Below are 57461 nucleotides of genomic sequence, written 5' to 3'. Positions count from 1 at the left end.
GGCCGCCTCGATCACGCCGGGATCCACGGTGACGAGGTTCTGTTCGACGATGCGGGCGATACCGAACGAGGCCGCCACGATCATCACGAACAGCGCGGCTTCGGTGCCGATGGTGGTCCCCACCACATTCAGCGTGATCGGACCCAGTGCCGCGAGCAGGATGATGAACGGAATGGGCCGGACGATATTGACCACGACATTGAGCAGGAGATGGATCGGCGCATTGGCCAGCAAACCGCCCCTGCGGGTGGTGTAGAGGGCGGTCCCGAGGGACAGGCCGATCAGACCCGCCACCACGAAAGTGACCGCCACCAGGTAGATCGTCGTGCCGATCGACTCCAAGAGAACCGGCCGAAGCTTGTCCCAATCCGTCTGCACCGATTTCTCCTCACCGCCGCCGGAGTTCGGCGACCACCGCATCGACGGCGTTCGGCGGGCCGTCGAGCGCGAGCGTGATACTGCCGAAGGTCTTGCCCTGGAGCGTGCTCACCCCGCCGTAGACGACCTCGAACCGGACCCCGCTGTGCGCGGCGGCGGTCAGGGCGGGGCCGATACCGCGCTCGTCGTCGATATCGACCGTGACAAGGTGTCCGGAGTGCAGTTCGCCGAGGCGGCGCAGTTCCTCGGGGGCGGGACGATTGTGCAGGACGGTCTCGACGAACGAGCGGGTCGGCGCCGAACGCGGGGCTGCGAATACCTCGAATGTGCTCGCCAGCTCGATGATTCGACCCTCCGCCAGCACCGCCACCCGGTCGGCGACCGCACGGAGGACGTCCATTTCATGCGTGATCACCACAATGGTGATGCCCAGTTCCCGATTGACCTTGCGCAGCAGGCGCAGCACCTCGCCGGTGGTTTCCGGGTCGAGTGCGGAGGTCGCCTCGTCGGCGAGCAGCAGCGACGGCGAGGTGGCCAGGGCCCGTGCGATACCCACCCGCTGCTTCTGACCGCCGGAGAGTTGGTCCGGATAGCTGCCGGCCTTATCCGACAGGCCGACGAATTCCAGTAGCTCGGCCACCCGGACCCGGCGTTCGGCCCGCGGCCGGCCCGCCACCTTCAGCGCGTACTCGATATTGCCGGCGGCGGTGCGGGATCGCAGCAAGTTGAATTGCTGGAAGATCATGCCGATATCCCGGCGCAGCCGGCGCACCTGCTTCTCCGGCACGCTGGTGATGGGGGTGCCGCCGACCAGCACGGTACCGCTGGTCGGCCGTTCCAAAGCGTTGATCAATCGCACCAGCGTGCTCTTGCCCGCGCCCGAGTAGCCGATCACGCCGAAGATCTCACCCTGCTCGATCCGCAGATCGATATCGGCCAGTGCGGTGTACTCCTGTTTGCCGGCGCGGAAAACTTTTCCCACCGAACGGAATTCGACAGCGGGCACGAAATCCGTCCGTGCGGACCCCAGCGGGGTCACCGTCCCTCGCGGATGGTCTGCTGGACCTGTTGCAGGATACGCTCGAGTTCGGGACCGGACCGGCGTACCTCGACCGAGGTTCCCTTCGACGCTTCGGCGACCGCCCGTTGGACCTGCGGATCGTGCCAGATCTCCACCAGTTTCAGGTACACCGGGTTGTTCTTGTCCTCGGTGCGTGCGACGAAGGCGTTGATATACGGTTCAGCGCCCGGACTCGACGGATCATCCTTGTACAGCACGGATTCGGGATCGATCCCGGAGCGTTCCAGGAAAGTGTTGTTGATGACCGCGCCGTCGACCGAATTCAACGACAGCGCCGTCTGCGCCGCATCGACCGTGACGACCTTCACCCTGGACACACCCTGGTCGATATCGGCGGGCGAGGGTGCCCGGGTATCGGACGACAATTTCACCAGCCCGGCCGACTGCAGCACGAACAGTGCTCGCGCCTGATTGCTGGGGTCGTTGGGGATCGCGATCTCACCGCCGGACGGGATATCGGTCACCGCGGTGTGCTTCTTCGAGTAGAGGCCGAGCGGCACGATCTGGGTGGCGCCGATAGGCGTCAGATCGGCATTGTCCGACACGTTGTACTGTCCCAGGAATTGCAGATGCTGGAACAGATTCACATCGACCTGCCGTTGCGACAGCGCGATATTCGGCTGGGAATAATCCGAGTAGTTCGTGACCCGCAGCGTGATGCCCTGCTCGGCGGCCTTGTCCTCGAAGACCTCCCAGGATCGGTCGCTCTCGGTCGTGCCGATACGAACCACCGTCTCCGAACCCGAGGTGTCGCCGCCACAGCCGGTCGGCCCCAGCGCCATGGCCGCCACCAGGACCGGGATGGCCACTACCCGATGAAAACCCACTCGTGCTCCCGATGCTCGTCGCGATATGACCCGTCCATCCAATCGGGGCCCGTCGGACCGGGCAATGATTCCGATTTCCGTGAACGAAATCCCCGCGCGGACCAGGGAGTCGATACGGTCTGGTCCGGGGTTTCGAATCACCCTCGTAATAACCATTCCCGCCGGCGGTCCGCACTGCTTCGATTCGCGCGGGTGACGGCCTCGCCGACACCAGGGTCCGCCGGGTTCGGCCAGGCACTTCTTCCCTGCACCGGAGACAAGTTAGGAGAATCGTATGCTTCCCGTTCTCGATCTGCGTGATGCCGATACCGACCCGGACCGGTTTCGGGCCCACCTGCTGGTGGCCACCCACGAGGTGGGGTTCTTCTACCTCACCGGCCATGGGATCGCGCCACATCGGTTCCACGAGATACTGGGTCTGGCCCGGCGGTTCTTCGCCCTGCCCGCCGCCGCCAAGAACGAGATCGCCCAGTTGAAGAGTCCGCAGTTCCGCGGATATTCGCGGCTGGGCGGCGAGCTCACCAACGGTCGGGTGGATTGGCGCGAACAGATCGATATCGGCCCGGACCGGAAAGCGATCCCCGACGCACAGGGATACCGGCGGTTGCAGGGGCCCAATCTGTGGCCCTCGGCGCTGCCGGAGTTGCGGCCGGCGTTCGAAGCATGGAGTGTGGACCTGTCGGTGGTCGGGCTGCGGTTGCTGCGGCACTGGGCGGTGGCACTGGGCGCGGCCGAGGACATATTCGACCCGGCCTTCGCCGACCGTCCCGCGACACTGATCAAGGTGGTGCGCTACCCGGGCAGCGCGGAGACCACACAGGGGGTGGGGGCGCACAAGGATTCGGGAGTGTTGACCCTGTTACTGGTGGAACCGGATTCGCACGGGTTGCAGGTGGAATTGTCGTCCGGCGAGTGGATCGACACGCCACCGCGACCGGGAGCGTTCATCGTCAATATCGGTGAACTGCTCGAAGTCGCCACCGGCGGTTATCTGCGGGCGACCAGACATCGTGTGCTCGCCCCCGCACCGGGCACCGACCGCGTCTCCATCCCGTACTTCCTCAACCCGGCACTCGATGCGCGGATCCCCATCATCGAACTGTCACCGGAGCGGGCGGCGCGGTCGCGGGGGGTGGAGGCCGACCCGGCGAATCCGATTTTCGACACCTACGGCGAGAACGCATGGAAATCACGAACCCGCGCCCACCCGGACGTCGCCGAACTGCATCACGGCATAGCGCCCACCGGCCCGGTGAGCAGCTACTGAGCCGAACGACGGGAATTACGTTTTCGCTGAGCGCAACTGTTCGACCCGAACGCGCCGCCGCCTACGGTGGCGAGTGGTCGACATCCGCCGATCGTCGGTACTCGAAGCGGTCGTGCGCCGCGGTTCGCTCACTGCGGCCGCTGCGGCACCGAGTTATCTCACCCGGTGACGCTTTCGCGGGGTCTGCCGCGCTCATATGGACGGCGGGAACGCAGATCACGGCGCGCCCGGCGCGCAGAACCGCCACGCCTCTACAGCAACGTCGAAACTCCTTTTATCCGAGGAGTTTCGACACCTGAAGATTTCGTCGGCCGTCAGAACCGGAGGACTCTCGATGACCGTGTCAAGCCGCCGTGGCCACCGGGATGTGGTTTTCCATGCTGAATTCGCGGCCGTCTCGCAGCAATGCCTACAACACGTCGACCAGGCGCCTCCGCCGCGCGGGCCTCGCTGACGGTGACCGCGGCCAAGGCGCTGGCCCAGGAGTTCGCGGTGGAGATCGCCTCCGGAGTGCTGGAGTTGGCCGGCGCATCGGCCACCGACCGCGCATACGCGCTGGACCGGCACTGGCGCAATGTGCGGGTGCATTCACTGCACGACCCGGCCCGATGGAAGTACGTCCGCCTCGGTAACCACACCCTCCATGGCACCAGGCCGCCGCGCCTGGGCGTGCTGCTGTGAGGAGTACACGCATGAGCAGGTTTTATCTGACCGGGAGTATCAATGTCGCCACGGTCGCGGACGCGTTCGACCTCGTCGGCACACGACTGCAGCCCGGGGTCACCCGGGTACCCGCCGGCGAACCCGGCGACCGCACCAATTGGGTGCTGACCCAGGTCGATCTGTTCCTGAACAACCCCGGCCTGGACGTCGGGGACGGTCTGACACGGATCCGGCCCGGGGCCGAGGCGATGTTCGACACGGTCGACTATCACACCGTGGCGTCGGAGCCGTACGCGGTTTTCGTCGACGCACGGCGCCGGGGAGTGCTGGCGTCGGATTCCCGGTTCCTGGTATCCATTCCGACGCCCTTCAACGCGGTCAACTCGTTCGTCGACTTCGACTCCCGGGTGGAGGTCGCGCTCGCCTACGAACGGACGCTCCGGCGCAGCGTCGCGACCCTGCAGGAGCTCATCCCGCCCCGGGATCTGGCCATCCAATGGGATCTGCCCACGGAGTTGGCGACGGTGGAAGGCCGGTTCCCCAATCCGTACCCGGACCCGGAGGCGATCTACGCCGCCACCGCGCGGCGGTCGACATGTCCTTCCTCGCGACGCGGCCGCCATCGTGGCCGTCGCCAACGGGCTGTCCCGGCACTCTCCTGAGCAACTCACCGCGGTGCTGAACATATGGGACGAGCTCACCGCAGAGCAAGGAGCCGACCGCGAGACGCGGACGCCGAGGCGGGACCGCACGGAATAACGTCACTGCTGGACACCGGGTTCGGTGCCGTGACCGGCGCTCACATACCCGTGGACGCCGGTTTCCGTGTGCTGTCCCTGCCCTGATCCCTCCGGTTCGACGGATTCAGCGGTCGATCAGGCGCGGCGGCGGGACCGCGCCGGCGAGTTCGGGCCCGACGGCAACCCGGCTGCCCGGGGTCCGGCCACGACCCCACCCGAGGTTCTCCCGGTAGCGACCGATGTGGTCGTACCGGATGGCCCCGGAGTCGGGCAGCGGCGTCGCCTCCGGCGCGACGTACAGCGCGTCCGTCGGGCAGTACGCCTCGCACATGAAGCACGTCTGGCAGTCGGACTGCCGCGCGATCACCGGAATCGCTTCCGCGACCCGGTCGAAGACGTTGGTGGGGCAGACATCCACGCATTTGTCGCAGGCGATGCAGTCCCCGGCACGGATCAGCTCGATCATCAGGCCACCGCCCGCACCGGATCCACTGCGGGCGCGGCCCAGACCGCGCCGACGCCACCGGAGCGGATGTGGTGGTGCTGCGCCGGGTCCAGGTCGGGGAAGTCGGCGCGCTTGCTCATTCCCCGGGTTTCCGTGCGCTGCAGCGTCGACCGGTACATCAGCCGACCGACCGCGGTGATCGCCGCCGCCTGCCGGGCGCGCACCCGATCGTCACCGCCCTCACCACCCAGGCTGTCGGCCGCCGTATCCCACAACGCGTCCAGCGCGGCCAGAGCGGGCCGGATCCGGTCGCCGTGGCGCAGGTAGTTCTTCTCGAACGGGATCAGTTCCCGCTGGGCGGCCGCGACCACCTCGGCGGCACCGATCGAGATGTACCCTTCCGGCCGCAGTCCGGTCCGTCCGGCGCCACGCAGCGCCGGGAGCGCGGGACGTCTCGACCGCCGGGCGAAACCGGCGGCGCCCGCCCCCGCCCAGCTGCCCGAGGACATCGCCCACGCCGAATTGTGGCTGCCACCGCCGGTGAACCCGCCGCAGATCCGCTCCCGGGTGGCGGCGTCTCCCGCCGCGTACAGGCCCGCGACGGTAGTGGAGCAGTCGTCGGCGACCACATCTATTCCGCCTGTGCCACGCACGGTGCCCTCGGCCAGCAGGTCGACCTCGAACCGGTCGGTGAACGGGTTGATTCCGCGCCGGTCGAACTGGAGGAAGAAGTTCGGCTGACCCAACCGCATCCGCGCCCGGGCGGTGGCGTCGGCCCGATCCAGTTGCGCGAACACCTTCTCCGACAGCAGGGTTCGGGCAATAACCGAACGCCCCTTGGTCGAACCCGCGCCCTCGAGCACCCGACCGTCCTCGTGGAAGAAGGTCGCGTAGCGGTAGTAGGCGGTTTTGGTGATGGTCGAACCCTTGGGCACGATCGCGTAGGCGTTGGAGAATTCCATCCCGGAGAAGGTCGCGCCCACCTCGGCGGCCATGAGCGCCCCGTCGCCGGTGTCAACATCGGTGCCCAGCGCGCGGGACAGGAAGGCGCAGCCGCCGGTGGCGAGAACCACCGCACCAGCGGCGATTCGGTAGTCACGGTCGAGTTGGCGCTGATAGCCCGCGGCGCCGTGCACGACCCCGTCGGCGTCGACCAACAGTTCGAGCGCGGGGGAATGATCGAGAATTCGCACCCCGAGACGTTTCACCCAGGCCCGCATCCGACGCATGTATTCCGGACCCTGCACGCCGGTGCGGATCTGCCGGCCGGTGTCGGCGTCCACGGGGAACGGGTACCGGCCTTCGACGGCGAGACGGTCCATATTCCGGTAGGTCCGGTCAAGAACCCGGTCCATCCAGTGGTGATCCGCCAGATACCCGCCGAGCGCCTCCCGGGACGCCTTCGCCTCGGCCCGGGCCTCCGCTTCGGGCTCGACGTACCAGACACCGGTGCCGGCGGGTGCGGTGGCGCCGCTGGTACCACAGTATCCCTTGTCGACCAGGATCACCTCGGCGCCTGCCTCACGGGCGTGGATGGCGGCCCAGCACGCCGCCGGTCCCCCACCGATCACCAGAACATCGGTGTCGGTCTGCCACGGTTCATTCATGGGTCCGCTCCTGTCATGCGTCGGAATGCCCGCCGACTGCTCGGCACTCGACGGCGGGGTGCGGGGAATCGAGAAACGAACTCCCGTCACGGGGTGATCGGCCGGATGGCAACGGTCGAATCGCAGGGCTGTCGAACGACCTTCCCACGATCCGCACCGCCTCGAACGGTAGGCCGCCGTCGTCCCGCGCAGGAGGTTTCCGTTCAGCGTGATCCTGAACCGCGTCCCTCGTGCGGCGGCATCGTTCAGGCGAACGCACCACGGTAGGCGGTCCACCGGTGAGTACGGCTCCGCTCGCCGCGAGCTGCGCGACCGGGGCGTCCAGGTCATCGACGACCACCGGTCCCACCGTCGAGCGGTACCCGTCGACGGCCTCCGCGGGCCCGGCGATCAGCAAGAAATCACCGACCGCCGCGAGTTCCGCCCGTTAGAAACCCAACCGAAGATCGGCCGGGGCGCCGACGAGTGTTGAACTCATTCCGAACAAAACGGACCGCGACCATTCAGCGGGGACAACAGTGGCAATTCTCTGGCGGCCGACCGATTCGGCCTCGATACCCTTCCGTCGCCGGAACCCACACGTCCTCCCCGACCGCTGATCGCAACGGTCTGGGAGGACATGGGCATTCGTTTCCGAAGATGATCGGCCCGCACCTACCATCGGGCGGCATCCGGGACGGTCTCGAGCGAAGCCGGGGACGACACCCCGGCCCGTTCACGCGGCGCGGACCTGCGGCAGGCCCCATTCCCGGGCGAGAAGACAGTGTGAGGTCAGCCGGTCCTCGTGCCGGTGGGTGACGCTGGTGACGACGAGCTCGTCGGCCCCGGTCAGTCGTTGCAGGGTGGTGAGGCGCTCAGCGACGTACTCCGGCGTGCCGACGAACTGGGTGGTGACGCGATCGTGGACGAGATTCCATTGCTGTTCGGTCAGCGGCGGCGCGGTGTCGGGATCGAGGTATTCCGCGGCGCCCGCACCGCTGCGGATGCTGTACACCCAATGCCCGTAGGTGGAGGCCAGATGCCGGGCGGTCTCGTCGTCCCCGGCGACCACGACATCCGCCGACACCACCAGATACGGCTCCCGATAGTGCGTGGACGGGCGAAACGACGCCCGGTAGGCGTCCACGGTTTCCAAGATCGTGCCAGGTGATACGTGGTAGTTGGCGGCGAACGGCAGACCGAGCCGACCCGCCAGCCGTGCGCTCTCCCCACCGCTGCTGCCGAACAGCCACAGCTGAACCTGCGCGCCCTCCCCCGGCACGGCGTGCAGGTCGATGCCGTCGAGGGTGGTGTACGTCCCGGCGAGCAGGGCGCGGACCTCCTCGACTTGCCGGGCGTACTCCGGCGGTTCGGCACCCGACGGGTGCAGCGCCTCCAGGGAGGCCGCCAATCGGCTGGTGTCGCGGATCCGCGCCGGGGAGAACGGAGGCGGGATAACCACACCGTCACGTATCACGGTCGGTTGGTCGGCCACGTCGCTCGGCGCCGCCGCGGCCGAGCGAACCCGGGAGATCCGGTCTGCCGAGCGGCCCAGCCCCAGGTCCAGCCGGCCCGGATAGAGGGCGTCGATCGTGCCGAACGCCTCCACCACCGACGCGGATGCGTGGTGGCCGACCTGCACGGCGGCCGATCCGACCCGGATCGTCTCGGTGGCGGCCGCGATCAGCGCGATCAGCTCGGTGGGCGCCGACGACGCCACCGCGACGAAATGATGTTCGGCCACCCAGTACCGCCGATAACCCCAGGCCTCGGCGCGGCGGGCCAGGTCGATGGTGTTCCGGATCGCCTGCCTCGCATCCGATCCCGCGCTGATCGGGGACAGGTCCAGAATCGACAACGGTACCGTCATGATGCCCGCGCCCTTTCGCCCGCGCGATGGGGGTGGCGCAGACCCAGGTGTTCGCGCAGGGTCGTGCCGGTGTATTCGGTGCGAAAGCTGCCACGTTCCTGGAGTTCCGGGACCACCGTGTCGACGAATTCGTCCAGTCCTGCGGGTGTCAGGTGCGGGACGAGGATGAACCCGTCGGCGGCGCAGGGTGCCGGTCAGCATCGGTACCCGGTTCAGGAACGAGGCGAGGGCCAGCGGTTGAAGCACGACACCGTCGGCAGCGCATTCCTGGTGCACCCGCGACAGCAGATCCCGCAGGGTGTCCACGGTGCCGATATGGCGCACGGTGTTCGGTCCCGGAGTGGCTGTCCAGTCCTCCAGGGTGGCAACCTCGTCCGCCGCCGCGGTCACGGACGCGGCGAGATGGACCTCGACATCGAGCAGTACGCGAATCTTTTGCGGATCGCGCCCCGCGGCGGTCGCCGCGATACGGAGCACGGATCGGGTCTCGGCGGCGGACGCGAGATCCCCGGATGCAATGCGAATCAGGTCGGCCCGCTGCACGGCGACCCGGGTGGCGTGTGCGCCGTCCGCCCGTACCGCGACCAACGGCTGCCCCTGGGGCGGCCGGGGTGTAATGGCAGGACCTTTGACCGAGAAGTTGTCTCCGACGAAATCGATATAATGCAGTTTGTCGCGGTCGATGAATCGGCCGGTAGGTATATCACGGATCTCCGCGTCGTCCTCCCAGCTGTCCCAGAGGCGGGTCACCACCTCGATCGCCTCGTCCGCCTCTCGCCACAGCGCGGATTCGATCTGTTTCGGCTTGCGGCCGAACAGTTTCGTCTGCTGTTCACCGGGCGATATGGTCACTTCCCAGCCCGCGCGGCCATGGGTGGCGTAGTCCAGACTCGCTATCGCCTTGGACACGTGGAATGGTTCGGTATGCGTGACCGGTGCCTGCGGAATCAGGCCGATGCGGTGGGTGGCCACGGCCACCCGGGCGGCGATCCCGGCCGCCTCGAGTCGGCCGCGAACGCCGCCGGACTGCAGCATGAATGAATCCGGTAGGAAGGCGAGATCGAGGCCCGCCCGGTCGACGGTGCTCACCGCGTCCACCCAGTATCGCCCGGTGAACAGATCCTCCGCCCGGGAGTCGGCACGGCGCCAGGAAGCAGGATGCGTGCCCGTACCGGCCAGTTCGACGGCGAGCAGCGATGGATACGCGTGCGTCATCACGCGGTCCTTTCTCTCGATCGGCGCCGGCGGGCGGCCCCGGTATGACCGGCGACAACGACCCGAAGCAGTACCTTCGACGAGGCGGGCCCGATATCCGTGCGCACGCCGATCCCACTCACAGTGACCATCCGGACAGGTATGCCTGTGGTAGTTGTTCGGCCAGTCGAGTCGTGAAATTCCACCCATGGCCGACGAAGTCCCCTATCCGGTGCACGGCCGCCACCAACGGGTCGCGATCCGGTCGGAACCCGGCCTCTCCTCGCCCCCGCGCCGAGATACGCCGGGAAACATCGGGATCGTAGGGTGTCACCGCAGTCCCTCCTGGGCCAGGGCCCGGCCGATGCGCCGGGTGTCGAGTACCGCCGACCCGGTCATCAGGCCGGGCAGTAGAAACGACCCTAGGGAACCACCGGGACGGCGTCGTCGATCTCGATCACGCTGAATCCAACTCTTCGCCGGCCTTGGGGCACCGCCTGATCAGCGATGGTTCACCGTTCCGGCACGCAGACTCGCGGCCCGTACCACCGGTCCCCACCGGTCGGCGTAGGCCGCGATGGCCCCATCTTCGGCGAAAGTCTTGTCCGACAGATACAACCCGGGCGCCGGGCAGGTGGCGCCGAGTTCCACCAGTACCGGTTTGAGCAGCAGATCCGGCGCCAGTGCGTGCGCCGGGCCCGCACCCAGCATCACGGGTACGGCGACGACGCCCTCCAGCCCGGTACCGCCATCGAACTGTTCCAGGAACAGCTTCAGCAGCCCGGTGTAGGTGGCCTTGAACGTGGGGCTGGCGAATACCGCGACCTCCGCGGACGCGACGGCGCGCACCTTCTCCTCCACGGAGGGATCTCCCCAGTTCAACAGGCCGGGCCCTAGTGCGACCAGATCGATCACCCCGGGTTCCACGTCCCGCCGCAAACTCCGCGCGACCAGGGTAGCCGCCGCCAGGGTCCGCGACGCGGGCTTCGGGTTACCCACCACAACCGTGACAGTCATCGTTCCTCTCTTCGATCGCATACTCGGTCGCAGGCCCCGCCGGCCGGCAATCGGATTCGCCGCCCGCGCCGCCCGGAGGGTGAACGTCCGACATCTCACCCGGTCGCCCCGGCCCTCGACGGAGTGCCGCGTGAGAGCTCGTCCGCGAGCATGGTCGATCCCGTGCCGCCCGTCCGATAGCGGGCGCCCCGATGTTCCTCGGGAAGTCGGTCGCCCGCGCCGAACAGCGAATTGCGCAGGGTGCCCGGCTCGTATTCGGTGCGGTACACCCCGCGTTCGGTCAGCACCGGGACCACATACCGGACGATGTCCTCGAATGTGCCCGGGGTGATCGCGTAGGCGAGATTGAACCCGTCCACATCGGTGTCGGCCACCCACTCCTGCAACCGGTCGGCGATGGTCTCGCCCGAGCCCACGAAAACCGGTCCGACGCCGCCGATCGCGGCGAAGCGGCCGATATCGCGCACGGTCCATTCCCGGCCCTCGTCGTCGGATTCCTGGAAGGCGGCGACGATCGATTGGATGGCATTGCTCGCCACCTCGCCGATCGGGTCGTCCAGGTCGTAGCGGGACAGATCGACACCCATCCAGCCGGACACGAACACCAGCCCACCCTCGACGCTGGCATAAGACAGGTACTCCTCGTGCTTGCGCCGCGCGGCTTCGTCGGTGGCGTCGGGAACGAGGGTCGCCAAGGCGTAAACCCGGGCGGCGTACCGGTCCCGGCCCGCGGCCTCCAGCGCGTCGCGCACATTCCGGACGGTCTGCCTCAGTACCCGTTTGGACGGGGCGGCCACGAAGATCGCCTCCGCATTCTCGGCGGCGAAGCGCACACCCCGCGGTGAGGCACCCGCCTGATAGATCACGGGGGTGCGCTGAGGTGACGGTTCGGACAGATGAATTCCGGGCACCGTGAAATGCTTTCCGTAGTGCCCGATATGGTGCACCTTCGCCGGATCGACGTACACGCCTGCGGAGGCGTCCCGCACCACCGCGTCGTCCTCCCAGGACCCCTCCCACAACTTGTACAGCACCTCGAGGTACTCGTCCGCCTGGTCGTAGCGATCGTCATGGTCGAGCTGATCGTCGGCACCGAAGTTGCGGGCGGCCGATGGGAGGTAACCGGTGACCACGTTCCAGCCCAGGCGTCCCCGGGTCAGATGGTCCAAGGTGGACAGTCGGCGCGCGAACGGATACGGGTGTTCGAACCCGGTGCCGGTGGTAATCCCGAATCCCAGATGTTCGGTCACCGCCGCCATCGCCGAGACCAGCAGCAGCGGATCGGCCACCGGAATCTGGGCGCCCTCGCGCAGCGCGGCGATATCGTTGCCGCCGTACACGTCGTAGGTGCCCAGCACGTCGGCGATGAAGATACCGTCGAAACGCCCGCGTTCCAGCAGCTGCGCCAGGTCGGTCCAGTAGCTCAGGTCCTTGTACCGATGAGACCGGTCGTCCGGATGTCGCCACAGTCCGGGCGACTGATGCGCTACGCAGTTCATATCGAAGGCGTTGAAACGAATGCGGCGGGTCACCGGGGATTCCCTTCCGGTGCTGTGAACATGGACATCATGGCTCCACCCTCACCGACACGGCCGCCCCGTTCACCGGTTGTGCGCACCGTGATCGAAACATATGACGAGGGCGGTTCCGGCTCCCCCGCACAGTGGACCGGACCTGCCCTCGGAAACGTCCGCCGCGGCAGCGGCAGTTGAGATGTCGCGGCGGACGCGCGCCGCAGGCCCACCCGAACAGCGCGCGAGGGTGGCCTGCGGCCACCGGCGGGGTATGCCGGTGCTTCGACCACCTACTTCGCCGGCGCCGGGATGGGTGGCGGCTGGGCGATGGTGGTGAAGTACTGCACCGTGGCGAGAACCGCCACCGGGGCGGTGACCAGCAGCTGACCTGCCAATGTGCCCAGCGCGCCGACCGCGACGATGCCGCCGAGGCAGCCGATGACCGCTGCCGGAACGAACAGGCCGAACAATCCGACGATGGTCGCCGAGGCGACGGTCGCACCGGCGATACCGCTGCATCCCTCATCTCTCATCTGCAGTACGAATGAAATATTCCGATTAATCCACCGGCTGAGGCCAGGCCAAGGATCACCGTGATTTGTAGAATCATGGTGATTCGAATCGATGACACGATGCCGTTTTCGGTGAAATATGAAGCCATCGCGGCCCGACCTTGCGAGACCTGGAGACCGAGAATTTCACCCACAGTGTAATCAACCGCGGACGCGGCCGTAATTCGTCCGAGATCCTTACTGCGAACCGAGTGAGAGCTGAGCAAACGCCACGGATTTCACAGTTCCGCCTATTCGATGGTGGCAGATATTGGGATCAACGCGACCACAAACCTGTCGGCCGGCCGGGCGTGATGATGTGCTCGGACACGTACCTCGAACCGATCTCGAATTGCGAAGGTGACCCATGACCGTCGACAACGCCAACTCCACCGCCACCGTGGTGAAACTCGGATCCCGTATCGGAGCCCGGATCGACAATGTACGGCTGGGCGCCGACCTCGATCCGGCCACTGTGGACACCATCCGCCGGGCGCTGCTCGAACACAAGGTGATCTTCTTCCAGGGGCAGCACCACCTGGACGAGGACGAGCAGTACGAATTCGCGCGCCTGCTCGGCGCCCTCACCACTCCCCACCCGACCGTCACGTCCAAGGGGTGAAGACCCTCACCATCGACTCGGAGTACGGACGCGCCAACAGTTGGCACTCCGATGTCACCTTCGTGGACCGTATCCCCAAGGCGTCCATCCTGCGCGCGGTACACCTGCCCTCCTATGGTGGCTCCACGACGTGGGCGTCAACCGTCGCCGGGTACGAATCGCTGCCGGAACCGCTGCGGGTGCTCGCCGAGAACCTGCGCGCGGTGCACACCAACACCTACGACTACGCGGCCCGACACGGTCACCGGCCCGATGAGAAGGAAAGCGAATACCGCATCGAGTTCGAATCCATCGTCTATGAAACCGAACACCCGGTCGTGCGGGTGCACCCGGAGACCGGCGAACGCGCCTTGCTGCTCGGACATTTCGTGAAAGAATTCGTCGGCCTCGATACGACCGAATCGCAGGCCCTGTTCCGGCTCCTGCAGGACCGCGTGATCCGACTGGAGAACACCGTCCGCTGGAATTGGTCGGACGGTGACGTGGCGATCTGGGACAACCGCGCCACCCAGCACTACGCCATCGATGATTACGACGGACAGCCCCGCCGGCTCACCCGGATCACCCTCGCCGGCGATATCCCGGTCGGCGTGAACGGCGACACCAGCCGGGTCATCACCGGCGACGCCGAACACTATTCGGTCGTCGACGAGCCGCAGCTCCTCGCCTCCTGACGCCGTGCGGCCGGGTCCGATTGCGATCACGACGAGAACAAACCTCGTTCGCAGCGGACCCGGCCTCTACTTTCGCCCCGTGAGCACCATCGGCAGCGGTACACAGCCGCAACGCGCCGATCAACCGACACCCGGGTGCGGTACAGCGGTTCCTCTACCGCCACCGTTCTCTTGCACTCAGGACTCGGAAATCGCACGCCGCCTCGCTTCCATACCTATTCACGCTCGGGCGTTTGCCACAGTTTTACGCATGCCTCATGGCAGTTTCGATTGTCTTATTTTTGTTCCGTCGATCAGGATAAATGGTAAAGTTGTCTGATGCATATATCCGCATATTAACATTTTTTCGACCCAGGAGCGCAATTCCGGCGGCGAAACGGCTACCGCGTGCGGCACATACCCGCAGCCGTACGGCTCATCGTGAGCGGACGGCACAGACCATCCCACTCCTTCACGGAATGCTCGGACGGTGCCGGCTTCGGCATCGGCGGACCACCGCAGCCCGGAGGCAGAACGGTGGTCGCCGTGCCGGTCCGGACAGGACACCGACGGTGGCCGTCGGGCCGCTCAGCGAGCGAGCGACCGTGCCGTTCCTCGGCGAGCACGCACGGCGGGATCCGCTGGGCGTGTGAACCGGTCGAGGCGGTGAAGAGCAAGCGCCGCCACCGCGCCGATCACGGCCATACCCGACCAGACCGCCCAGTCGACACCGGCGGCGCGAGCCGCGCCGACGACCGCACCCGTGGCCAGATTTCCGACCAGGATCCCGATACCGACCACGGTGTTGTAGAACCCGTAGTGCGTGGCCATCAGCCGGTCCCCCGACAACGCAACGACGGTATCCATCTCGAACGGGAAGACCGCCGCCGTACCGATCGCGAGCAACGCGGCCACCACGAGCAGCGCTCCGACGGCCGCGGTCGTCCCGAACCGCTGCGCGTCCGGGACGACCGCCAGCGGTAGGAACGACGCCGCCAACACTCCCATACCGACGACCAGAGCGCGACCGGTCCCCCATCGGGACCGGAACCATGCGGTGATCCGTATCTGCCCGACCACGGCGACGACGCCCGATACCGCGAACAACGCCGAGGTCACCAACTGCGCGCGGTCGCCCGCGATGTACTGTGCCTGCAGCGGTAGAGCGAGATACACCTGGAACGACAGCACGTACGAACCGATCATGGCCGTCGCGAACGCCACGAACCTCCGATTGGACACCACGGTTCGCCAGTCCTCGAGAACCGAGGTCCGTTCGGCCGCTACCGTGCCGCGGCGCGCGGGCAAAGCGAACAGTTGCGCCACGGTCAGCACCGCGAACACGGCGGCCGCCGCGACGGCCGCGATGCGGAAGTCCACGGCGAGCAAGGCCAGGCCGACCAGCGGCCCGGCCAGGATGCCCGCCTGGTAGAAGACGTTGAATACGGCGAACGCCTCCACTCGACGCTCCCCCGCGTCGGCGGCAAGGTATGCCCGCACGGCAGGGTTGAACAGCGCACCCGCGAAACCCGTGGCCGCCGAGGCGATCAGCAGGCCGGGCAGGGATGTGGCGAAGACGAGCAGTGCGAAACCACCGGTGCGCAACAGGCATCCTGCGACGATCAGCGGCTTGTAGCCGAACCGGTCGGCGAGAGTACCGCCGACCAGGAACATACCTTGTTGAGAGAAGTTGCGTACTCCCAATACCAGCCCGACCGCCCAGGCGGCCAACCCCACCGGTCCGGCGAGGTATCCGGCCAGATACGGCATCAGCATGTAGAAGCCGAGGTTGATGCCGAACTGGTTGATCATCAGCAGCCGGGACGGTGTGTCGAAAGCACGGAATCTCGCGATCATCGTCATGCCCCCTGTCGTCGGTCGAAAACGTGCCCCCGGGGGTCCACAACGGTGGTGCAGCGGGTCCACGATGTCACCACCGTGTCGGTGGGATGTGCGATGATGTCGGGTTCGACAGGCGGGTCGATACCGAGCAAACCGTGCTCTTCGCAGTAGGCATCGTTGTAGACCGTGTCGAAGTAACGGTGTGGACCGTCCGGGAACACCGCCGCGATGTGGGTGTCGGGGCCGTGCATGCGGGCCGCCCATCCCGCCACCAGTGCCACCGCACCGACACTCCAACCGCCGCTGGCGTGATAGCGGCCCGCCAGTGTGCGGCACGCCCACACCGCTTCCGCGGGCGCGACCCAGTGCACCTCGTCGAAGGCGGCATAGTCCACATTGCGCGGATGGATACTCGACCCCAGACCACGCATCAGCCGCGAACCGGCCGGCTGACCGAAAATGGTGGACGACACCGTGTCCACGCCGATCAGTTCGAGCTCGGGGTTGAAGCGCCGCAGTACCCGCGCCACCCCGGCCGAATGACCACCCGTGCCGACCGCGCATACCAGGACGTCGACACCACCGAGTTGTTCGACGAGTTCGAGGGCGAGGGACTCGTAGCCGGCTACATTGTCCGGATTGTGGTATTGGTCGGGGCACCAGGCGTCGGGGTCGGCGGCCAGCAACTCCGCCACCCGGTCGCGACGTGCCTGCTGCCAGCCGCCCGAGGGATGCGGCTCGGTCACCACGTCCACTGTCGTCCCGTACGCGGCCAGCATTCGCGCGACGATCGGTTCCAGGCCGGCATCGGTCACCACGGTCACGGGGTGCCGATACACCAGGCCTGCCAGTGCCAGTCCCAGACCCAATGTGCCACTGGTGGATTCGATGATCCGCGCACCGGGCACGAGGTCACCGCGCTGTTCTGCCACCCGCACCATGTGCAGGGCGGGACGGTCCTTCATACCGCCGGGATTGTGGCCTTCCAACTTGGCCCAGAAACCCCGCCCGGCGGGGGCCAGCGGCTCGCCCACCCAGAGCACGGGAGTGTTGCCGACCAGCCCGTCCAGGTGCCGAGCGGGTCCGGGCAGGGGAACAGCGGTTGTGACAGCCCTGTCGATCACTGCCTTGTTCATAGGTATCGCTTTCTGTATCGCCACCGCCCGGGGCGGTGTGCGTGAGACATGTGGGCAGCGGACACCGGCCGACGGCAGGTCGGCCTGACGCTGACCGGTCAGCGTCGTGCGATACAGAGACGTGTCAGGATGGACCGACCGCTCCCAGCGGACACCGGCGTACCAGGTGGTCCGCGCACGGCGCGGGGCGCGCGGCCGAGGGCGAGCACCGGAATCACGGCGACGGCGACGAGGAAGAACAACAGGTGCGGCGGCGGCACGCTCCCGGTGACTTCCGGAAGCGTGGACTTGACGAGACAGTGCAGGATATGCGGGCCGCACGGATGGATACCCCCGTGCGCGAACAGGCCACCGACGTCCGTGGTCGGTTCGGGCATCGGCCGGATCACCGCGGTCCCATACGAATGGTCGACGACCGCCGAGTGGGCGTGGCCGTCGGCCATCGCGTGGGTGTGCTCCTCGCCGCCGAACGCGCAATCCACCATCAGCGCCACGAGCAAGACCACCACGAGCAGCGCGGGAGCCGAGCTCCACCGCCGCAGCCGGTCAGTGCGCGTCATCGCCGTCCCATCCACCGTGCCTTCGTATACCCGTCCGCGACCATACCCCGCGGGGGTTTATCACAACACGTCGACACGGCCCATGGTGAAACATTGCGTCGACTGCCACATTCACCGTATACCCGCGCAGGGTATATACAAAGGAGCGGGGCAGTGGAATCGCATCGGAATCACCCGGCCGTCGACCGGCGGAACCGACGGTCCGCCACTATCTCCCGGCGAGCAATCGCAGCGTCTGCTCGCGCACCGGGGCGGTGCCCGGATCGGTGCCGGTGAAAGCGCTGCCGATGGGACTGATCATGACCTCGTCCACGTCGTACTCCGCGGCCAACTCCGCCACCCGGCGGCGGGATTCGGCCGGGGTGCCGATAACCCACCTGGCCCGCATCGCGTCCAGGAAAACCCGGTGGGACGCCGGAATTTCGACCTGTTCCGCTTCCTCGACCAATGGCAGCGGCGCCAATGGGGCGCCGGTGCGCAGCGCCAGGAGGGTGAGCATCTGCGCCCTCCCCAACCGCTCGGCCTCCTCGGTCGTATCGGCCACACAGGCGTTGACGGTGAGGAAGGTGCGTGGCTCCTTCAGCTCCGGCGACGGCCGGAAGGTGGAGCGGTAGAGTTCGAGCGCCTCCGCAGTGCCCTGCCCGGTGAAGTGATGGGCGAAGACGTACGGCATCCCCTTCTCCGCGGCCAGGCGTGCAGAGTAGTCGGAGGAACCGAGCAGCCAGATCGTCGGCACCGACGTCGCGTGTGGGGTGGCGTGCAGTTCGTGACGGCGCCCGCCCACGGAGAGGGCCACCCCGGAGCGGTCCATCATGGCCAGCACATTGTCGACGTACTCGGGGAAACGGGTGGCGTTCTCGTCGCTCACTCCCCCGGCTCCGTGCCGCAGCGCCCATCCGGTGACCGGGTCGGTTCCAGGCGCTCGGCCGATACCCAGATCGATCCGGCCCGGGAAGGCCGCCTCGAGCAGCGCGAACTGTTCGGCCACCACGAGCGGGGCATGGTTGGGCAGCATCACACCGCCCGAACCCACCCGCATCCGCGCGGTGGCCGAGGCCAGCAGGCCGATGAGCACCGGCGGGTTGGTCGCCGCCACCGCGGGCATATTGTGGTGTTCCGCCACCCAGTAGCGCACATACCCCAACTCTTCGGCCACCTTCGCCAGCCTCAGCGACGCCTGGATGGCATCACCGCTGGATTGATCGGTGCGTACCGGCACCAGGTCGAGTACGGACAGGGCGGGTGGAGACCAGTTCATAGTTCACATCATCCTCGGCCTCCGGATTCAGCGCAGAGGTAAGAGGGGACCGTCCCACTGGGCGAGCCCTGCCCCACCACCACCGGACCCGCAGGTGCATGCTGGGTGACCGAGGCCGCACGGTACACCGGCCGTCATCGACCCAGGAGTACTCATGACCACACTGCAGCGCTACACCGACCGACGCGTTCTCGTCACCGGCGGCGGATCGGGTATCGGCCAGGCCACGGTCCTGCGCATTCTCGCCGAGAACGCGCAGGTCGTCGCCGCCGATATCAGCGAGGAGGGTCTGAAAGACACCCTCGCCAGGGCCGGTGAGCACGCAGAACGCCTGCGTACCCAGGTCATGGACATCTCCGACGAGGAGTCGGTGAATACCGGCGTGGCCGCGGCCGTGGCGGCACTCGGCGGGCTGGATACCCTGGTGAACGCCGCGGGTATTCTGCGTTCGGCGCATTTCGAACAGACCAGCCTGGCCGATTTCGAGCAGGTGCTGCGCGTCAATCTTATCGGCACCTTCCTCGTCATCCGTGCCGCGATCCCCGCGCTGCGCGAGGGCAACAGCCCGGCCGTGGTCAACTTCAGCTCCACCTCGGCCGCCTTCGCGCATCCGTACATGTCCGCGTACGCGGCATCCAAGGCCGGTGTCCAGGCGATGACCCATGCGCTCGCCATGGAGTTCAGCAAACAGGGCATTCGCTTCAATGCCGTTCAGCCGGGCTCCATTTCCTCCGGTATGACCGACGGCACCGGCGAATCGAAGCAGAGCGTGGGCCCCGGCCTGCCCGCCGATGTGGATTTCGGTCTGTTTGCGAAGGCCACCCCGATGCTGCCGCTGGAGAACGGGGCCATCTTCGCCCGGCCGGACGCCGTCGCCGGTGTCGTCGCCATGCTCGGCTCCCCCGACGCCTACTTCGTCACCGGAACCGAGGTTCGTATCGACGGCGGATCGCACATGTGACCAGAGGGGTGCGCCGGGCACCGCGGCCATGATGTACCGGCTGCGGCACAGCGTGTTTCGTGAACGGCCGGAAACCGGCCCCCACCGCGTTTACGATAAACCGCCCCTGCCGGTCGGCGCTGTCCGGTATGTGGGACCGGCGGCTTGTCGCCGCCGAATCGCCCGATAGAGCAGCAGCTCAGGAGTGATGGGGAGTGGACGGGCACGCCCGCTGCGGTTCGTCACGATCGCCGCGAGCGTGGGTCTCGCGCTCCGACGGGGTGGCCCGACCGCGGCCGAGCGTGTCCGGCGCCTGGTGGGCGATACTCCCGTGCACCCGGGTCTGCGTATGGCCGCGGCACAGGCTCCGGCCGCATGGGACCGCGGTGAGGTCGCACCCGCGTTCCGCCTGCTGATGTGGCCGATGCTCGACGACCGCACCGCACGCGCGGATCTCGACACCCGATACATGCGTTTGCGGAGTCCGGCCTGCGACTGTTTCGGACGGTAGTTCTATTTGGCCGGTGCCATCCCCGACGATCGGACGACTGCTACGTTCCACCGCACCGCCCACCCCGATGCGCTCGGGGGGCGACAGGCCCACATAAACTGGTACACATCGAAGTAGAACCTGTTCTAGGCCGACGTGTTCCCGCCTGCCGGACCAGGGACTGTCGAGCGCCCCACGACCCGAGCGAGAGATTGTGCCTGTTGCCCTGACCACCGATCAGTCCGCGCTGGCGGAAAGCGTCGCGGGATTCGCAGAACGCCACGCCACCCGCGAATACACCCGCAAGAACACCGAGCGGCTGAAACGAGGTGAGCGACCCGACCACTGGACGGGTCTGGTCGCGCTCGGCCTGCCCGGAGTGCATCTGCCCGAGAATGTCGGCGGGCAGGGCGGGACCCTCGACGATATCGCGGTGGTGATCGCGGAGGCAGGACGCGCATTGCTGCCCGGTCCGCTGCTTCCGTCCGTTATCGCGAGCACCATCATCGCCACCGCGAACCGAGACGACATACGAGACGAGGCCCTACGGCGGTTCGCCGAGGGCGGTACCGGGGCGGTCATCCTGCCCGAGCACGCGGTGCGATTCACCGATGGTGACGAACCGCGGCTGGCCGGCGAGACCGGCCCGGTTCTCGGCGCTGCCGCCGCCGAGTCGTTCCTGGTGGCGGCGACCGAGGGGTCCGGCGCGGTGCGCGGGTGGTTCCTCGTCGGACAGAACACCCCGGGTGTCGAGGTGGAGGTGCGGGACGGCGTCGATCTGGGCCGCGATATCGCAGTGGTGCGCTTCCGGGACGCGACGGTCGGCTCCGCGCTGTCGGGTATCGATGCCGACAGGGCAACCGCCGTCGCGGTGGCGTCCATGGCGGTCGAGGCCGCGGGGGTCATCCGCTGGTGCTCGGATACCGCCACCGCCTACGTCAAGACCCGCAGGCAGTTCGGCCGGCCGATCGGCGCCTTCCAGGCGGTACAGCATCGGACGGCGCAACTGCTGATCACCGCCGAACTGGCCGCGGCGGCCGCCTGGGACGCCATCCGGGGTCTCGACGACGAGGCGGATCAGCGCGCCCACGCCGTCGCGGGGGCGGCGATCACGGCACTGGGCACCGCGGTACACGCCGCGGTGGAATGCCTCGGCGTGCACGGTGCCATCGGATTCACCTGGGAGCACGACCTGCACCTGTACTGGCGGCGGGCCATGGCACTGGCCGGGCTCGCCGGTCCACTCGAATCATGGGAACTGCGGCTCGGCGAAATCGCCCTGCGCGGTCCCCGCAATTTCACGGTACCGCTGCCGGAGACGGATTCCACGTTCCGCGCATGGGCGTCGGAGATCCTCGACCGGGCCGTGGAACTGGGGAACCCGAACCCGTCCACGATCGGCGACCACGATTCGGTGGCCACCGGTCCGCGTCGTACCCTACTGGCCGACAACGGCCTGGTGGCCCCACCCATGGCCAAACCCTATGGAATCGAGGCCGGCCCGCTGGAACAGCTGGTCCTGCAGGATGAATTCGACCGGCACGGACTCGCTCAACCCTCCATGGGCATCGGACAGTGGGTGGTGCCCATCGTTCTGCATCGCGGCACCCCCGAACAGCTCGAGCGGCTCGCGGGACCGGCGCTGCGCGGCGAGGAAATCTGGTGCCAGCTGTTCAGCGAACCCGAAGCAGGCTCCGATGTGGCCTCGCTGAGCCTGCGGGCCACCAAGGTCGACGGCGGTTGGCGGCTGAACGGGCAGAAGATCTGGACCACCCTCGCACACCGCGCCGACTGGGGACTGCTGCTGGCCCGCACCGACGGTGCGGCCGAACGGCATCGCGGGCTCAGCATGTTTCTCGTCGATATGCACGGCGACGGTGTCGAGGTCCGCCCCATCACACAGGCCAGCGGCGACGCGGAGTTCAACGAGGTGTTCTTCGACGACGCCTTCGTCCCCGACTCCATGATCCTCGGGGAACCCGGCCAGGGCTGGGCACTCACCCTGGAAACCCTTGCCCAGGAGCGGCTGTTCATCGGCGGTGTCCGGGACCCCGGCCACAACCGGCGCATCCGGCAAATCATCGAACGCGGCGAGTACGCCGGCTCACGCGACGACGCGATCCGCGCCCTCGGGCGGATCAGCGCACGGGGTGCGGCCATCTCGGCCATGAACCTGCGGGAGACCATTCGCCGCCTCGAGGGCCACGGGATCGGTCCGGCCACGAGTATCGCCAAGGCCGCCGCCTCCATGCTGCACACCGATGCCGCGGCGGCGGCGCTGAACCTCATCGGTCCCGCGGCCGCGCTGAGCGAGTCCGTCTCCGAACCCGCGCATCACGAACTCGACATCCCGACCTGGGTGATCGGCGGAGGAACCCTGGAAATCCAGCTCAATACCATCGCGACGCTGGTCATGGGACTGCCCCGCAAGTAGTGGCCGGGTTCCCCGCCCGCTTCGAGCGGGGAACCCGTTACGGGGTGATGTCCAGCAGGTTCGGCAGCCCGGCGCGCCACCGCTGTCGGTCGACTTCACGAGCGACGTCGAATTCGCCGATCGTCAGGTGCGGGGACAGTTTCGCCCGCTCCGCGTCGGATCCGGACGCGTCCAGCACAGCGTTCGCGGCATTGCGGCCACCCTCGCAGGCGCCTTCCATGGTCGCCAGATCGATATTGTTGCGGACATAGTCACCGGCCAGGAACAGGTTGGGAATCGCGGTGGTCGACACCGGTCGGTTGTCCCACGATCCGATCGTGTTGACCAGCAGCGGATCGGCATTGGTGTTCACTCCGGCGGCCGGGTCCCAGCGGATGGCGGGATCGAGGAACCATGAGTGCAGATCACCGTCGGTGAGCCGGTCGGGGAACAGCAACTCCCCCTCCCGCGATCGCGTCACCTGATACCACACCTCACGTGCCACTTCCTCGGGGCTGCATTCCCTGGCCGGTTTCCGGATCAGCGTACCGGGTGCTTCCCAGTCCGAGATACACAGCGACAGCACATCTTTCACCGTGCCGTCCCCGTAACTCGACTCGACCTTCCGCCGCCAGAACTGGTTCTGGTTGATAGCGGTCAGCCGCCAAGGCGATTCGATGAACCCGATATGACCCGGGCCGATCGGTTTATCGGTTTTCAGGAAGAATTGGATACCGTTCATCCAGTCCACCCGCAGTTCGCGGATCCGTTCCAGGCTCGGGTCGAGCCGCAGGATCTCCGGACTCAGGTATTTCGGCACCTGGTCGGGTGGGAAGGCCATGACGAACCAGTCCGCGTCCACCGTTGCGGTCCCGCCCGTGCGGTCGGCCACTTCCGCTCCGCCGATCAGGCGGTCGCGCACCGTGAGCGAGCGGACTTCGGCCCCCAGTTCGAACCGCACTCCTCGGCTCCGCAGGTAGGCCACCCAGGGTTCGATCCACACCTCGCTGGTCGGCCCGTTGAGCACCATATCCGGATAGCGGTTGTCGTTGCCGCGGTTGATGATGTTCAGCAGGAACGCCTCGGCCATATTGCAGATGGTGCGAGCGCTGGCCATATGTTCCTTGGCCGCGACCAGGGTGCGGGTGAGGGTGGAGATGAGCAGCTCGTAGTTGGCGTCGGTTCCGTCCATCCGGGCGAAATCCTTGAACGAGGTGTGCTCCCACTGTCCGAACCGGCGTTCGTCACAGCTGGTGAAATACACGAGCAGGCGCCGACCGAATCCGAGCGTCTGCGCGGGCGATATGCGCGGCACCCAGCCGAGACCGCCCAGCATCGAGTGAACGGCACGCTCCGGACGGGCGGCCAGTCCTATCGCGTTGAAGTCGAGTGCGGCGGGCGCGGTGATATCCGGTCCGTCCCATGCTCCGGTCAGGGTCAGTGCGGGCACCAGGTTGTCATAGACACCGTTGTCGTTAGCCGGGAACGGGATTCGGCGCATGGTGTCGGGTATCGCCTGATAGAAGCCGGGGAAGAAACGGAATCCGTGCTCACCGGGCAGCGGTTTCCGGCCCCCGGCCACGGCCGAGGGTGTTTCGATACTGCGCGCCTTCCCGCCCCAGGCACGCCGTTCGTACACCGTGACCTCGAACCCGCGTTCGACCAGTTCGTGTGCCGCGGTCAGGCCGGCGATACCGCCACCCAGCACCGCCACCCGACGCTTCGCGGGAGCGGTGTCGGCGCGGGCGAGGCCTGCGAGGCCACTGCCCGCCGCCACGGTTGCGGCGAACGCCACGGAACCGGCCGCACCCTTCATCAAACTCCGGCGGCTGACTGTGCGGTCGATCACTTGTTCATATCCTCATCGACAACAGGCGTAACGCCCGAACAATAACCATGCCCGCGCCGGGCCACGCCGGCAGGTCAGCGATGGATACCGTATTTCATCAGCGGGACGAAAGCGACCCGGATGAAGGTCCGCGCGGTGTCCTCGTCGTCGAAGTCCGCCCCGGCTCGCGGCGTCAGCAGCAGCGAATGCGCGAAACGGGCCACCAGCTCCGCGACGGGACGCGGATCGTAGCGTTCCACCACGCCGAGTTCCTGCGCCGCCCGCAGAACGCCCACGATGTAGTCGATGCCCTGGGAAACCATCTCCTCACCGCGGACGGTGTAGAAACCCAGGACCTCTTCCGGCGCCACCTCGATCAGTTGGGTTACCAGTGGGTGGGTCCGGGTGAGCCGCAGGATGTACAACACGGTCTCTTCGATCTGAGCCTCGACCCCCGAGGTAGCGGTCACGATGGCGGTCGCCTCCGCGAGCACCCGCTCCATCTCCCGGGACAGCGCGGCCTCGACCAGCGTGTCCTTGTTCTCGAAGCGGCGATAGATCGTCACCCGGTTGACCCCCGAGCGCCGGGCGATATCATCGAGGCTGCTCCGTCGGACGCCGACCTGGAGTATCCGCTGCAGGCCACCGCATAGGCGGATCACCGCGGACACGGCCTCGGCGTGAAGCCATGCCCACGGCGACAGGGCGTATGCCGGGGCGGGGCATCTCACACAGGCCGTCGATTTCGACCGGGTTGTCGGCACCATGGCGTAGCCTCGCGCGCGACCGAACGCTGATATCGACTTCTGCGAGGACGGGATATGTCGCGGGCACTGACGGATCTACCGTTTGCGAACTGGCTGGAATCGGCGGAGCATCTCCAGGTCGACGGCGAGTACGACTGCGCCTTCTTCGACGAGATCTCCCCGAGCGATCCCGATGCCCGGAATGCAGTGTTCACCGAATGCGCGTTCCGATCGGTGTCCGTCGAGAACGGGCAGATGCAGAGCAGTCGTTTCCATGATGTGTGGCTGCACGGAGTCCTGTTCACCGGCAGCGATCTGACCGATTCGATATGGCGCGAAGCCGAGGTGGTCGACGGTGCCTGGTCGGGTGTGATGGCGAGCGGTATGGAGTTGCGGCGGGTGGTGTTTCATGGATGTAAACTGGATTCGGTGAACTTCCGCGGTGCCGTGCTGATAAAGGTCGAGTTCGTCGACTGTGTATTGCGGCATCTCGATGTCAGCGGCGCGAAGCTCGACGAGGTGAGTTTCCCGGGTTCTCGTATCGAGGGCCTGACGGTGCGGCAGACGCAGTTGCGGAAGGTGGATTTCCGTGGAGCGCAAGGGATCGGCACCATCGAAGGGGTGGAATGGCTGAAGGGCGCGATCATCACCTCCGGTCAATTGACGGATCTGGCGCCCGCCTTCGCGGCGGGGATCGGAATCGTCGTCGACAACGAGTAGCCCGGCGGGCTCGGTCCGGTAGTCGCCCACACCGAGCGATAGCATGCAGAACATCGGCCTGACGCCTGGTGATCCGGCGGTATTTCCGTCGTACTCCACGATCGATCCGACGAAGTCGCTCGTGTCGTTCCTCGACATGGAACCCGCCGGCGGGGTTCGGCCGAGCACTGGCAATCGATAAGGACATCGGGGCGGCTTCCCGCCGCCGAACTGCCGGTTCATACGCTGTCAACAATCTGCCGGCTTTCTTAACCCTCGCTTACCTTTCCGGTAACCCATCCGTGACCACTGGCTACCAACCTCTGTAAATCCGCTGCGCCGGCGGAGCTTTCCCCTCCGCGTTCGGAAGTGAAAGAAATATCGAGGAAGTGGTACAGGTATGAGAATCAGGACGGTCACAACCGTTACCGCACTGGCCATCGCCGCGATCGGTGTCACGAGCGGCACGGTTGCCGCCGAACCCGTCCCGGCTCCCCCGCCCGGAACGACCGTGCAGACCGATATTCTTCCGGGAATCCGCTACACCGCGAATGTGGTCGACCAGTCGGTCGTGCTGCGCACCGACGCGGGATCACTGATCACCCGAGGCACGCAATTCCAGGTACTCGACGACGCGGGTCGTCTGGTGGCCGGGATGCCGTTGACCTACCTCAAGGATGGAAAGGAATGGCCGATCGCGGCTCGGGTCGAAGGCAATACGGCTGTTTTCACCCCGAGTACCGACCCCGCCGAGGCCCGGCCTGCCACCATGTTGCAGCCGGCCACGGCCGCAGAAACCGGTGGTGTCGACCCCAACACCGCCTTGAGCACGGCGGCCACCCAATTCGGCCTGGCCACCGGCATCGGCACCCTGCTCGGGTCGCTCATCGGCGGCGTACTGGGCTGCGTCGCCGGTGCTGTCATCGGTGCGCCGCTGGTGGTTCCGACGTTCTTCGCCGGCCCTATCGGTTTGTGCATCGCGGGCGGCGCCACCGGCATCACCATCGGCGCCGCCGTGGGCATGCTCGCCATCGGCGTCCCGGTCGGCATCGCCAGTGCCCTCCAGTTCTACAACTCGGTCTACGGCTGATAGACCGACCCCACTCGGCGATGCCCGGCGCGCCGCCGTGTTGCGCCGGGCATCGCCGTTTCCGATGCCCAGGACCGAACCTCGGATAAGTTCTTCGGACATATCCAGCAGAGCTGCCGGCGGAAGATGGGCGACCGATCCGGCGGTCATGATGGACCGATGGAGAAACTTCTGGTCCTCGTCAACGGGTTGCCCGGTTCGGGCAAGACGACATTGGGCCAGGCACTGGCACCGACCATGGATGCCCGGTTCCTACAGAAGGATGCCGTCAAAGAGGCCCTGGCCGGCTGTGTCGCCGGCGCCGCCGACCTGCCCACGCTGGGCGGTATAGCGATGGACGCCATATGGTCGTTGGTACAGGCATCGAGTACGACAGCGATCATCGACTCGTGGTGGTTCCGCCCCCGGGATCTGGAATTCGCCCGAGCCGGAATCGGCAAGGCGCGGGCGGACCGTGTCGTCGAGGTCTGGTGCGATGTCCCTGCCGATATCGCGCGGGCACGGTATACGAACCGATGTCGTGCCGCCCTCCACCGAGACGAACAGCGGGTGATCCGAGACTGGCATATCTGGGCCGAACGAGCCGAACCACTCGGTCTCACCCCCACCGTCCTCGTCGACACGACACGGCCGGTCGACTGCTCCGATCTCGCCCGACGAGTCGAGCGGGCGGCCGGTAGGTTGGACGCATGAACGGCAGTGGTGAAGACGTCGACGCTTCGGATTTCCGGCCCGAGAAACGGTATCGGCCAGGGCGTTGGAGTCGCCTGGAGAATGTTGTGATGACAGCTCTCACCCGCGCCGGGTTGGTGCCGTACTCCTATGTCCTTACCACCCGAGGTCGCCGAACCGGGCAGATCCGACGGAACCCGGTGCTGCTCGTGGAGCACGGCGGACAGCAGTGGCTGGTGGCACCGTACGGCGCCGTGGCCTGGGTGCACAATGTGCGTGCCGCCGGACGTGTGACGCTCACCCGCCGTTTCACGAGCCGCGACTACGCCGTTCGAGAGGTATCGGCGCAGGAGGCCGGGCCGGTGCTCCAGCGCTATATCCAGATCGCCTCCGCCACCCGAAACTACTTCCAGGCCGACCGCGACGATCCGGTCGAGCGGTTCGTCGCGGAGGCCGAGCGGCATCCCGTGTTCGCGCTCGCCCCGGTCGACGCACGGTAGCCGTCCTCGGCGCTCTCCGAAGTACACCGCCGACCTGGATGAACACCGACGGTGAAAGAGTCACGTGCCGGGCCCGGACCGGGCTACGGGGCCGAGGACGCCGCCGATCGAACGCGGTACCGCGCGGGGACGGTCCGAGGGCCGAGGGGACAACCCCTCCCCCGGTCTGGCAGCGCCCGACCTCACACGGCACACTCGTCGGTGCGCGAGTAGGTGTACGCATGGCAGACCGACCGATTCGCCTGGCCAACTTATCCGGCCATTTCGGAGACCGGTTCATCGCCGGCGACGAGGTCCTCGCCGGCGATCCGGTGGATGTACCGGTGGGCGACTACCCGGCGGAGATCGCCCTCGCGGCGCCGGCCGCCCCTTATCCGAAGGACCCGGTCGCGGGTATGTCAAATACTTCGCCGACCAGGGGAGACCGCATCTGGGGGCGATCGCCGAGCGAGGGATCAAGATCGTCACCGACCAGGTGCGTACGTCGCGGACACCGGCCGATACCGCACGATCCTCGTCCCGTGCGGATCCGGCCGCGCCGAATGGCTGCCAGGATGAGGGAAGCCGTTGGGCCGCAACAGCCCGGGCTCGAGAGGATCTCTTGCTGTGCATGACTATGAGAAGCTTGTCGACAGGGTTCGCGGCACGATGCTGGGCGGTGCGGTCGGAGACGCGCTCGGTTGGCCGATCGAATTCCTCCGCCTGGGACAGATCCGGGAACGCCACGGCCAGAGCGGGGTGACCGGTTTCCTGCCGGGCCCCGTACCGGGAGAACCCCAGCAGATCACCGACGACACCCAGATGACGCTGTTCACCGCCGAGGGGCTGCTGCGCTGTCCGCCCGGAGCCGATCCGGTGCCGGTGCTGCGCCGCGCGTATCTGCGCTGGTTGGCCACGCAGCGCCAGTCCGAGCCCGATCCACGACCGGACGGATGGGCGGCCGGTCTGCGGTTCCTCTACGCGGTCCGGGCCCCGGGCAACGCCTGTATGAACGGTTTGGTGCGACAGTCCGAGCGATATCTGGAACCGCTGCCGTTCGGCACACCCGGACCGGTCAACCCGCAGTCCAAGGGATGTGGCACGGTGATGCGGTCGGCGCCGTTCGGTCTGGTCGGCCTCGGGCCCGAGCAGGCGTTCACCCTCGCCGCACAGTGCGGGCAACTGACCCACGGTCACCCCACCGGCTACCTGGCCGCGGGCGCCTTCGCGGCACTGATCGAGCATCTCGTCGGCGGGGGCGAATTGCGCACCGCGGTGCGGGAGGCCGTCGCCCGACTCCGCACGGTTTCCGGCGGCGAGGAGACCGCCGAGGCGATCGACCACGCCCTCGCCGTCGCCGATTCCGGTCCCGCGACCCCGGAGGGCGTGGAACGGGTGGGCGAGGGATGGACCGCCGAGGAGTGCCTGGCCGTGGCCGTGTACTGCGCGTTGCACGCGGAGCGGACCGGCGATGCCCGGGGTGCCCTGCTGCTGTCGGTGAACCATTCCGGCGACTCCGATTCCACCGGCGCGGTGGCCGGCAATCTCCTCGGCGCGGGCCATGGCCTGTCGGCACTGCCGATGGAATGGGTCGGCGCGGTGGAAGGACGCGACGTACTGGTACAGGTCGCCGACGATCTCGTACGGGCCTTCCACTACGGCCAACGGCTCCAATTGGGCGACCGCTATCCCCTGGATACGGCAGACAACCGGTGACCACGCTCCCGGCACTGTCACTGACAGCTCTACGAAAAGACGGCTTCCGGTACGTCCCGTCGCGATAACGTGAACCGGGCACCGCTTCCGCGGCCGAGCGCACGACGGACCCCGAAACGCACCTACGGTGGCGAGGTCGCGGGGCACGCCATGCCGGCGGCCGGGCTCACCGTGTCGGAGGAGCGGCCCACCCACTCCGCGCAAACCTGCTTCCTGCTGCCGGGCGGTATGACGGTGCCCACCGAGTTCGCGGTCGATGTGGTACGCGACGCCACATCGTTTTCCGCATGCCGGGGCCGAGGCGAGCCAGAACGGCCGCGTCATCTCCACGATGTCGGCGTCGTTCCATCGCCCCTGAACCGGCCTCGCCCACCGGATTCCGACCCTCGAAATACCCGATCCCGATCGGCCGCCCGACCTGGAGGAGCTGTTCATCGGCGACGAGAACGGCCTGGGCCGGGCCACCGGTTTCCTGGACGCACTCGATATCGACGCCCGTTTCCCCGCCCTGCCCAACCGTGCACAGGCACTGCTGGGCCGTACCGCACCACCTCGGCAAGCGTCTGGCTTCGGACCCGCAAGCCCGGCGTGAACGTGCCGCTCGGGCAGGCGGCCTGCCTGATGCATCTCAGCGACCTGCTGCTGCTCTCGACGGCGCTCGGCCCGCATGGGCACGACCTGTGCGGTGAGCATATGAGTTCGCCACCCTCACCTATTCGGTGTGGTTCCACGCGCCGCTGCGGGCCGACGAACGGTTTCTCTACAACCAGGACAGCAGCTGGGCGACCGGCGACCGGGCCCCGAGTCGGGGCGAGATCTTCGACCGGTCGGGCCGGCTGTGCGCGAGCACGAGGCAGGAGGGGCTCATCCGTCCGTGCCGGCCCCTGTGGTGCTCGGAGTAACGGTGACGGACGAGCGCGCATCGACCGGCCCGGTGCGCACGATGCCCGCCGCCCGTGCGGCACGCAGCCAGTCGGGGAACTCGCCGAGCAGACGGTTGTACAGGTCGGCGTCACCGAGCCCGTCGATATCGTCGACCGTGAAGAAACCGGCGTTGTCGACCACCCGCCCGTCCATCTCGTCCAACTGGCGCAGAATCCCGTAGTCGGCCTTACCGCCCATGCCCACGAACTGCCAGAAAGCCGGCAGCGCCGCCGCCTTCCGCATCAAGGCGGCGATCTTGGCCTTCTCACGGAAACCGCCGTCGGTGAAGAACAGCACCAGGGTAGGTGATCCGTCCCCGCTCAACCCGGCGATGACCTCGTTCATGATGGGGATCTCGTCGTTGACTCCGCCGATCATCGCGTAATCGATGCCTCCGTGGACCCCGGACAGGTGCAGGAAGGTACCGCACCAGGCGTCGGCGTGTTCGACGGTGATCTCCGGAAGTTTGGCGAAGCGCACCGCGTACAGGTAAGGCTCGAGGCGGCCGTTGTCGTCGAGCTGGATGGCGACCGGGATCATCCGCTGGACGACCCGATGTACCACCCCCTTCCGGTACAGCTTGTGCATACTGCCGGTTTTATCGATCACCAGTACCACGCGCGCCCGAACGTCGCTCGCGCCTTTCTTCATCAGGACCGTCGCGACTTCCCGTTTACGCAGGTCCAGTTTCTGGCGCTTCTCCAGGGACAGCTTCTCCTCGCCCGGTGCGGTCCGCACCGGCGGTGTGTCGGTGAGCACCGGCCGCGGCGTCGAGGCGAGAGGGCGCCCCTGTGCGGCCTCGGGTTCGTGCCGGTATACGGGAACCGGCGCGGGTTCGTCGTCGACCACCACACCGTGGTCGGTGACCAGCGCGGCGAAACCGCCGGCGTACCCTTGCCCGACAGCGCGGACCTTCCAGCCGTCGTCGCGGCGGTACAGTTCCAGCGCGATCACGACGGACTCGCTGCCCAGTCCGTCGATCCGATAGCGGTACCGGATCTGGCCGGCGGGATCGGCCACGGCGGCGATCGGGGGCGGGATCCGGCCGAAGGTGTTCGTGGTGTCGTCGAGGGTTGTCACGATCCGCACCTGCGCGATATCGGCGGGCACGGCGGCGGTCGACACCTCCAGAACGGCCGGTTGTCCATCCGCTGCGGGACGTAGCCGCACGCCGGAACCGGTGGGCTGGTTGTAGAACACGAAATCGGCATCGGAGCGGACCTTGCCGCGCTCGTCGACCAGCAGCGCGCAGAGATCGGCGGGCGCCGCGATCTCCACCGAGATCACCAGCTCACCGACCTCCAGCGGCCCGTTCTGCCCCTTCACCAAATATGTGGTCGCCGTCGCACTCATCGTGATCGTCCTTTGCCGCGGGAGGGTAACCGGATCACCGTAACCGCCGGCGGGAGCCGCGACGCCCGTTATCCGCAGGCCGTCTCACCGGGACCGGAGTGCTCCAGATATGCGACGATCGCGTTCGTCAGCCCACGCCGGGCTTCGTCCAGGTCGGTATAGGTGCCGAGTTGCCGCTCCGAGACGATTCCCCGCATCGCGCCCGGCAGGAACGCGGCCACCTCACGCACCCGGGCGGGGTCGACATCGAGATCGGCGAAGGCCTTCTGGCAGAAGGTCTCCCACGCCTCCCCCCATGAGGACAGTTCGGCCGCAGTGCGCGGGTAGAGCCGTTCCAGTTCCGCGCGATCGCGGGGTAGGGCGGTGCGCAGAGTTTCGATGGCCCGGGAATCTGTCGAGGTCAGACCCCGGTACAGGGTTTCGACGGTGGCGGCCACGCGATCCCGTAGCGGCGCGCCGGTATCGAAGACCACCGGGAGTGCGCCGCGTCGTTCGGCGGTGCGGCGCAACACCGCCGACCAGAGGCCGTCGGCATCCTTGAACTGATATTTCACCGCGCCCCAGGTGGCACCGATCTCCTTGGCGATGCGGTTGGCGGACACGGCGCCCGGCTCGCCCGAGGCCAGCGAGCGCAGGGCGGCCTCCAGCATGCTCTCGCGAGTGGCGTGGCCACGCCGGTTCCCACGCCGTCTGCCGGTAGCCGCTTCGGTCATCCTTCGGATGGTAGTGGTGTCGCACCGTTTTCCCGCGCGGTTTCCGTGGCCGGACCCGGTCGGGGACGCGCTCGGAACCCGCTGACCCCAATTTCACAGAACCCACCGTCATACTGTCGTGGCGACAGTAGCATCTCGACTGCGAGCCGATGGGTGCCGCCCATCGGCCGGGTCCGTGTCATCAACCCGTCGACCGCCCGAGAGGACAACAGGCCATGGCCAAACCACCGTTGTCCATGCAACCCACCGGATGGTTCCAGATCGCGTGGTCGGCCGAGGTCGGCATCGGCGACGTCCGCCGGATGAAGTACTTCGACCGCGAGATGGTCGCCTGACGGACGGCCTCCGGCAGGGTCGCGGTGATGGACGCCTATTGTGAACACCTCGGCACCCACCTGGGCTACGGCGGCCGGGTCGAGGACGAACGCATCGTCTGTCCGTTCCACGGCTGGGAGTGGAACGCCGAGGGCCGCAACGTCTGCATCCCTTACGAGAACCGGCCGAATCCGGGGCGACGTATCCGCAGCTATCCGGTGGTGGAACGCAACGAGAGCATCTATATCTGGCACGACGTCCACAGCCGCGCCCCCTATTTCGACGTGCCCGATGTGTTCACCGGATTCGGCGACGGCGCGACTGCGGCCGACTACTACCCTGCCTACGGCCGGTTCACGCTTCACCGGGAACGCCTGGAACTGCACCCGCAGTACGTCCTCGAGAACGGAGTGGACTTCGCCCATTTCGAATACGTGCACAAGGTGCCGATCACCCCGAAGTTCACCCGTCAGGATTTCGACGCACCGGTCTCGTATGTGGACTTCACCATCACCTTCGCCGCCGGCGACGGTGTCTCCTCCATCGACGATGTCACCAGCGGCGTCAATGCCATCAACGGCGGACTCGATGTGGCCGTCACCAAGGGCTGGGGCATGGTCGACAATCGCACCGCCTCGGCGGTGACACCTGTCGACGACACCACCTGCGACGTCCGGTTCTCGGTATGGGTCGCCCGCCTGCCCGGCGATAACGGCGCCGAACAGCCCACCAAGGCGAACCAGACCGCCCGCGCCGTGATCGAGCAGTTCGAGGCCGATATCCATATCTGGATCTGGATCTGGATCTGGCGCCATCAGCGGTATTCCGATCCCCCGCCCTGGCGCGCTCCGAATACGAGGGTTTCAAGGCCCTGCGCACCTAGGCCGCCCAGTTCTACCCCGAGAGCCGGCCGACCGATCGGGCGGTGCGGACCGCCGAACACTGAGCCACCGCACCGACCGTCCGTCCCCGCAACCCGACCGGCCGTACCGCCTCTATACCGCCGGGCCCGACAACAGAAGGACGAAAACCGATGACAGTCGAGAACACGCCGATCCGGGTATTCCAGGTGGCCACCGGCAATGTCGGTACCGAGATGATCAAACGGATCGGCAACCACCCCGATCTCGAGCTCGTCGGGTTGCACTGCTACACACCGGAGAAGATCGGCCGCGACGCCGGGGAGATCGTCGGGCTCGATCCGATCGGCGTCGTCGCCGCCGGGTCGGTGGACGACATCATTGCCGCGCGACCCGATGTGGTGACCTATCACGGCGTGTTCCCGGACGAGGACCTCTATGTGAAGGTCTTGGAGGCCGGGATCAATATCGTCACCACCGCCGATTGGATCACCGGGCACCACCGCGACCGGAACCATCCCCATCCCTCCGGCAAACCCACCACCACGGTGCTGGAGGAGGCGTGTCGGAAGGGCGGGGCGACGTTCTACGGCACCGGTATGAACCCGGGGCTCACCCAGATCCTCGGCATCGTACAAACCTGCGATGCCGCCGAGCTGGAGAACGTGACGGTCATCGAACCCGTCGATGTGTCCTGTCACCATTCGGTGGGTTCCTGGGAAATGTGCGGTTACGGTCGTCCCGTCGACGACCCGGAACTGCCCGGCATGCTCGAGAAAGGCACCCGGGTCTTCGCCGACGGCGTTCATCTGATGGCGGACTGTTTCGGCCTGGAACTCGACGATGTCGTCTTCGACTACGAGCTCGGCGCCTGCACCCGAGATGTCGACCTGGGATGGTACAAGCTGCCCAAGGGATCACTGGGCGCCAATTACCTGAAGTATCAGGGTGTCGTGGACGGTGCGCCGAAGGTGGAAGTGCACGTGGAATGGCAGATGACTCCCCACGCCGAACCGCACTGGAACGTCCAGGGCTGCTATATCACCAAGATCAAGGGCGATCCGTGTGTCGCCAGTAAGCACCGGGTCCTGCCCCGGCCCGGCACCGATTTCTCCTCCCCCCGAGGCGTTCGCGTCCGTCGGTATGACGGTGACCGGTCTGCCCGCCCTCAATGCCATCCGTTCGGTGGTCGACGCACGGCCGAGCGTGATCACCAGTGCCGATCTCCCGCTGCGCGCATTCGCCGGCCGCTTCAGGTAGTGGGGCGCAGCTCGGCCACCAGCTCGCCGACCCGGGCCTCGAGCTCGTCGCGAATGGGCCGGACCGCCTCGATGTCCCGCCCGAGGGGATCGGGAACATCCCATTCACGGTAGCCGATCCCAGGAACCGCCGGACAGTCGTCTTCATAGTCCATGGTGACGATGACATCGGCGGCCCGTGCGATCTCCTCGGTCCACGGCATGGGGAATGCACCGCCGATATCGATTCCCACCTCACGCATCGCCTCCACGACCACCGGGTCGACGTCGTCGACGGGGTCATCACCACCGGACCAGGCCACGGCGTGGTCTCCGGTCATCCGGTTGAAGAACGCGAGGGCCATCGGCCCGCGCCCGGCATCGTGCGCGGACAGGAACAGCACCATCGGCCTACCCGATCGGGCCCTGCCCTCCACCTCGGCCAAGGCGTGCAGGCGTTGCCGGGTGAAGCGTTCGGCCGGCAACGGCGGGAAGTCGGTGACATCGGCGTGGGCGCGGACATGGTCGTAGGAGGAGCTCAGAAACCTCTCGACCGTCTCCCCGCCGAATACGCCCTCGAATTCGCGTTCCAACCGGCCCGCGGCGGACCGCAAGGCGATCTGCTGGTCTATGGAGGATTCGCCGTGCGGGGGGACAGCGCTCGGAGCAGGGCTTTCCGTCATGATCGTTCCTTTGTGTCGCGAAGCCGTACATCGGTCCGATCGGCGGGCAACCGGGACCTACGGTCGTGTCGCCGTCACCGTCGGCATTGCCCACATTTCCCGATGTCATGCCTCGAACAGCAGGTAGAGACCGGTGCAGGTGAAACCCACCGTGATCGGTGTAAAGGCCGGTCGGCCGGCGCGCAGGCGACAGCAGCGCAGTCCGCGGTCGAGCGCCGCCACCGCACCCACCCCTCACCCGCCGACCTGTGCCGGTCCTTCCGACAGCCGGAGTATTCTTCCAGTTCATCGACTGTTCGATCCCGACTTCGGTAACAGTCGTGCACCATACAGAGATCCGACCATCCCGATCACGGTTCACACAGCGGTCCCCATGAGTCATGAGCATTGATATCCGGGTCTACGCCGAACTGAACGATTTCCTCCGCCCTGACGAGCGGTACACGGTGCTGCGTCGGCCGTTCCGGGCGCATCAGACCGTGAAGGACGTCCTGGAATCCGTCGGCGTCCCGCACACCGAGATCGACCTGGTACTCGTCGACGGCCATCCGGTGGATTTCACCCACCGCCCGGAGACCGGCGCCCGGATCACCGCCTACCCCGTCTTCGAGACCCTGGATATCGGCCCGGTGACCCGGGTGCGTCCGCATCCACTGCGTGAACCGCGATTCGTCGCCGATGTCAATCTCGGCGGCCTCGCCAAACTCATGCGGCTGATGGGATTGGACGTACACTGTCCGTGGACCGCCGACGATGCGGCACTCGCCGGGGTGTCGGCGGCCGAACACCGGATTCTGCTCACACGCGACCGTGGACTTCTCAAACGCCGCACCGTGACCCATGGCGTCTACATCAGAGCCGACCGGCCGATCGACCAGATCGTCGAACTGGTCCGCCGTCTCGATCTCGCCGACCGACTGGCCCCGTTCACTCGCTGCCTGCGCTGCGGCGGCCTCGTCGACATGGTCACCAAGGCCGAGGTGGCGGATCGGCTGAAACCGCTCACCCACCGCTATTACGACGATTTCCGACGCTGCCGGGACTGCGGACAGATCTACTGGCCGGGATCGCACCGCACCCGGCTCGACGCCACGGTCGAGGCGATCCGCGCCGCGGTGACCCCTCGTGACCGCGTCGGATAACCGTTACCGAGCGCCGACCGGGGATTTCACCCCGGTCCAACCGTTGCGCGACCACCCACAGCCTCCGCCCCGTTTCCGAAGCCCGCGCTCGCGGTGACGCGGCGACCGGTACCAGAGGGCCGACCAGCCCCCACCGTTTGCCGGGTCCGAAGGAAATCACCGCACTCGACGCCGGAGGCGAGGGCGGCCATCAGGATGGGAGGGGGACCCCGCGCCGGAGTCCGGGTGACCGGATGGGCCGGCGTCATCACGCTGTCGCTGTAGACGCTCCGGACGAGCAGGCTCTGATCCGCGGAATCGTGGAACGCACGCCACCGGGGTGCGCACCCACCGACAGCGCCGGCAAACCGGTCGCACACAGTCGACGCTGCAGTTCGAACATGAAGACCATGGACGCCATCTTCGAGCGCGAGTAGGTCACCGGCCGCCCGCGTTTCCGCTCCGCCTGTAGATCCTCGAAATCCAGGGCAGCCGCCCGCCGTCGATGACCGAGGCTGCTGATCGTGACGATCCGACCGGCCGGCAAGCGGTGACCATATCGATCAACCGGCCGATCAACGCGAAATGCTCCAGGAAACTGGTCCCGAAGTCGGACTCGAAGCCGTCGACCGTCAGCAGACGTTCCCCGGCCACGATTCCCGCGTTGTCGATCAACAGAACCAGCCGGGGCAGTCGCGCGCAGCAGCCGGGCGCATTCGGCGATCGAGGACAAATCCGCGATATCGAGATGCACGGTTCGAATATCGGCGTCCGGGACCGTTTCCTCGAACTCCGTCTTCGCCCGTCGGGTCGAGCATCATGATGAACGCCGCCGAGGCGACAACCTGCAACACATCGTCGACGGTGATCGACGGAGTGGCCGTGAGGGCCTCTACCTCGCAGATATTCTCCTCGAATACCGCCGGCGCCGGCCGCCCCCGAGTGGGGAAATGCCGATAGAGGACACCCTGCCCCACCCCCGCAGCGCGCGATGGCCGACATCGGCACCCCGGAGCCCTCGTCGGCGAACAGGGCGCGTGCCGAGGCGATCAGCGCGGCACGGTTACCGGCCGCTGCTCTGGGCCCCTGTTGACGCGGGGTGAGTCCGTCATCGTGGGTACCCTATCGCACGACGGAGCGGGCAACAGTCGGTGAAGAAGCCTCACACCAGCCGCAACACACGACCGCACCGCTTGTATCCGACCCCGCCGAGCATCAACCGCTGTTCGATGGCACGAGAACACACCGTCGGCCCCGACGGCCACCAGTCGTCCAACTCCACCAGGCCCGGCTCCATCAGATCCAGATCCCCGAAGAACGAGGCGATCTGCTCTCTGGTCCGGAACCAGCCCGTACCCAGTCCCTTCTCCAAGTACCGTCGCTGCACCTCCTGCGCCAGCCGGTGTGCCTCCGTCCCGTCGTCCGGATCCCAGAAATGCGTGATCGCCACGACCGAACCGGGGGGCAGCGCATCAATATAACGACCTACGATCCCCGCCGGGTCCTGCTCGTCATCGATATGGTGTAGGACCGCGCCCAGGATCACCGCGATCGGACGAGCGGTGTCCAGGTGGTGGACGATCGCCGGATGGTCGAGCAGTGTGCCCGGGACGGTGAGATCACCGGGGAGGAAGAGGGTTTCCTCGTTGGCTTCCAACAGCACTCGGCCGTGCGCGTTGCACATCGGGTCGTTGTCCACATACACCACCCGGGTCTCACGGTTCTCCCCCTGGGCGATCTCATGAGTGTTGTAGGCCGTCGGCAGACCGGCGCCGATATCGAGGAACTGGTCGATACCCACCATCCCGGCAAGGTATCGAACCACACGCTCCAGCCAGGCCCGGTTCATTCGGGCCAGATCCATCATCCCGGGTGCGACCTCGAGGATCGCGTCCAGCACTTGGCGGTCGGCTTCGTAGTTGTCCTTGCCGCCGAGGGCTGCGTCGTATACCCGGGCGATACTCGCCCGGGTGCTGTCGAGGTCGGCCGGCGCACGCTCTCCGGCCGGCGAAGGATACGGGGTATCGGGCATCGAAGGGTCTCTCTATCCGAGATCGTGTGGAGCGGGGCAGTCGGGTACGCGCGGGACCGATGTTCCGGTGCGCGAGCGGAACACGGCCGTGCCGACCTGGGTACATATGGGTGATATGGAATGCTATGACGCTTCGCCCGGCCGCGCGTCGGTATCGACGCCGGCGCGAATCCGTCGCCGGCCGATCGAAATTTGTCGAAAAAGTTTGTCCGCTGCCATATGCCCTGGTCATAGTAGAAATATTCGTTGGTGCCGGAGTACCCGCAACGATCATGATGTATTTCGTGCTCCGCGTGGGGAAATCGGCGAACTTTCTCGTGCGCGGTCACCCGAGATACCGTAGTGGACCGCCGAGACCCGTGGGCGTGTCCACTCCCGTGCATCGCGACAGGGACGAGGAGGACCGCGATATGACCATCGGGAGACCCCTTCTGCTGGAGGGCGTGGTCGGCTCCACCGCCTACGGCCTGGCCGGTCCGACCAGCGATATCGACTACGCCGGTATTTACGTGGAGCCGACCCGCAACCTCCTCGGCCTGCACCCTTCCTCTCGGGCACGCGCGACCAGGCAGGGCCGAGACGGCGCCGACGCCACCTATCACGAGATCGGCAAAGCGATGTCGCTGCTGCTGTCGTGCAATCCGACGGCCACGGAGATCCTGTGGCTCGACACCTACACCGCGGCAACCGACTCCGGCCGGGAATTGATCGGGCTCCGCGGATACTTCCTGTCGGCGGCCCGGGTGCGCGACGCGTTCTTCGGCTACGCCACCGGCCAATTCCGGCGCCTGGTGTCCCATGGCCACTCTCCGGGATATCCGGCAGCGCGGCGGGAGAAGCACGCTCGCCACACCATGCGTCTGCTGTGGCAGGGCTACCAGCTGTACACGACCGGCGTCCTACCGGTCCGTCTCCCCGATCCGGACCGATACCACGCGTTCGGCCGCCGGATCCGCGACGACCCCGACGCGCATGCCGCGCGCCGGCTGATCGCCGAGTACGAGACCAAGTTCGACACCGCGGTCACCGCACTGCCGGCGTCGCCGAACGAAGCACCGCTCGAGGACTACCTCCAGCGCGTGCGCCGCGCCCACCTCGAGCCGGAGGCCGAATGAGCACCACCTGGTACACATCCGACCTACATATCGGTCACCGGCTCGTCGCCGGCCTCCGTGGCTTCGACACTCCGGCCGAACACGACGCCGCGCTGGCCACGTATTGGGACGATGTGGTCGGTCCCGACGATGCGGTGTGGGTTCTCGGTGATATCTCCGTGGGCGGGGAACGCGCGGAACTCGCCGCCCTGGAGTGGGTCTCGCGACGCCCCGGCACGAAACACCTCGTGGCCGGCAATCACGATTCGTGTCACCCGATGCGCAGCCGCGCGCATATCTGGCAGCGTATCTACCTGTTGGTGTTCGAGTCGGTGCAGCAGTCCGCTATGCATCGACTCGACGGCGAGCGGGTTCTGCTGTCCCACTTTCCCTATGCCGGTGATCCGGATGGCGACCATACCTCGGAGAACCGTTTCGAGGAGTGGCGGCTCCCGGCCACCGGTGACAACGCCCACCGGACGCTGTTACACGGGCACACCCACAGTTCGACATGTGTCCGGGATCGACAGATCCATGTGGGCCTGGATGCGCACGGCCTGCGCCCGGTGGCCGCGGACCGGGTGCAGGTGCTGCTCGAATCGAATCCGCCGGTGTGAACGAATTCGGGTCCGGTCGTCGTCAGAGTTGTTGCGGCTCCGGGATCCGGCTCTCGTTCATGCGGCGGCCGATCAGCGCCGGCCCGCCGCACAGGCACCACAGGGCTATGACGGGATCGCAGATCGCGCAGCCGAGGGCCGAATCGTGCGCGAAGGGGAGGATGGGATTGCCTTTGAGATGATGCACCAGGTCCCAGGCGGTGTGGAGCAGCCAGGCGACACCGATCCAGGTCCAGGATTCTAGTCCACGGTAGGCGCAGTAGGTGATGGCGGCGGTGCCCAGGATCTCCCACACTCCGAACCCACCGCCGCTGAGGTAGGCGGCACCCGCCCCGGCGACCATGACCGCGTTGAAATGGCGACGGGTGCGGGGATCGCGGATGGCGGAGTTCAGCAGGACGTAAAGGGCGCCGACCAGTAACGGCGCGATATAGGTCATGGTGAGTGGCCTCCAAAGCGGTGGAACCTCAGGGTTTGGAACAGAACGTCTAGAAGCTATTCCTCCGACCAAGTGGTTCCCAGTGGCATTTTTGACAGACACCAACTAAAAAACGCCATCTGATATCGGCCCGTCGAACTGCGGCGATCGTGAGTAAGGACCAAATGACCTGTTGTGAATCGGTGGCCGTATCCCGCTCATCAGGTACGTTCAAGCCATGCACACCGTGGCCGTTCTCGCCCTGGACCGGGTAATCCCCTTCGATCTGTCCACCCCGATCGAGGTGTTCGGCCGAACGCGGCTACCCGATGGCCGCTCCGGCTATGGGGTCCGGATCTGCGCCGAAAACCGGCAGGTCGACGCGGGGGCGTTCACCCTGCACGCCCCGTGGGGACTGGACGGCCTGGACGGCGCGGACACGATCGTCGTTCCCGGCACCACGGAGCCCATGGCCGCCCTCCCGGTCGCGGTACGCGAGGCGGTACGGGCCGCCGCCGCGGCCGGCACACGTATTGCGTCCATCTGCTCCGGCGCGTTCCCGCTGGCCGCCACGGGTCTGCTGGACAACAAACGGGCGACCACACATTGGGCCGCCGCGGATCTTCTGGCGGCGGCCTACCCGGAGATCGATGTCGATCCCAACGTCCTCTACGTCGACGAGGGCCGGATTCTCACCTCCGCCGGCGCCGCCGCCGGACTGGACCTGTGTCTGCATATGATCCGTCGCGATTACGGATCGGCCGTAGCCGCCGAGGCCGCCCGTCTCTCGGTCATGCCCCTCGAACGCGAAGGCGGGCAGGCGCAGTTCATCGTGCAGCCGTACCCCCCTGCTCCGCGCGGCTCAACATTGGAACCCGTCATCACCTGGTTGCAGGACAACCTCTCCCAGGACCTCACCATCGCCACCATCGCCGCCCGCGCCGGAGTGAGTCCCCGGACCCTGATTCGACGCTTCCGGGAGCAGATGGGCACCACCCCCCTACAGTGGGTGCACAGCGCCCGCATCCGCCGGGCCCAGCATCTGCTGGAAACCACCGACCACACCGTGGAACGCATTGCCGCCCAAGTCGGATTCGGTTCACCCACCGCCTTCCGCGACAGGTTCAAACGCACCACCGGAATCAGTCCGCACAGCTACCGTCGCGCGTTCCGCTGATCCGACAGTCTCGTGCCGGCGCTTCCGAAGGCGTACGAAAGGTGCCGCCGACCCGGCGTTGCGCACACGGAATCGGGGAACCCTGCACACGGGGCCATATCCGACCACGCTACCCAACCCGGCCGGGGCACCGAGGAAGTACCGCACTGTCGCCGCACCACACACAAGCATATCCGCCCCAGCGAGTACCGGCGCTCACGATTCACCGCGATACCGCTTATCCCGCGCCACACACCGGTACTGTGGCCGCACTGCGGATATTCTGCTGAGGCCCGGTACGAACCGGTGCGAGACCCTCGCCGCCGAAGAGCTCGAGACCACGGCCCGGACTCACCCGCGCGGCGGACCGGAAAGGACGATAGATGAAGACCAGACTGACCTGCCCCTGCGGGGAACATATCGTCGGGACGGACGAGGACGATCTGGTGGCCAAGGTGCGCCGGCACCTTACCGAAAACCATCCGGGACACGACTACAGCCGAGACGAAATCCTGTTCATGGCCTACTGATGGCCCACCGAGAGCGCGGACGGTATGAGATCCGCGCTCTCATTCCACAGGCGTCTTGATCGGGGCAGCCCGTGGTGAGAATTTCCCTGGATTACCTGCTGCGGCAACTCCGGACGACCTGGTCGAGCTCTACTCTCTCGACGGGCCGGTGCTCACCTTCACGACGAATTGGACGGCATCTCGGGGGACGTAACCGGTGTGGCGCGCACGGACCCGGGCAGCGACGAGCACGGCGGGCACCAGGTCAGGGCCGCGCTGGGCGATCCCGCCTCCGCCGGGGGCCACGACCTTCCCGCGACAGCGCGCTCCGCGGGCGATACCCGGGTCCCGCCGGCGGATGACCCGAGCGTCCTGGCCCGCCTCTACGATGAATCCAGCAGACGCGTCCAGCGAATACGCCTTTCGGAGATGGCTTCCGGAAATGAAAGCGATTTCCTTGCCGCCGCTGTCGACCGCACCGTCGACATGAACCGCATGCTGCGCGTTCGGCGCGCATATGACGGGAACAGGTCTCCAGGTGCCGCCCCCGGATGGCGCACCGATTCCCACCTCCTCTTGCGCGGCGGCACTCGCTCCCCACGGGGGTCTTCGAAGCCGGTTTCGTTCGCTGAACACACTCTCCGAGCCTCCTTATGGCCTCTCACCTCGTGTTCCCCGGCGGCATGGACTGCCGTCACATCGTCGGCATATGGGAGGGCCCGTGGCGGGAAGACCGCGGACTCGCCTACGTCGATCTCGCCACGGATTACCGACACCATTGGTGCCCCAATCCCCACCACACTCCCTCGTCTTCCGGCTGAGCGCGGGTCGGACAGCTCTGCCCACATCGGCAGATCGAGCGGTCGGAGGCGATGTGAAGCATCGGAGCCGTGTCCTCGCGCGGGCACTCTGTGGTGACGCGGTTGCAGGCCGGGCGAACGTCCCGTGGTATACGAAAACGGGCATCCCGCCCAGCGGAAGGATCGGTATCACATGGACGACCACACACTCGCCGCCACCTTGGCAGCGGAAGCGGGCGAGCTGCTGCTCGGTATCCGCGAACTCGGCGGCCGGGCCGGCGACCAGCGATCCAACGGCTTCCTCCTCGACCGGCTGCGACGGGAGCGACCCGATGACGCCGTGCTGTCGGAGGAGTCGCCGGACAATACGGCGCGCACCGGACACTCCCGGGTGTGGATCATCGACCCGTTGGACGGCACCCGCGAATACGGGGAACCACCGCGCGAGGACTGGGCGGTCCATGTGGCACTCGCCGTGGACGGAGAGCCCGTGGCCGGCGCGGTCGCCCTACCCGCCGCGGGAATCGTGCTGCACACCGGAGCGCCGCCGACGCTCGCGCCGACGGCGCCCGGCGTCATCCGGATGGCGCTGTCACGTAGCCGCCCCTCCTTCGAAGTGCAGCGGCTGGTATCGCGTCTGTCGGCCACCCCGGTCCCCATGGGGTCGGCCGGTGCGAAGGCCATGGCCGTCGTGCGCGGGATCGCGGACGTCTACGCGCATTCCGGGGGTCAATACGAATGGGACTCCTGCGCGCCGGTCGCGGTCGCGGCCGCCGCGGGGCTACATGTCTCCCGCCTCGACGGAACACCGCTGCGCTACAACCGACCCGACCCGTATCTACCCGATCTGCTGATCTGCCGACCCGAACTCGCGGAGCAGGTGCTGAAGGCACTGTCCGAATAGCGCGGGAGGCATCGCCGTCTCCGTATCCGAAGGGCACCGGCGGATACGGAGACGACGAGCACTCAGTTCGGTGTTCCGGTGCTCGTACCGGTGGGGGTCGGCGCAACGGATTCCGTTGTCGTCGCAGGTGGTTCGGTGGTCGAGGGTGCACTTGTCGGAGCCGCCGTGGTGGAAGGCCGGGTGGTCGCGGCGATCTCGGTGGGAGCCGCCGCCGAAGACGAAGCCACCGGCTCGGAGGTGGTCGACGTGCCGGGAGCCTCGGTAGAGGATACGGATGTCGACGTCGGCGCGCTGCCGGCCTCGGTCGTGGTAGGGGCGGCGCCGGTCGTCGTCGGTGACACGGTCGGTTCGCTCGTCGGTGCCGTCGAGGTGGCCGCCACCGCCCGATAGGCGTCGGCGAAGTCCTCCGCTTCGGGCTCGGCGCGGGTGTCGACGGGTTCCCCCGCCTGGGCCTGTTTCGCCAGATGGGTGAGCCAGGCGGCCGCGTATTCGGCAGAGGTCAGCGGCTTTCCGTTGCCGGGGTCGGCGTCCTGCCAGTAGTCGAAGTGGTGACCGGTGTGGTTCGGCCCGAGGGTGAGCTTGTACGGGTCGCTCATGACCACCGGGATCGTGTTCTGATTCGTCACGATGAGACCGATGATCTCGTTGAGCACCTTCTGCGGCAGATATGCCAGCGGCGACAGTTGTTCGGTCGAGATCGACTCCGCCGGCTCCGGTTCCGTCGTCGGCCGGCCCGGTTGGTAGGCCGGGTCCGACACCCGCAGCAGCACCTCGAGGAAGGTCTCGTCGCTGCTCATCCAGTTCGGCTGCGACCGGATATCGGTGAAGGCCGTCAACGCGATACGGCCGAGGACCACGGCGACGTCATGTCCTGTCGCCGGTGTGAGCCCATCCCGTTCGAGCGTGTCGACATTCAGCTGCCGGCCCACATTCACCGCCAACTGCAGCAGGGAGATGTTCTCCGGCGCGGCGCAGGTGAGGTCGCCCTCGGAGCAGAACGATGCGACCTTGCCGTCCAGCGCACCGAACCCGCCGCTGGTGCCCGGCAGCGCGCCTCGACCCGAGACCGGTGCCGCGCCGTTCTGATACTGCCGGTCGAAGCCGTCGGGGTTGCCGTACGGGTTCTGCGCGCCGGGGAACGGGCCGTCGCCCGCCGAGCGACCCGGGTCGGCGAGGATAACGACACCGAGGACATCGGCCGGGTCCACGATCCCGTATCCGTCCGCGCCGGGCTCCTGGTGTCCGACGTTCATCGCCACACGCCGTACGACGTCGGCGCCTTCGCTGTAGCCGACAATCGAGAACTTGGTGTCCGGGCACGCCTGCGCGATCTCCCGCATCACCTGCTGCGTATTCGCGACACCGGTGGTGACGGCGTCCTCGTAGGTGGCCATGTTCGCCGGATACGCGATGTAGACGGCGGCGTAGGAGCCCGGCTCGACATCATCGGCGGGCGCATTGACCACCGGGTCGACCCACTCGCTGTTGTGATCACCCGCCAGCGCGGCGGGCAGCAGTTCACCGTTGGCCCCGACCAGCATCTTCGTCGTCCCCTCACGCGGGGTGTCGTTGCGACCGGCCACCGAGATGGTCACCATATCGTGGCACTCCGTCACGGAGGCCCGCAGCCGTGTGTCCTCGATATGTTGCGGGGATGTCAACGCCCATGAGGCGGCGACCACCGCCGCCAGTCCCAGCACGGCCGGCGCGGCGACAGCCGAGGCGATGCGATGCCGCGCGATGAACTCGCGAAGAGCCATGTCCTTTATCCCATTCCATGAACCGACAAGTGGACGGACAGGCCCCCCGACGGGCCATATGTCACCAAGGACGTCGCGCGCGGGTCGAGGATCGTTACGGGGCCCGGCTGTGTCGATCTCCACAAGGTAACGGTCGCCGCCAACGGTCGATGCGCGTTGGGAACGCAACTCCGGAACGTGCGGCCACTACGTGGACACGGTCATCGATTCGCGGACCTCGCCCCGGGCGCGCCGCGCCGATGGCCCAGGTGAGCAGCTCGGTCAGAGGCCGCATCCCCGCGGGCTTGCGGAGTTTCGCCATGGCTTTGGCCTCGATCTGACGAATGCGCTCGCGCGAGACGCCGGCAGGCGCCCTACCTGGTCCAGGGCCGGAGACCGTAACTCTTACGACGGAAGGGCCGCCCTCACCGCCGCGAGCGGGCGGCCCGGTGCACTCGGGCCGGTCTCGACCCCCAATGGTCGGACGTGTCCGAACTGATAGGAGTAGTGCATGTGAGCGGTCGACCAACCGACAAGGTGGCTTTCATCACCGGAGCGGCGCGCGGTCAGGGACGCGCCCACGCGGTCCGCCAGGCGGCCGAGGGCGCCTCCCTGACCCGCGCCGCGGAGACGAACCAACTGCCGGCGAATACGAACACTCCTGCTACCGGAGGTGATCGCCCAGCCGGAGGATATCGCCGACGCCGTGTGCCGGCCGGCGAGCGACGAATCCCGGTTCGTCACTGCGACCAGTGTCTCGGTCGATCTGGGCGCCGCCCGATACGGGTCGCCGCCGGCGGGTCGAGTCGAAGTACGGGCACGGCCCGCCGGGCCGTGGACATCCGGAAAGGATATCGATATGGCACTGCTCGCCGACAGAGTCGCCGTGATCACCGGCGGCGCCCAGGGTATCGGACTCACCATCGCCCGTGCTTCCTGCGGGAAGGCGCCCGCCTGGTGATAGGCGATCTGGATCCGGGTGCGATCGAGCGGGAGCCGGATGTGGATCGGAACCGCACCCATCGGCCGGGTTCATAGGCCTCGACCGTATAGCGGATAGGTCCGTGACCCCCGCTCGCGCCCACCTCGAGCGGGCGGTCGAGCCGCATGGGCGGCCACCGATCGCCGGGCCAGAGCCGGTCCTCTCGGCCGGCAAGGCCATCGATGAGCCTGCCGATCTCTTCACCGGAGACCGGCAGCGTGCGCGTATGGATACCGAGTACGGCCATGGTGGCCACTCCTTCTGGTCATAACGCCTCGACGAACGCCGTGTACTGGAGAACTGTCTCCACAATCAATTAGAGAATATCCTCTAATACGCGGGGAGGCCACCACAGGCTCCTCCCCGCTGCCCGCTCATCATGGACGGCCCATCGCGATCGTGAGGCCCGCGTTGTCGAGACGGTGGACACACCGAGCGACTCGGTCCCCCACCGCAGTTCGGGCCGCCCACCGGGAATTCCACCTGGATGCTCCGCCGGAATTCCCCGCACCGAACATATAAGGTGTTGCACTGCACCGGATTCGACCCAGTTGCTCCCGAAGGGAAACGACGGCGATGGTCAGTTTCTTCACCAAATACGGGGAGCTCCTCGTGGCGGAAGAACTCGCGGTGAGCCAGTGGGCATCGAACCAGTTGGGCGGCCACGCCGTCTGTGGACTGCTGGCCCGGCAGCTCGAAACCCACTGTCCCACAGGGTTCATCCCGACGCGGATGACCGTGGACCTGTTCCGGCCCGTGGCCAACAAGCCGCTGCGGGTGCACAGCGAGGTGGTCCGCCGAGGCTCGCGGATGACGGTCGCCGACGCTTCCATCGTGCAGAACGAGCAGATCCGAGTCCGGGCCACGACAGTCTTTCTGACCACCGGGGTGGTCCCACCGGGGCAGGTATGGAAGCCCGCACCGGTTCTGCCCATGCCCCCGCGAGGGTGTGTTTCGCCGGACGGTTCGCCACCGCTGTTCAAAAGCGGCGATCGGGAGTGGAGCCGCGACTTCGTCACGAACCAGAACGCCGACCGCAAGATCTTCTGGCACAGTCTGCCCCCGCTTATCGAAGGCGAACCGCTCACTCCGTTCCAACGCGCCGCATTCCTCGGCGATACCACCAATCTCGTCTGTCACTGGGGATCCTGCGGCGCCGGCTACATCAACACCGATATGACCCTCACCCTGGCGCGGCTCCCACTCGGATACGAACTCGGCCTGCGGGCCGACAGCACAATCGCCGCGAACGGTATCTCGATCGGTACCGCCACCCTCTACGACCGCGACAGCGCGGTCGGCACCTGCGTGGTCACTTCCCTATCCAATCCCCTACGGCAGATCGATTTCGCCACCGTGTTCGGGCCCTGAGATCGAAACAGCCGAAATCGGCGGCCCTGTCGACAGACCGTGAAGATCTCGCTCACCCACGAGTGGCAGCCCCCGGTCATGGATGGCGAGCGACGTCTCCCGTGGAGCACTCTCACCAACCGAAAGGGTCGCGGTCCACGCCGGGTAACCCCCTGTTGCCCCGCTCGGTCCATCCCCGCTGCTTGATCACCTTGCGGGCGCGGCGGTGGTTGCGGCCGATCAAGCGATCGAGGTAAAGGTGTCCGGCGAGGTGGTCGGTCTCATGTTGCAGACAGCGGGCGAGATAGCCGGTGCCTTCGACAGGAAAAGGGCTCCCGAGCTGTCCACGCCGCTCACCCACGCCCATTCCGCCCGGCCGGTGGGATAGCGCTCGCCGGGAACCGACAGGCACCCCTCGAGATCGTCGGGATCGGCTCGGGTAGTGATGAGGTCTCGATCACCGGGTTGATGACGTGCCCCCGGTACCGACGGTCCCCGTCGATCAGGGCGTTCACAGAGTTCGAGCTCAGACCGGACCCGATCGACCTCGCACTCGCCATGAGCGCCGATCTCGACCGCGAACTCCTACGCGGCTGTATCGAAGACCGGATCGCTGTCCTGGTGGCCCGCGAACAGCAATTCGCCCACCAACTCGACCGACGCCGGCCCGATCAGAGCGTCGCCGACGACCTGATCGTCGCGCACGCCAAGGTGCGTATTCGAGCCGAAATCGACTGGCACAGGAAGGTCCTCGCAGATATCGACAAACTCGAAACGCGCTGACCGCTGACGTCCTACCGCCCCGGAAGGTCAGTGGTTCCCATCCCGGCGTCGACCGCTGAGAGACGGTACGTCCCTTCGCACGAACGATCAGCGACCGCGTCGGCCGCGCAGATAGTCGCTGACCACAGCGGCCCCGAGACCGTCCACATCGGGTGCCACGACACGACCTCCGCTGCGGCGGGCGATCAGGTCCATGAAGGCGGCCAGCCCGGAATCCTCACCGAGCATGAACACCGTGACGGACGCGCCGAGTTTGGCCAAGGCGTCGACCTGGGCCATGGTCACGCCCAAGGTATGTGGGTGGGGAGGCCAGTCGAAGTAGGATTCGCCGTTCGGTTCCAGGTGGGCCGTGGGCTGGCCGTCGGTAACGACGAGTACGACGGGCACCGCGTCGGGATGCCGGCGCAGATGTTGCGCGGCCAGCAGCAGGGCGTGGTGCAGATTGGTGCCCTGTTCCCAGACAGCGTCCAGGGCCGTCAGTTCGCCGATATCGACCGTTTTGGCGAGCCGACCGAAGGTGATCACGCTCAACTCGTCGGTGCGGTAGCGGGTGCTGATGAGGTGATGCAGGGCGAGAGCGGTGCGTTTCATCGGGACCCAGCGGCCGTCCTGCACCATCGACCACGAGGTGTCCACGCACAGCGCCAAGGCCGCCCGGGAACGCTGTTCGGTCTCCATCACCTCGACATCGGAAACGTCCAGGGTGACACGGCGACTGCCCGCCGACGCCGACCGCAGCACCGCATTGCGGATGGTTCTCGACACATCCCACGGCTCCGTATCACCGAACCGCCAGGGGCGGGTGGCGCCGGTCGGCTCGCCGGACGCGCCGGCGCGGGCGGATTCCCGTTGCCCGCGACGGGCGCGCAACCGCCCGACGATATCCCGCAGCGCCACCTCGCCGAGGCGGCGTAACGCCTTGGGGGTCAAACGAAGCGAGCCATCAGGTGCGCGTTCGAACAGACCCTGGCGGCGTAGCTCCCGTTCCAACTCGGCCAGCCTGGCCGCGTCCACGCGCGCCTCGTCACCGAGGTGGCGGCCCAGGGCCTCCAGATCGATGTCCTCCATGGTGGCACCCGGATAGGACTGGGCGAGCTGTTCGGCGAGCGCGTCCAGTTCGGCGAGATCCTGGAGGGCTTGGGCACCTTCGCCGAGACCCAGCGGATCCTCGCCCCGGAACCGGCGCGAGGAAGACCAGTCCTCACCGGGCCGCAGTGCCTGCAGGTTGGCGTCCAGTGCGGCGACCTGCTCCGCGATCCGCGAATCACCGAAGGCCTGGCCGATCAGCTGGGACAGTTCCGCCTGCTGTTCGGCGGTCATCGAGTTCATCATGCGCTGCGCGGCGGCGGCTCGGGCGGCGAGCGCGTCGATCAACTCCTCGATGTCGCGCGGGTTCTCCGGGAAGAATTCGCCGTGTTCGGCCATGAAATCGGCGAAGCGCTGGTCGGTATCCTCTCCCCGGGCATGCGCGGCGAGGAGTTCGTTCAGATCCGACATCATCTGTCGGATCCGCTCCACGTCCTCCGGGGAGGTGTTCTGCAGGGCCTGTTTCATACCCTGGAAGCGGGAGTCCAGGAGTTCGCGGCCGAGCAGGTCGCGAATCTTCTGATAGTTCTCCCGCCCGGTTTCGGAGCGCCACGCGTAGTCGGCGAGTTCGTTGATGGCGGCGGCCGTACTCGACGGCAGGGCGTCCAGCCGCGCCTCGGCGAATCGGGCGTCGTCGCCGGGATCCGGGAACAGGGCCCGGCGCTCAGCATCCAGGGCTTGGTCCAGCAGTTCCCGAACCTGTTGCAGGGTGCCGTCCAATCGGTGCCGACGGGAGATCTCCGCGCGCCGCTGCCACAGCCGGCGGGTCAGATCCTCCAGTCCGCGCACCGAACTCGTACCACGCCGCAGCAGTTCCTGCAGCGCGGTATGGGGGGAGCTGCCCTCCATTACATCGCACCCGATATGGTCCAGCGCCTCCCGCAGGTCGAGCGGGGGTGCCAACGGATCGGGCCCGTCGTGGTAGGGGCCGTAGGAGTAGCGGTCGGGCGATGTCATCGAATCTTCCGGTCGGGTGCCTATTTTCCGTACACCGCGGAACCGCCATCGGAATCCTTGGCGATCTGACGTGCCAGATACAGGGACTCGAGGGCGAATTCTACGGCGGAGGCGATCCGGGCGGGCGGATCGGCGGCGTCCACTCCGAGGCGGGCCGCGACCTCGTGCAGTACCGGCAGTTCCGGCAGCGCGGACAGCACTTCCTCACCGGTCACCCGTTCGCCGGTGGCGACCAGGTTGCCGTTGCCGACCGCATCCGCCAGCGGCCGCAGGTTCAGACCGCCGAGGCGCTCCCGCGCGGTCTCGGAGAACGACCGCCGCAGCAGGTGCACGAGATGTTCCTGTTCCCGCCCCTCCTCGCCGTGCTCGAACTCCAGTTTGCCGCGCAATACCGGGGCCACGGATTCCAGATCGATGGGGCGGGCGACGGCGGGGCGTTCCCCGGTGACCGCGGAGCGGCGGCGCGCGGCGGCGGCGACGGTCTCCGCGGCGGCGACCGCGAATCGGGCCGACACGCCGGAACGCTGGTCGATCGCGTCCGAGTCGCGTAGATGCCGCACGAACCGGGCGAGCACCTCGATCAGCGGGTCACCCACCTCCGCCACCAGTTCGGCCTCCTGCCGGACCAGCACCATCTCGGCCTCGACGGTGAGCGGGTAGTGGGTGCGGATCTCGGCGCCGAACCGGTCCTTGAGCGGGGTGATGATCCGGCCGCGGTTGGTGTAGTCCTCGGGGTTGGCGGTGGCGACCAGCAGGACGTCCAGGGGCAGACGCAGCGTGTAGCCGCGGACCTGGATATCGCGTTCCTCCATCACATTGAGCAACGCCACCTGGATGCGCTCGGCCAGGTCGGGCAGCTCGTTGACGGCGACAATGCCGCGGTGGGCGCGCGGGACCAGGCCGAAGTGGATGGTTTCCGGGTCACCGAGGCTGCGGCCCTCGGCCACCTTGACCGGGTCGACGTCGCCGATGAGGTCACCGACGGAGGTGTCCGGGGTGGCGAGTTTCTCGGCGTAGCGTTCGGAACGGTGCCGCCAGGCGACGGGCAGATCGTCGCCCATTTCCGCGGCCAACCGAATACCGGCGGGGCTGATGGGGGCCAGCGGATGTTCACCCAGCTCGGTGGTCGCGATCACGGGAGTCCACTCGTCGAGCAAGCCCACCAGGGTACGCAGCAACCGGGTTTTACCCTGGCCGCGTTCGCCCAGTAGTACGACGTCGTGGCCCGCGAGGAGGGCGCGTTCCAACTGCGGCAGGACGGTCCGACCGAAGCCGACGATACCGGGCCACGGGTCCTCACCCGCTCCGAGCCGAGCCAGCAGATTCTCCCGAATCTCGGTCTTCACGTCACGCGGCAGATACCCCGCCGCACGCAACTCGCCCGCGGTGGCGGGCAGGTGTTCCGGAGCAATCACCCCATCGACGCTACGACGATCCGGCGATCTCGTCGACAAGAAGTAACTCGGTGGACACACACACCGGTCATCCGACGTCCTCGAGCAGCTGCTGCGGCGCGGCCTGCCGCCATGAGTCGAAGACGATCGCCTCCAGTTCGTCGCGGTCGTCGAGCGCGGCCAGCCGCACCCGAACCCAGGCGTTGGCGGACTCGTGGGAGGCGATCCAGAATTTGTGCGGTTCGGCGACGACCAGTTCATCGCGGTCCACGATCGGGCAACGGACCGCCATCGAGGTCTCGTCCTCCGGGAGCGTCAGGAACAGCCTGCCCGTCACCCGGAACGTCGGCATTCCCCAGCTGAACTGTTCGGTCGTCTCCGGCAAGGACAGGGCATAGGCGCGAGCATCGTCCCCGGTGGCACTCATACGGCGAATCCTCGCATGCGCCACCGACATATCCGAACCGCTCCCCGGAACATCCGCGCCGGTGGCCGCGCTGATCGCGGCGCGCCGGGGCGGTCGCCCGGCCGGCAGGCGTGAGCACCGTTGAGGACCGCACGTGAAACTGGAAAACACCTTCACCGTTCCCCTCCCCGCCGGCGATGCCTGGCCCGTCCTGCTCGATCTGGAGCGAATCGCTCCGTGCGTACCGGGCGCCGTCATCACTCCGCGAGAGGGCGACGATTTCCACGGAAGGACCATGGTGAAACCGGCGCAGTTCGGCCGCAGCGCGCTCGCCGATGTCGCGACCACCCTCATCGACCGGTTCGCCGCCGATGTCGCCGACGAGATCTCGACCTCGGCCCAGCGGTCCGCTCCGGACCCGACCGCGAGTGCCGCCGACACTCCTGCCGCAGACGAGCCCGCCCCGACGTGCCCACGCCCCCCCGCCCCCCCGCCCGAGCCGATCGACCTGTTCCAGGCCACGGGGATCGGCGGCAACCAGAAGCTCATGCCGGCGGCCGCCGGTCTGCTGGCGGCGTTCGTCGCCTTCCGGCGCCGCCGCTGACGTATCCGATCCGATTCCCGCATACCGGCTCGACCACGCCGTGGTTGCGCCGAGTGCGTGAGGCGGACACCCCGCCGCGCGTAGGCTCGGCACTCGACAAGATCATGGTGTCCCGCCACCGACGTTAGGAGCTCCGCCGTGCGAATCGGCATCATGCTCAACGAACCCTCCGGCCCCGACGGCCTGCGCCGGCTGGCCGACGAACTGCGGCGCACCGCCGACGAGGGCTTCGATTCGGCCTGGCTGTCGCATATATTCGGCGCCGACGCCCTCACCGCGCTCGCCGTCGCCGGCAGCCAGGTGCCGGGTATCGAGCTCGGCACCTCCGTGGTCCCCACCTATCCCCGCCATCCTGGCGCCCTCGCCCAACAGGCGCGCACCACCGCGCTCGCGGTCGGCCCCGGCCGGCTCTCGCTCGGTATCGGGCTGTCGCACCAAATCGTCATCGAGAACATGTTCGGCTACGACTTCACGCGCCCGGCCCGCCATATGAAGGAGTATCTGTCGGTTCTCGTCCCGTTGCTCGAGGGTGAGCAGGTGTCGTATTCGGGCGAGAGCGTCAGCGCCAACCTGGCGCTCACCGTGGGAAACGAAGACCGCGTCCCGGTGCTCGTGGCGGCGCTGGGCCCACAGCTGTTGAAACTGGCCGGCCGGCGCACCGACGGCACCGTCCTGTGGATGACCGGCCCGGCCACCATCCGCGACCATATCGCGCCGACGATCACCGCGGCCGCCGCCGAGGCGAATCGTCCCGCCCCACGGGTGGTGTGTTCGCTTCCGGTGCTGGTCACCGATGACCTCGACGGGGCGCGGGAGAAGGCCGCCGAGACCTTCGCGGTCTACGGGACGCTGCCCTCGTATCGGGCAATGATGGACCGGGAGGGAGTGGACGGCCCCGCGGATCTGGCGATCGTCGGTTCGGAGGAACAGGTGGCCGCGCGTATTCGGGATCTCTTCGACGCGGGCGCCACCGAATTCGTCGGGGCGGTGTTCGGCGGCGGCGGGGCGGCGACCCGCACCCGGGAACTGCTCATCGGTCTGAAGTCGTGAAATAGCCGCTCGACAGGCCGAACGCCGACGCTGCTGGTACAACTGGGCAGCGGTCGTGGTTCGCGATGTACTTACGCGGGTTCCGCCGGCCCGAGCCGGACGGGACCTTCGACCGGGTCGACGCGGACCCGCGAAACGAGAGGTTGATCGGCGTGGACAAAAGCGCGCTACAGAAGTTGTTCGACCTGAGCGGACGGTCCGCGATCATCACCGGGGGTACCCGCGGGATCGGGTCGACGCTCGCGGAAGCATTCGCGAGCGCGGGGGCGAAGGTCGTGGTGGCCGGTCGCGATCCCGAATCCTGTGACGAGACCGAGGCGCGTCTACGGGGGTTGGGCGCCGACGCCCTCGGCGTGCCGACCCACCTCGGCCGAGTCGAAGAGCTCCAGACGCTGGTCGACACCACCGTGGACCGGTTCGGCGGTATCGATATCGTGGTCAACAACGCGGCCAACGCGCTCGCGCAGCGGTTGGGCAAGATGACTCCCGAGGCATTCGACAAATCGTTCGGGGTCAATGTGCGGGGGCCGCTGTTCCTGGTGCAGGCCGCCCTGCCGTATCTGCGGGTCAGCGAACACGCGGCCGTCCTGAACTTCGCCTCGGCGGCCGCGTTCCAATTCGCTCCCGCCCTCTCCCTGTACGCGGCCGGTAAGGCCGCGTTGGTGTCGTTCACCCGCTCCATGGCCGCCGAATATGCCGATGACGGCATCCGCGTCAATGCGATGGCTCCCGGCCCGGTGGACACCGATATGGTGCGTAAGAATCCACCGGAGTTCATCGCGGCGATGGCCGAGCAGACGCTGCTGCGCCGGATCGCGAAACCCGAGGAGATGGTCGGTACCGCGCTGCTGCTGTGCTCGGACGCGGGCAGTTACATCACCGGGCAGACGTTCCTGGTCGACGGTGGCATCGTCGCCCACTGATCCGTCCGTCACCCGCCTCGGAAAGGAATAGCCGTGTCCGCCGTGTCCATCGAGTATCTGCCCTCCGGCGTCGTCGTAATGACCCTGGACCGTCCGCATCGGCGCAACGCGCTCGACTCGCAGACCGTCGCCGAACTGCACACCGTGCTGGACGAACTCAACGGTAGGCCCGAGGTACGCGCGATCGTCCTCACCGGCGCCGGGGCCGGTTTCTGCGCCGGCGCCGACCTCAGAGCGACCCCCGAGGACTTCACCGCAACCGACGCCACACCGACCGCCGCGCTGCTGGGCAGTGTCCGGACCCCTGTGGCCCGGACACTGGCCTCGCAGGAGCTGATGGCGTCGGCCTTCGAGAAGATCCATCGACTCCGGCAGCCGGTGATCGCCGCGGTCAACGGTGCCGCCGTGGGCGGCGGGTTCGCCTTGGCCTTGGCCTGCGATATCCGCTACGCGAGCCCGACGGCCACCTTCGGCGCGGTGTTCATCCGGCACGGCATCTCCGCCTGCGATATGGGTACCAGCTACCACCTGCCGCGCCTGGTGGGAGGCTCCCGGGCGGCGGAGCTCATGTTGACCGGCCGCGTTTTCGACGCCGAGGAAGCCGCCCGCATCGGGCTGGTCCTCGAGGTCGTCGACGTCGACGACCTGCTCGCCCGGGCGGTGGCCAAGGCCCAGGAGATCGCACGGCATTCCCCGCTCGCGGTGTGGATGACGAAGGAGACCATGTGGCAGACCGTCGACTCCCCGAGTCTGCGGCACGCCCTCGACATCGAGAACCGCACACAGGTGATGTGCAGCGCGACCGGCGAACTCGGTGCCTCCTTCGCCGCCTTCCGGGACGGAACCTCCCCCCAGTGGGGGCCGCTCTGACCGACGAGCGAAGCGGCGACAGTGGCAGGATTTCACCGACCGAACTCGTGTCGTATGCCCTGTCATCGGCGGATATCGACCGCCGCTATCTGCTCGGAATCACCGGTCCGCCGGGGGCTGGTAAATCGTCGCTGGCCGCGGAACTGGTCGCGGCGATCGGCCCGGTCGCGCAGGTCGCCCCGATGGACGGCTTCCATCTGCGTACCCGGGAGCTCGAGCGTCGGGGCGCGCTCGCTTGTAAGGGGCAGCCGGACACATTCGACGTCGACGACTTCCTGACCCGACTGGAACGGCTGCGCGATA

At 67.2% G+C, this 57461-nt stretch carries 49 protein-coding genes and 14 pseudogenes (1 of these 63 running past the window's edge); 32 read left to right on the top strand and 31 right to left on the bottom strand.

Annotated features, from left to right (window positions below; all coding sequences use genetic code 11):
* The 3 genes in view from ON20_RS11780 to ON20_RS11770 are tightly spaced (at most 29 nt apart) and all read right to left on the bottom strand, a layout consistent with a single transcriptional unit that may run on beyond the window.
* On the bottom strand, positions 1–420 hold the 5' portion of the coding sequence (locus ON20_RS11780; RefSeq protein ID WP_438803406.1) for a methionine ABC transporter permease. Its footprint begins 285 nt before the window's first position; the window shows 420 of its 705 coding nt (coding positions 1–420); it begins with the start codon at positions 418–420; its stop codon lies beyond the left edge, outside the window.
* Positions 389–1384 carry a methionine ABC transporter ATP-binding protein gene (locus ON20_RS11775; RefSeq protein WP_040835333.1) on the bottom strand — a complete coding sequence of 332 codons (996 nt, stop codon included), beginning with the start codon at positions 1382–1384 and terminating at the stop codon, positions 389–391. Before ON20_RS11775 ends, ON20_RS11780 begins: the two co-directional genes overlap by 32 nt.
* 29 nt (positions 1385–1413) lie before the next feature.
* A complete protein-coding gene (locus ON20_RS11770; RefSeq protein WP_051162281.1) occupies positions 1414–2241 on the bottom strand; it encodes a MetQ/NlpA family ABC transporter substrate-binding protein in 828 nt (275 codons plus the stop codon).
* 319 nt (positions 2242–2560) lie between these two features.
* Here ON20_RS11770 and ON20_RS11765 point away from each other — a divergent pair, with 319 nt between their 5' ends.
* The 3 genes and pseudogenes from ON20_RS11765 to ON20_RS11755 all read left to right on the top strand — a co-directional run.
* On the top strand, positions 2561–3553 hold the full coding sequence (locus ON20_RS11765; protein WP_040835243.1) for an isopenicillin N synthase family dioxygenase: 993 nt from the start codon (positions 2561–2563) through the stop codon (positions 3551–3553).
* A gap of 432 nt (positions 3554–3985) precedes the next feature.
* Positions 3986–4234, top strand: a pseudogene (locus ON20_RS11760) (acyl-CoA dehydrogenase family protein); the annotation flags it as partial.
* An 11-nt stretch (positions 4235–4245) separates the two neighbouring features.
* Positions 4246–4894: pseudogene (locus ON20_RS11755) on the top strand (hypothetical protein); the annotation flags it as partial.
* Positions 4895–5080: 186 nt separating this feature from the next.
* Here the strand turns inward: ON20_RS11755 and ON20_RS11750 are convergent.
* The 9 genes and pseudogenes from ON20_RS11750 to ON20_RS11710 form a co-directional block, all read right to left on the bottom strand.
* Positions 5081–5422, bottom strand: coding sequence for a 4Fe-4S dicluster domain-containing protein (locus ON20_RS11750; protein ID WP_040835240.1), 342 nt, complete (start codon positions 5420–5422; stop codon positions 5081–5083).
* Positions 5422–7008, bottom strand: a complete 1587-nt coding sequence (locus tag ON20_RS11745; protein ID WP_040835239.1) for an FAD-dependent oxidoreductase — start codon at positions 7006–7008, stop codon at positions 5422–5424. Before ON20_RS11745 ends, ON20_RS11750 begins: the two co-directional genes overlap by 1 nt.
* Before the next feature lie 715 nt (positions 7009–7723).
* The gene (locus tag ON20_RS11735; protein ID WP_040835332.1) at positions 7724–8857 is read right to left on the bottom strand and encodes an LLM class flavin-dependent oxidoreductase; all 1134 of its coding nucleotides are present in this window, start codon (positions 8855–8857) and stop codon (positions 7724–7726) included.
* Positions 8854–9039: pseudogene (locus ON20_RS36310) on the bottom strand (F420-dependent methylene-tetrahydromethanopterin reductase); the annotation flags it as partial. The gene ON20_RS11735 and the pseudogene ON20_RS36310, both read right to left, overlap by 4 nt.
* A 172-nt stretch (positions 9040–9211) precedes the next feature.
* Positions 9212–10072 (bottom strand): annotated as a pseudogene (locus ON20_RS11730) (LLM class flavin-dependent oxidoreductase); the annotation flags it as partial.
* Positions 10073–10190: 118 nt separating this feature from the next.
* Positions 10191–10385: a hypothetical protein gene (locus ON20_RS11725; protein WP_040835235.1), complete on the bottom strand. Its 195-nt coding sequence runs from the start codon at positions 10383–10385 to the stop codon at positions 10191–10193.
* A gap of 167 nt (positions 10386–10552) precedes the next feature.
* The gene (locus tag ON20_RS11720) at positions 10553–11068 is read right to left on the bottom strand and encodes an NADPH-dependent FMN reductase (RefSeq protein WP_040835233.1); all 516 of its coding nucleotides are present in this window, start codon (positions 11066–11068) and stop codon (positions 10553–10555) included.
* A gap of 95 nt (positions 11069–11163) precedes the next feature.
* On the bottom strand, positions 11164–12600 hold the full coding sequence (locus tag ON20_RS11715; protein WP_040835232.1) for an LLM class flavin-dependent oxidoreductase: 1437 nt from the start codon (positions 12598–12600) through the stop codon (positions 11164–11166).
* Between the two features lie 272 nt (positions 12601–12872).
* Positions 12873–13103 (bottom strand): annotated as a pseudogene (locus ON20_RS11710) (hypothetical protein); the annotation flags it as partial.
* A 397-nt stretch (positions 13104–13500) separates the two neighbouring features.
* Here ON20_RS11710 and ON20_RS11705 point away from each other — a divergent pair.
* Positions 13501–14429 (top strand): annotated as a pseudogene (locus ON20_RS11705) (TauD/TfdA dioxygenase family protein).
* A gap of 567 nt (positions 14430–14996) precedes the next feature.
* Here ON20_RS11705 and ON20_RS11700 read toward each other — a convergent pair.
* From ON20_RS11700 to ON20_RS11685, 4 genes are all read right to left on the bottom strand, one after another.
* Positions 14997–16271 (bottom strand): MFS transporter, encoded by a 1275-nt coding sequence (locus ON20_RS11700; RefSeq protein WP_040835228.1) that lies wholly within the window; start codon positions 16269–16271, stop codon positions 14997–14999.
* Positions 16268–17386, bottom strand: coding sequence for a PLP-dependent cysteine synthase family protein (locus ON20_RS11695; protein WP_040835226.1), 1119 nt, complete (start codon positions 17384–17386; stop codon positions 16268–16270). Before ON20_RS11695 ends, ON20_RS11700 begins: the two co-directional genes overlap by 4 nt.
* Positions 17387–17484: 98 nt before the next feature.
* Positions 17485–17946, bottom strand: coding sequence for a putative copper homeostasis (lipo)protein LpqS (gene lpqS / locus ON20_RS11690; RefSeq protein ID WP_040835224.1), 462 nt, complete (start codon positions 17944–17946; stop codon positions 17485–17487).
* A gap of 208 nt (positions 17947–18154) precedes the next feature.
* Positions 18155–19204 (bottom strand): LLM class flavin-dependent oxidoreductase, encoded by a 1050-nt coding sequence (locus tag ON20_RS11685; protein ID WP_040835223.1) that lies wholly within the window; start codon positions 19202–19204, stop codon positions 18155–18157.
* A gap of 154 nt (positions 19205–19358) precedes the next feature.
* Between ON20_RS11685 and ON20_RS11680 the strand changes: the two genes are divergently transcribed.
* From ON20_RS11680 to ON20_RS11670, 3 genes are all read left to right on the top strand, one after another.
* Positions 19359–20165: an SDR family NAD(P)-dependent oxidoreductase gene (locus tag ON20_RS11680; protein WP_040835222.1), complete on the top strand. Its 807-nt coding sequence runs from the start codon at positions 19359–19361 to the stop codon at positions 20163–20165.
* A gap of 187 nt (positions 20166–20352) precedes the next feature.
* Positions 20353–20655: a hypothetical protein gene (locus ON20_RS40985; RefSeq protein ID WP_040835221.1), complete on the top strand. Its 303-nt coding sequence runs from the start codon at positions 20353–20355 to the stop codon at positions 20653–20655.
* A 193-nt stretch (positions 20656–20848) separates the two neighbouring features.
* Positions 20849–23068 (top strand): acyl-CoA dehydrogenase family protein, encoded by a 2220-nt coding sequence (locus ON20_RS11670; protein ID WP_040835219.1) that lies wholly within the window; start codon positions 20849–20851, stop codon positions 23066–23068.
* Between the two features lie 37 nt (positions 23069–23105).
* Here the strand turns inward: ON20_RS11670 and ON20_RS11665 are convergent, their stop codons facing one another.
* Together ON20_RS11665 and ON20_RS11660 are read right to left on the bottom strand one after the other, a co-directional pair.
* Positions 23106–24896, bottom strand: coding sequence for a hydroxysqualene dehydroxylase (locus tag ON20_RS11665; RefSeq protein ID WP_040835218.1), 1791 nt, complete (start codon positions 24894–24896; stop codon positions 23106–23108).
* A gap of 74 nt (positions 24897–24970) precedes the next feature.
* Complete coding sequence (locus ON20_RS11660; protein ID WP_040835330.1) at positions 24971–25546, bottom strand: TetR/AcrR family transcriptional regulator; 576 nt, start codon at positions 25544–25546, stop codon at positions 24971–24973.
* A gap of 150 nt (positions 25547–25696) precedes the next feature.
* On the opposite strand from ON20_RS11660, the gene ON20_RS11655 reads away from it, so the two are divergent.
* The 8 genes and pseudogenes from ON20_RS11655 to ON20_RS40530 form a co-directional block, all read left to right on the top strand.
* Positions 25697–26341 carry a pentapeptide repeat-containing protein gene (locus tag ON20_RS11655; RefSeq protein ID WP_040835217.1) on the top strand — a complete coding sequence of 215 codons (645 nt, stop codon included), beginning with the start codon at positions 25697–25699 and terminating at the stop codon, positions 26339–26341.
* 379 nt (positions 26342–26720) lie between these two features.
* Positions 26721–27410 carry a DUF8020 domain-containing protein gene (locus ON20_RS11650; protein WP_051162223.1) on the top strand — a complete coding sequence of 230 codons (690 nt, stop codon included), beginning with the start codon at positions 26721–26723 and terminating at the stop codon, positions 27408–27410.
* Between the two features lie 159 nt (positions 27411–27569).
* Entirely contained in the window at positions 27570–28103 is a 534-nt protein-coding gene (locus ON20_RS11645; RefSeq protein WP_040835215.1) for a P-loop nucleotide/nucleoside kinase family protein, read from the top strand.
* 89 nt (positions 28104–28192) lie between these two features.
* A complete protein-coding gene (locus tag ON20_RS11640) occupies positions 28193–28582 on the top strand; it encodes a nitroreductase family deazaflavin-dependent oxidoreductase (protein ID WP_083864856.1) in 390 nt (129 codons plus the stop codon).
* 38 nt (positions 28583–28620) lie between these two features.
* Entirely contained in the window at positions 28621–29196 is a 576-nt protein-coding gene (locus ON20_RS40980) for an acyclic terpene utilization AtuA family protein (protein WP_438803405.1), read from the top strand.
* Positions 29189–30277: an ADP-ribosylglycohydrolase family protein gene (locus ON20_RS11635; protein ID WP_040835213.1), complete on the top strand. Its 1089-nt coding sequence runs from the start codon at positions 29189–29191 to the stop codon at positions 30275–30277. Before ON20_RS40980 ends, ON20_RS11635 begins: the two co-directional genes overlap by 8 nt.
* 69 nt (positions 30278–30346) lie before the next feature.
* Positions 30347–30559, top strand: a pseudogene (locus tag ON20_RS40975) (acyl-CoA thioesterase domain-containing protein); the annotation flags it as partial.
* A gap of 431 nt (positions 30560–30990) precedes the next feature.
* Positions 30991–31179: pseudogene (locus tag ON20_RS40530) on the top strand (acyl-CoA thioesterase II); the annotation flags it as partial.
* Here the strand turns inward: ON20_RS40530 and ON20_RS11620 are convergent.
* Complete coding sequence (locus ON20_RS11620) at positions 31142–32554, bottom strand: VWA domain-containing protein (protein WP_083864855.1); 1413 nt, start codon at positions 32552–32554, stop codon at positions 31142–31144. The pseudogene ON20_RS40530 and the gene ON20_RS11620 overlap by 38 nt on opposite strands.
* Positions 32555–32622: 68 nt before the next feature.
* Positions 32623–33267: a TetR/AcrR family transcriptional regulator gene (locus ON20_RS11615; protein ID WP_083864854.1), complete on the bottom strand. Its 645-nt coding sequence runs from the start codon at positions 33265–33267 to the stop codon at positions 32623–32625.
* A gap of 215 nt (positions 33268–33482) precedes the next feature.
* Here ON20_RS11615 and ON20_RS11610 point away from each other — a divergent pair.
* Both ON20_RS11610 and ON20_RS11605 read left to right on the top strand, forming a co-directional pair.
* Positions 33483–34465 (top strand): annotated as a pseudogene (locus tag ON20_RS11610) (aromatic ring-hydroxylating dioxygenase subunit alpha).
* 150 nt (positions 34466–34615) lie between these two features.
* Positions 34616–35702: pseudogene (locus ON20_RS11605) on the top strand (NAD(P)H-dependent amine dehydrogenase family protein).
* On the opposite strand, the gene ON20_RS11600 reads toward ON20_RS11605, so the two are convergent.
* Positions 35695–36363 carry an arsenate-mycothiol transferase ArsC gene (locus ON20_RS11600; RefSeq protein WP_040835210.1) on the bottom strand — a complete coding sequence of 223 codons (669 nt, stop codon included), beginning with the start codon at positions 36361–36363 and terminating at the stop codon, positions 35695–35697. The pseudogene ON20_RS11605 and the gene ON20_RS11600 sit on opposite strands and share 8 nt — an antisense overlap.
* Positions 36364–36743: 380 nt before the next feature.
* Here ON20_RS11600 and ON20_RS11595 point away from each other — a divergent pair, with 380 nt between their 5' ends.
* Complete coding sequence (locus ON20_RS11595) at positions 36744–37505, top strand: Mut7-C RNAse domain-containing protein (protein WP_040835209.1); 762 nt, start codon at positions 36744–36746, stop codon at positions 37503–37505.
* A gap of 417 nt (positions 37506–37922) precedes the next feature.
* Here the strand turns inward: ON20_RS11595 and ON20_RS33055 are convergent, their stop codons facing one another.
* Together ON20_RS33055 and ON20_RS11580 are read right to left on the bottom strand one after the other, a co-directional pair.
* On the bottom strand, positions 37923–38159 hold the full coding sequence (locus ON20_RS33055) for a hypothetical protein (protein WP_051162216.1): 237 nt from the start codon (positions 38157–38159) through the stop codon (positions 37923–37925).
* A gap of 487 nt (positions 38160–38646) precedes the next feature.
* Positions 38647–39516, bottom strand: coding sequence for an SAM-dependent methyltransferase (locus ON20_RS11580; protein ID WP_040835208.1), 870 nt, complete (start codon positions 39514–39516; stop codon positions 38647–38649).
* 410 nt (positions 39517–39926) lie between these two features.
* Between ON20_RS11580 and ON20_RS11575 the strand changes: the two genes are divergently transcribed.
* Both ON20_RS11575 and ON20_RS11570 read left to right on the top strand, forming a co-directional pair.
* Positions 39927–40631 (top strand): nucleotidyltransferase domain-containing protein, encoded by a 705-nt coding sequence (locus tag ON20_RS11575; RefSeq protein WP_040835327.1) that lies wholly within the window; start codon positions 39927–39929, stop codon positions 40629–40631.
* Complete coding sequence (locus ON20_RS11570; RefSeq protein WP_040835207.1) at positions 40628–41227, top strand: metallophosphoesterase; 600 nt, start codon at positions 40628–40630, stop codon at positions 41225–41227. Before ON20_RS11575 ends, ON20_RS11570 begins: the two co-directional genes overlap by 4 nt.
* A gap of 22 nt (positions 41228–41249) precedes the next feature.
* On the opposite strand, the gene ON20_RS11565 is transcribed toward ON20_RS11570, so the two are convergent.
* Positions 41250–41666 carry a DUF6010 family protein gene (locus tag ON20_RS11565; RefSeq protein ID WP_051162211.1) on the bottom strand — a complete coding sequence of 139 codons (417 nt, stop codon included), beginning with the start codon at positions 41664–41666 and terminating at the stop codon, positions 41250–41252.
* A gap of 217 nt (positions 41667–41883) precedes the next feature.
* Here ON20_RS11565 and ON20_RS11560 point away from each other — a divergent pair, with 217 nt between their 5' ends.
* Together ON20_RS11560 and ON20_RS34345 are read left to right on the top strand one after the other, a co-directional pair.
* A complete protein-coding gene (locus tag ON20_RS11560; protein WP_040835206.1) occupies positions 41884–42822 on the top strand; it encodes a GlxA family transcriptional regulator in 939 nt (312 codons plus the stop codon).
* A 362-nt stretch (positions 42823–43184) separates the two neighbouring features.
* On the top strand, positions 43185–43331 hold the full coding sequence (locus ON20_RS34345) for a DUF1059 domain-containing protein (RefSeq protein ID WP_083864853.1): 147 nt from the start codon (positions 43185–43187) through the stop codon (positions 43329–43331).
* Positions 43332–43460: 129 nt separating this feature from the next.
* Here the strand turns inward: ON20_RS34345 and ON20_RS37910 are convergent, their stop codons facing one another.
* Positions 43461–43880 carry a hypothetical protein gene (locus tag ON20_RS37910; protein ID WP_040835205.1) on the bottom strand — a complete coding sequence of 140 codons (420 nt, stop codon included), beginning with the start codon at positions 43878–43880 and terminating at the stop codon, positions 43461–43463.
* 423 nt (positions 43881–44303) lie between these two features.
* Here ON20_RS37910 and ON20_RS11550 point away from each other — a divergent pair, with 423 nt between their 5' ends.
* On the top strand, positions 44304–45014 hold the full coding sequence (locus ON20_RS11550; protein WP_040835204.1) for a 3'(2'),5'-bisphosphate nucleotidase CysQ: 711 nt from the start codon (positions 44304–44306) through the stop codon (positions 45012–45014).
* 62 nt (positions 45015–45076) lie between these two features.
* Here ON20_RS11550 and ON20_RS11545 read toward each other — a convergent pair whose 3' ends face one another.
* Both ON20_RS11545 and ON20_RS40525 read right to left on the bottom strand, forming a co-directional pair.
* On the bottom strand, positions 45077–46774 hold the full coding sequence (locus ON20_RS11545) for a cutinase family protein (RefSeq protein WP_040835203.1): 1698 nt from the start codon (positions 46772–46774) through the stop codon (positions 45077–45079).
* A gap of 94 nt (positions 46775–46868) precedes the next feature.
* Positions 46869–47282, bottom strand: a complete 414-nt coding sequence (locus ON20_RS40525) for a sigma factor-like helix-turn-helix DNA-binding protein (protein ID WP_083864852.1) — start codon at positions 47280–47282, stop codon at positions 46869–46871.
* Here ON20_RS40525 and ON20_RS36305 point away from each other — a divergent pair.
* The 3 genes and pseudogenes from ON20_RS36305 to ON20_RS11530 all read left to right on the top strand — a co-directional run.
* Positions 47267–47366: pseudogene (locus tag ON20_RS36305) on the top strand (SDR family mycofactocin-dependent oxidoreductase); the annotation flags it as partial. The gene ON20_RS40525 and the pseudogene ON20_RS36305 sit on opposite strands and share 16 nt — an antisense overlap.
* Positions 47367–47426: 60 nt before the next feature.
* On the top strand, positions 47427–47714 hold the full coding sequence (locus tag ON20_RS38765) for a hypothetical protein (protein WP_040835202.1): 288 nt from the start codon (positions 47427–47429) through the stop codon (positions 47712–47714).
* 597 nt (positions 47715–48311) lie between these two features.
* Positions 48312–49106: a thioesterase family protein gene (locus tag ON20_RS11530; protein ID WP_040835199.1), complete on the top strand. Its 795-nt coding sequence runs from the start codon at positions 48312–48314 to the stop codon at positions 49104–49106.
* Between the two features lie 112 nt (positions 49107–49218).
* Here the strand turns inward: ON20_RS11530 and ON20_RS11525 are convergent.
* Positions 49219–49696, bottom strand: a pseudogene (locus ON20_RS11525) (peptide deformylase).
* Here ON20_RS11525 and ON20_RS11520 point away from each other — a divergent pair.
* Positions 49593–49868: pseudogene (locus tag ON20_RS11520) on the top strand (PadR family transcriptional regulator); the annotation flags it as partial. The pseudogenes ON20_RS11525 and ON20_RS11520 overlap by 104 nt on opposite strands.
* 87 nt (positions 49869–49955) lie before the next feature.
* Here the strand turns inward: ON20_RS11520 and ON20_RS11515 are convergent.
* The 3 genes from ON20_RS11515 to ON20_RS11505 form a co-directional block, all read right to left on the bottom strand.
* Entirely contained in the window at positions 49956–51911 is a 1956-nt protein-coding gene (locus tag ON20_RS11515; protein WP_040835197.1) for a vWA domain-containing protein, read from the bottom strand.
* Positions 51912–51931: 20 nt separating this feature from the next.
* A complete protein-coding gene (locus ON20_RS11510; RefSeq protein WP_040835195.1) occupies positions 51932–53326 on the bottom strand; it encodes an ATP-binding protein in 1395 nt (464 codons plus the stop codon).
* 67 nt (positions 53327–53393) lie between these two features.
* Positions 53394–53732 (bottom strand): MmcQ/YjbR family DNA-binding protein, encoded by a 339-nt coding sequence (locus ON20_RS11505; RefSeq protein WP_040835194.1) that lies wholly within the window; start codon positions 53730–53732, stop codon positions 53394–53396.
* Positions 53733–53865: 133 nt separating this feature from the next.
* On the opposite strand from ON20_RS11505, the gene ON20_RS11500 reads away from it, so the two are divergent.
* From ON20_RS11500 to ON20_RS11480, 5 genes and pseudogenes are all read left to right on the top strand, one after another.
* Positions 53866–54315, top strand: coding sequence for an SRPBCC family protein (locus tag ON20_RS11500; RefSeq protein WP_040835193.1), 450 nt, complete (start codon positions 53866–53868; stop codon positions 54313–54315).
* Positions 54316–54453: 138 nt separating this feature from the next.
* Positions 54454–55365, top strand: a complete 912-nt coding sequence (locus ON20_RS11495; RefSeq protein ID WP_040835192.1) for an LLM class F420-dependent oxidoreductase — start codon at positions 54454–54456, stop codon at positions 55363–55365.
* 152 nt (positions 55366–55517) lie between these two features.
* Entirely contained in the window at positions 55518–56288 is a 771-nt protein-coding gene (locus tag ON20_RS11490; protein ID WP_040835319.1) for an SDR family NAD(P)-dependent oxidoreductase, read from the top strand.
* Positions 56289–56366: 78 nt separating this feature from the next.
* Entirely contained in the window at positions 56367–57158 is a 792-nt protein-coding gene (locus tag ON20_RS11485) for an enoyl-CoA hydratase/isomerase family protein (protein WP_051162275.1), read from the top strand.
* Positions 57143–57461: pseudogene (locus tag ON20_RS11480) on the top strand (nucleoside triphosphate hydrolase); the annotation flags it as partial. The gene ON20_RS11485 and the pseudogene ON20_RS11480, both read left to right, overlap by 16 nt.

Origin of the sequence: Nocardia brevicatena NBRC 12119, from assembly GCF_000308495.1 — a bacterium.
Classification (GTDB): Bacteria; Actinomycetota; Actinomycetes; order Mycobacteriales; family Mycobacteriaceae; genus Nocardia; species Nocardia brevicatena.
This window is presented reverse-complemented; position numbering and strand designations above follow the sequence as displayed.

Bases quoted from the DNA above. Each gene is read 5' to 3' on its own strand.
- ON20_RS40980 (WP_438803405.1), top strand. From the start codon at position 28,621: ATGAACACCGACGGTGAAAGAGTCACGTGCCGGGCCCGGACCGGGCTA.
- ON20_RS11505 (WP_040835194.1), bottom strand. From the start codon at position 53,732: ATGAGTGCCACCGGGGACGATGCTCGCGCCTATGCCCTGTCCTTGCCG.
- ON20_RS11560 (WP_040835206.1), top strand. From the start codon at position 41,884: ATGCACACCGTGGCCGTTCTCGCCCTGGACCGGGTAATCCCCTTCGAT.
- ON20_RS34345 (WP_083864853.1), top strand. From the start codon at position 43,185: ATGAAGACCAGACTGACCTGCCCCTGCGGGGAACATATCGTCGGGACG.
- ON20_RS11550 (WP_040835204.1), top strand. From the start codon at position 44,304: ATGGACGACCACACACTCGCCGCCACCTTGGCAGCGGAAGCGGGCGAG.
- ON20_RS11530 (WP_040835199.1), top strand. From the start codon at position 48,312: ATGGTCAGTTTCTTCACCAAATACGGGGAGCTCCTCGTGGCGGAAGAA.
- ON20_RS11570 (WP_040835207.1), top strand. From the start codon at position 40,628: ATGAGCACCACCTGGTACACATCCGACCTACATATCGGTCACCGGCTC.
- ON20_RS11485 (WP_051162275.1), top strand. From the start codon at position 56,367: ATGACCCTGGACCGTCCGCATCGGCGCAACGCGCTCGACTCGCAGACC.
- ON20_RS11695 (WP_040835226.1), bottom strand. From the start codon at position 17,386: ATGAACAAGGCAGTGATCGACAGGGCTGTCACAACCGCTGTTCCCCTG.
- ON20_RS11640 (WP_083864856.1), top strand. From the start codon at position 28,193: ATGACAGCTCTCACCCGCGCCGGGTTGGTGCCGTACTCCTATGTCCTT.
- ON20_RS11765 (WP_040835243.1), top strand. From the start codon at position 2,561: ATGCTTCCCGTTCTCGATCTGCGTGATGCCGATACCGACCCGGACCGG.
- ON20_RS11580 (WP_040835208.1), bottom strand. From the start codon at position 39,516: ATGCCCGATACCCCGTATCCTTCGCCGGCCGGAGAGCGTGCGCCGGCC.
- ON20_RS11565 (WP_051162211.1), bottom strand. From the start codon at position 41,666: ATGACCTATATCGCGCCGTTACTGGTCGGCGCCCTTTACGTCCTGCTG.
- ON20_RS11615 (WP_083864854.1), bottom strand. From the start codon at position 33,267: ATGACCGAAGCGGCTACCGGCAGACGGCGTGGGAACCGGCGTGGCCAC.
- lpqS (WP_040835224.1), bottom strand. From the start codon at position 17,946: ATGACGCGCACTGACCGGCTGCGGCGGTGGAGCTCGGCTCCCGCGCTG.
- ON20_RS11515 (WP_040835197.1), bottom strand. From the start codon at position 51,911: ATGACATCGCCCGACCGCTACTCCTACGGCCCCTACCACGACGGGCCC.
- ON20_RS11750 (WP_040835240.1), bottom strand. From the start codon at position 5,422: ATGATCGAGCTGATCCGTGCCGGGGACTGCATCGCCTGCGACAAATGC.
- ON20_RS11720 (WP_040835233.1), bottom strand. From the start codon at position 11,068: ATGACTGTCACGGTTGTGGTGGGTAACCCGAAGCCCGCGTCGCGGACC.
- ON20_RS11600 (WP_040835210.1), bottom strand. From the start codon at position 36,363: ATGACGGAAAGCCCTGCTCCGAGCGCTGTCCCCCCGCACGGCGAATCC.
- ON20_RS11770 (WP_051162281.1), bottom strand. From the start codon at position 2,241: ATGGCGCTGGGGCCGACCGGCTGTGGCGGCGACACCTCGGGTTCGGAG.
- ON20_RS11655 (WP_040835217.1), top strand. From the start codon at position 25,697: ATGTCGCGGGCACTGACGGATCTACCGTTTGCGAACTGGCTGGAATCG.
- ON20_RS40985 (WP_040835221.1), top strand. From the start codon at position 20,353: ATGGGGAGTGGACGGGCACGCCCGCTGCGGTTCGTCACGATCGCCGCG.
- ON20_RS11680 (WP_040835222.1), top strand. From the start codon at position 19,359: ATGACCACACTGCAGCGCTACACCGACCGACGCGTTCTCGTCACCGGC.
- ON20_RS11545 (WP_040835203.1), bottom strand. From the start codon at position 46,774: ATGGCTCTTCGCGAGTTCATCGCGCGGCATCGCATCGCCTCGGCTGTC.
- ON20_RS11645 (WP_040835215.1), top strand. From the start codon at position 27,570: ATGGAGAAACTTCTGGTCCTCGTCAACGGGTTGCCCGGTTCGGGCAAG.
- ON20_RS11745 (WP_040835239.1), bottom strand. From the start codon at position 7,008: ATGAATGAACCGTGGCAGACCGACACCGATGTTCTGGTGATCGGTGGG.
- ON20_RS11700 (WP_040835228.1), bottom strand. From the start codon at position 16,271: ATGACGATGATCGCGAGATTCCGTGCTTTCGACACACCGTCCCGGCTG.
- ON20_RS11735 (WP_040835332.1), bottom strand. From the start codon at position 8,857: ATGACGGTACCGTTGTCGATTCTGGACCTGTCCCCGATCAGCGCGGGA.
- ON20_RS11575 (WP_040835327.1), top strand. From the start codon at position 39,927: ATGACCATCGGGAGACCCCTTCTGCTGGAGGGCGTGGTCGGCTCCACC.
- ON20_RS11650 (WP_051162223.1), top strand. From the start codon at position 26,721: ATGAGAATCAGGACGGTCACAACCGTTACCGCACTGGCCATCGCCGCG.
- ON20_RS11685 (WP_040835223.1), bottom strand. From the start codon at position 19,204: ATGAACTGGTCTCCACCCGCCCTGTCCGTACTCGACCTGGTGCCGGTA.
- ON20_RS11620 (WP_083864855.1), bottom strand. From the start codon at position 32,554: ATGAGTGCGACGGCGACCACATATTTGGTGAAGGGGCAGAACGGGCCG.
- ON20_RS11595 (WP_040835209.1), top strand. From the start codon at position 36,744: ATGAGCATTGATATCCGGGTCTACGCCGAACTGAACGATTTCCTCCGC.